Annotated in this window: 46 protein-coding genes (2 of these 46 running past the window's edge); 21 read left to right on the top strand and 25 right to left on the bottom strand. The window is 65.2% G+C overall.

The window, feature by feature from the left end:
- Positions 1-614 carry the 5' portion of a paraquat-inducible protein A gene (locus tag M3I56_RS02535; RefSeq protein ID WP_254352427.1) on the bottom strand. The gene continues 49 nt to the left of window position 1, outside the view, so only the first 614 of its 663 coding nucleotides appear in the window; it begins with the start codon at positions 612-614; the stop codon falls past the left edge of the window.
- A complete protein-coding gene (locus tag M3I56_RS02530; RefSeq protein ID WP_254352426.1) occupies positions 611-1,426 on the bottom strand; it encodes a paraquat-inducible protein A in 816 nt (271 codons plus the stop codon). The genes M3I56_RS02535 and M3I56_RS02530 overlap by 4 nt, the downstream gene beginning before the upstream one ends.
- A gap of 409 nt (positions 1,427-1,835) precedes the next feature.
- Between M3I56_RS02530 and M3I56_RS02525 the strand changes: the two genes are divergently transcribed.
- Positions 1,836-2,435, top strand: coding sequence for a YceI family protein (locus M3I56_RS02525; protein WP_254352425.1), 600 nt, complete (start codon positions 1,836-1,838; stop codon positions 2,433-2,435).
- A gap of 42 nt (positions 2,436-2,477) precedes the next feature.
- Positions 2,478-3,047 carry a YceI family protein gene (locus M3I56_RS02520; RefSeq protein WP_254352643.1) on the top strand — a complete coding sequence of 190 codons (570 nt, stop codon included), beginning with the start codon at positions 2,478-2,480 and terminating at the stop codon, positions 3,045-3,047.
- Positions 3,048-3,134: 87 nt separating this feature from the next.
- On the opposite strand, the gene secF is transcribed toward M3I56_RS02520, so the two are convergent.
- The 5 genes from secF to queA all read right to left on the bottom strand — a co-directional run bounded on the left by secF (position 3,135) and on the right by queA (position 9,261).
- A complete protein-coding gene (gene secF, locus M3I56_RS02515) occupies positions 3,135-4,085 on the bottom strand; it encodes a protein translocase subunit SecF (protein ID WP_254352424.1) in 951 nt (316 codons plus the stop codon).
- A 15-nt stretch (positions 4,086-4,100) separates the two neighbouring features.
- On the bottom strand, positions 4,101-6,158 hold the full coding sequence (secD, locus tag M3I56_RS02510) for a protein translocase subunit SecD (protein WP_254352423.1): 2,058 nt from the start codon (positions 6,156-6,158) through the stop codon (positions 4,101-4,103).
- Between the two features lie 167 nt (positions 6,159-6,325).
- The gene (gene yajC, locus M3I56_RS02505; RefSeq protein ID WP_028201984.1) at positions 6,326-6,655 is read right to left on the bottom strand and encodes a preprotein translocase subunit YajC; all 330 of its coding nucleotides are present in this window, start codon (positions 6,653-6,655) and stop codon (positions 6,326-6,328) included.
- A gap of 248 nt (positions 6,656-6,903) precedes the next feature.
- On the bottom strand, positions 6,904-8,103 hold the full coding sequence (gene tgt, locus M3I56_RS02500; protein ID WP_028201985.1) for a tRNA guanosine(34) transglycosylase Tgt: 1,200 nt from the start codon (positions 8,101-8,103) through the stop codon (positions 6,904-6,906).
- Between the two features lie 96 nt (positions 8,104-8,199).
- Positions 8,200-9,261 (bottom strand): tRNA preQ1(34) S-adenosylmethionine ribosyltransferase-isomerase QueA, encoded by a 1,062-nt coding sequence (gene queA / locus M3I56_RS02495; protein ID WP_254352422.1) that lies wholly within the window; start codon positions 9,259-9,261, stop codon positions 8,200-8,202.
- 159 nt (positions 9,262-9,420) lie between these two features.
- On the opposite strand from queA, the gene recG reads away from it, so the two are divergent.
- The 6 genes from recG to ubiA all read left to right on the top strand — a co-directional run bounded on the left by recG (position 9,421) and on the right by ubiA (position 16,661).
- On the top strand, positions 9,421-11,778 hold the full coding sequence (gene recG, locus M3I56_RS02490; RefSeq protein WP_375541675.1) for an ATP-dependent DNA helicase RecG: 2,358 nt from the start codon (positions 9,421-9,423) through the stop codon (positions 11,776-11,778).
- A gap of 150 nt (positions 11,779-11,928) precedes the next feature.
- Positions 11,929-12,888 carry a hydrogen peroxide-inducible genes activator gene (locus M3I56_RS02485; RefSeq protein ID WP_254352420.1) on the top strand — a complete coding sequence of 320 codons (960 nt, stop codon included), beginning with the start codon at positions 11,929-11,931 and terminating at the stop codon, positions 12,886-12,888.
- Positions 12,889-13,275: 387 nt separating this feature from the next.
- Positions 13,276-14,715, top strand: a complete 1,440-nt coding sequence (locus M3I56_RS02480; RefSeq protein ID WP_254352419.1) for a catalase — start codon at positions 13,276-13,278, stop codon at positions 14,713-14,715.
- Between the two features lie 88 nt (positions 14,716-14,803).
- Positions 14,804-14,980, top strand: a complete 177-nt coding sequence (locus tag M3I56_RS02475; RefSeq protein WP_254352418.1) for a hypothetical protein — start codon at positions 14,804-14,806, stop codon at positions 14,978-14,980.
- A gap of 169 nt (positions 14,981-15,149) precedes the next feature.
- Positions 15,150-15,638: a Dps family protein gene (locus M3I56_RS02470; RefSeq protein ID WP_254352417.1), complete on the top strand. Its 489-nt coding sequence runs from the start codon at positions 15,150-15,152 to the stop codon at positions 15,636-15,638.
- Positions 15,639-15,797: 159 nt separating this feature from the next.
- Positions 15,798-16,661, top strand: coding sequence for a 4-hydroxybenzoate octaprenyltransferase (ubiA, locus tag M3I56_RS02465; protein ID WP_254352416.1), 864 nt, complete (start codon positions 15,798-15,800; stop codon positions 16,659-16,661).
- A 75-nt stretch (positions 16,662-16,736) separates the two neighbouring features.
- Here ubiA and proC read toward each other — a convergent pair whose 3' ends face one another.
- The 6 genes from proC to M3I56_RS02435 form a co-directional block, all read right to left on the bottom strand.
- On the bottom strand, positions 16,737-17,552 hold the full coding sequence (gene proC, locus M3I56_RS02460; protein ID WP_254352415.1) for a pyrroline-5-carboxylate reductase: 816 nt from the start codon (positions 17,550-17,552) through the stop codon (positions 16,737-16,739).
- Between the two features lie 22 nt (positions 17,553-17,574).
- On the bottom strand, positions 17,575-18,273 hold the full coding sequence (locus tag M3I56_RS02455) for a YggS family pyridoxal phosphate-dependent enzyme (protein ID WP_254352414.1): 699 nt from the start codon (positions 18,271-18,273) through the stop codon (positions 17,575-17,577).
- 178 nt (positions 18,274-18,451) lie between these two features.
- On the bottom strand, positions 18,452-19,681 hold the full coding sequence (gene glcF / locus M3I56_RS02450) for a glycolate oxidase subunit GlcF (RefSeq protein WP_254352413.1): 1,230 nt from the start codon (positions 19,679-19,681) through the stop codon (positions 18,452-18,454).
- A gap of 18 nt (positions 19,682-19,699) precedes the next feature.
- Complete coding sequence (gene glcE, locus M3I56_RS02445) at positions 19,700-20,788, bottom strand: glycolate oxidase subunit GlcE (protein WP_254352412.1); 1,089 nt, start codon at positions 20,786-20,788, stop codon at positions 19,700-19,702.
- 141 nt (positions 20,789-20,929) lie between these two features.
- Positions 20,930-22,435 carry an FAD-linked oxidase C-terminal domain-containing protein gene (locus M3I56_RS02440; protein WP_028201996.1) on the bottom strand — a complete coding sequence of 502 codons (1,506 nt, stop codon included), beginning with the start codon at positions 22,433-22,435 and terminating at the stop codon, positions 20,930-20,932.
- Positions 22,436-22,483: 48 nt separating this feature from the next.
- Positions 22,484-23,899: an FAD-binding oxidoreductase gene (locus M3I56_RS02435; protein WP_254352411.1), complete on the bottom strand. Its 1,416-nt coding sequence runs from the start codon at positions 23,897-23,899 to the stop codon at positions 22,484-22,486.
- Between the two features lie 197 nt (positions 23,900-24,096).
- On the opposite strand from M3I56_RS02435, the gene M3I56_RS02430 reads away from it, so the two are divergent.
- Both M3I56_RS02430 and hmpA read left to right on the top strand, forming a co-directional pair.
- Entirely contained in the window at positions 24,097-24,678 is a 582-nt protein-coding gene (locus M3I56_RS02430; protein WP_254352410.1) for a cob(I)yrinic acid a,c-diamide adenosyltransferase, read from the top strand.
- Between the two features lie 257 nt (positions 24,679-24,935).
- Positions 24,936-26,138 carry an NO-inducible flavohemoprotein gene (gene hmpA / locus M3I56_RS02425; RefSeq protein WP_254352409.1) on the top strand — a complete coding sequence of 401 codons (1,203 nt, stop codon included), beginning with the start codon at positions 24,936-24,938 and terminating at the stop codon, positions 26,136-26,138.
- A gap of 120 nt (positions 26,139-26,258) precedes the next feature.
- Here hmpA and M3I56_RS02420 read toward each other — a convergent pair whose 3' ends face one another.
- From M3I56_RS02420 to M3I56_RS02410, 3 genes are all read right to left on the bottom strand, one after another.
- Positions 26,259-27,263 (bottom strand): GlxA family transcriptional regulator, encoded by a 1,005-nt coding sequence (locus M3I56_RS02420; protein WP_254352408.1) that lies wholly within the window; start codon positions 27,261-27,263, stop codon positions 26,259-26,261.
- A gap of 323 nt (positions 27,264-27,586) precedes the next feature.
- Positions 27,587-28,039, bottom strand: a complete 453-nt coding sequence (locus tag M3I56_RS02415; RefSeq protein ID WP_254352407.1) for a GDP-mannose mannosyl hydrolase — start codon at positions 28,037-28,039, stop codon at positions 27,587-27,589.
- Positions 28,040-28,229: 190 nt separating this feature from the next.
- Complete coding sequence (locus M3I56_RS02410; protein ID WP_254352406.1) at positions 28,230-30,188, bottom strand: hypothetical protein; 1,959 nt, start codon at positions 30,186-30,188, stop codon at positions 28,230-28,232.
- Between the two features lie 626 nt (positions 30,189-30,814).
- Here M3I56_RS02410 and M3I56_RS02405 point away from each other — a divergent pair.
- From M3I56_RS02405 to M3I56_RS02375, 7 genes are all read left to right on the top strand, one after another.
- Positions 30,815-31,819: a GlxA family transcriptional regulator gene (locus M3I56_RS02405; protein WP_254335489.1), complete on the top strand. Its 1,005-nt coding sequence runs from the start codon at positions 30,815-30,817 to the stop codon at positions 31,817-31,819.
- Between the two features lie 90 nt (positions 31,820-31,909).
- Positions 31,910-33,445 (top strand): mannose-1-phosphate guanylyltransferase/mannose-6-phosphate isomerase, encoded by a 1,536-nt coding sequence (locus tag M3I56_RS02400; protein ID WP_254352405.1) that lies wholly within the window; start codon positions 31,910-31,912, stop codon positions 33,443-33,445.
- Between the two features lie 41 nt (positions 33,446-33,486).
- Entirely contained in the window at positions 33,487-34,878 is a 1,392-nt protein-coding gene (locus M3I56_RS02395) for an undecaprenyl-phosphate glucose phosphotransferase (protein WP_254352404.1), read from the top strand.
- Between the two features lie 62 nt (positions 34,879-34,940).
- Entirely contained in the window at positions 34,941-37,172 is a 2,232-nt protein-coding gene (locus M3I56_RS02390; protein ID WP_254352403.1) for a polysaccharide biosynthesis tyrosine autokinase, read from the top strand.
- A gap of 100 nt (positions 37,173-37,272) precedes the next feature.
- Complete coding sequence (gene gmd, locus M3I56_RS02385) at positions 37,273-38,391, top strand: GDP-mannose 4,6-dehydratase (protein WP_254352642.1); 1,119 nt, start codon at positions 37,273-37,275, stop codon at positions 38,389-38,391.
- A gap of 6 nt (positions 38,392-38,397) precedes the next feature.
- On the top strand, positions 38,398-39,357 hold the full coding sequence (locus tag M3I56_RS02380; RefSeq protein ID WP_028202006.1) for a GDP-L-fucose synthase: 960 nt from the start codon (positions 38,398-38,400) through the stop codon (positions 39,355-39,357).
- 190 nt (positions 39,358-39,547) lie between these two features.
- Positions 39,548-40,945 (top strand): glycosyltransferase WbuB, encoded by a 1,398-nt coding sequence (locus tag M3I56_RS02375; protein ID WP_254352402.1) that lies wholly within the window; start codon positions 39,548-39,550, stop codon positions 40,943-40,945.
- Between the two features lie 58 nt (positions 40,946-41,003).
- Here the strand turns inward: M3I56_RS02375 and M3I56_RS02370 are convergent, their stop codons facing one another.
- Complete coding sequence (locus tag M3I56_RS02370) at positions 41,004-41,654, bottom strand: hypothetical protein (protein ID WP_254352401.1); 651 nt, start codon at positions 41,652-41,654, stop codon at positions 41,004-41,006.
- A gap of 227 nt (positions 41,655-41,881) precedes the next feature.
- Between M3I56_RS02370 and M3I56_RS02365 the strand changes: the two genes are divergently transcribed.
- Complete coding sequence (locus M3I56_RS02365) at positions 41,882-42,583, top strand: DapH/DapD/GlmU-related protein (protein ID WP_254352400.1); 702 nt, start codon at positions 41,882-41,884, stop codon at positions 42,581-42,583.
- 120 nt (positions 42,584-42,703) lie between these two features.
- Here M3I56_RS02365 and M3I56_RS02360 read toward each other — a convergent pair whose 3' ends face one another.
- The 3 genes from M3I56_RS02360 to M3I56_RS02350 all read right to left on the bottom strand — a co-directional run bounded on the left by M3I56_RS02360 (position 42,704) and on the right by M3I56_RS02350 (position 46,753).
- A complete protein-coding gene (locus M3I56_RS02360) occupies positions 42,704-43,834 on the bottom strand; it encodes a polysaccharide biosynthesis/export family protein (protein WP_309249121.1) in 1,131 nt (376 codons plus the stop codon).
- 295 nt (positions 43,835-44,129) lie between these two features.
- Positions 44,130-45,359, bottom strand: coding sequence for a glycosyltransferase (locus M3I56_RS02355; protein WP_254352398.1), 1,230 nt, complete (start codon positions 45,357-45,359; stop codon positions 44,130-44,132).
- Positions 45,356-46,753 carry a sulfite exporter TauE/SafE family protein gene (locus M3I56_RS02350; protein ID WP_254352397.1) on the bottom strand — a complete coding sequence of 466 codons (1,398 nt, stop codon included), beginning with the start codon at positions 46,751-46,753 and terminating at the stop codon, positions 45,356-45,358. The genes M3I56_RS02355 and M3I56_RS02350 overlap by 4 nt, the downstream gene beginning before the upstream one ends.
- 313 nt (positions 46,754-47,066) lie before the next feature.
- Here M3I56_RS02350 and M3I56_RS02345 point away from each other — a divergent pair, with 313 nt between their 5' ends.
- Positions 47,067-48,233: an acyltransferase gene (locus M3I56_RS02345; RefSeq protein ID WP_254352396.1), complete on the top strand. Its 1,167-nt coding sequence runs from the start codon at positions 47,067-47,069 to the stop codon at positions 48,231-48,233.
- Between the two features lie 51 nt (positions 48,234-48,284).
- Here the strand turns inward: M3I56_RS02345 and M3I56_RS02340 are convergent, their stop codons facing one another.
- Positions 48,285-49,589 (bottom strand): glycosyltransferase, encoded by a 1,305-nt coding sequence (locus M3I56_RS02340; protein ID WP_254352395.1) that lies wholly within the window; start codon positions 49,587-49,589, stop codon positions 48,285-48,287.
- Positions 49,590-49,900: 311 nt separating this feature from the next.
- Between M3I56_RS02340 and M3I56_RS02335 the strand changes: the two genes are divergently transcribed.
- On the top strand, positions 49,901-51,148 hold the full coding sequence (locus M3I56_RS02335; RefSeq protein WP_028202011.1) for an oligosaccharide flippase family protein: 1,248 nt from the start codon (positions 49,901-49,903) through the stop codon (positions 51,146-51,148).
- 33 nt (positions 51,149-51,181) lie between these two features.
- Here the strand turns inward: M3I56_RS02335 and M3I56_RS41320 are convergent, their stop codons facing one another.
- Positions 51,182-52,348 (bottom strand): glycosyltransferase, encoded by a 1,167-nt coding sequence (locus M3I56_RS41320; protein ID WP_254352394.1) that lies wholly within the window; start codon positions 52,346-52,348, stop codon positions 51,182-51,184.
- A 436-nt stretch (positions 52,349-52,784) separates the two neighbouring features.
- Here M3I56_RS41320 and M3I56_RS02325 point away from each other — a divergent pair, with 436 nt between their 5' ends.
- Positions 52,785-53,720 carry a glycosyltransferase family 2 protein gene (locus M3I56_RS02325; protein ID WP_254352393.1) on the top strand — a complete coding sequence of 312 codons (936 nt, stop codon included), beginning with the start codon at positions 52,785-52,787 and terminating at the stop codon, positions 53,718-53,720.
- Positions 53,721-53,777: 57 nt separating this feature from the next.
- Here M3I56_RS02325 and aroG read toward each other — a convergent pair whose 3' ends face one another.
- The 3 genes from aroG to M3I56_RS02310 all read right to left on the bottom strand — a co-directional run.
- Positions 53,778-54,851, bottom strand: a complete 1,074-nt coding sequence (aroG, locus tag M3I56_RS02320) for a 3-deoxy-7-phosphoheptulonate synthase AroG (protein WP_254352392.1) — start codon at positions 54,849-54,851, stop codon at positions 53,778-53,780.
- Positions 54,852-55,266: 415 nt separating this feature from the next.
- A complete protein-coding gene (tldD, locus tag M3I56_RS02315) occupies positions 55,267-56,733 on the bottom strand; it encodes a metalloprotease TldD (protein WP_254352391.1) in 1,467 nt (488 codons plus the stop codon).
- Between the two features lie 148 nt (positions 56,734-56,881).
- Positions 56,882-57,671: the 3' portion of a carbon-nitrogen hydrolase family protein gene (locus M3I56_RS02310; RefSeq protein ID WP_254352390.1), read on the bottom strand. 38 nt of this gene lie beyond the right edge of the window; only the last 790 of its 828 coding nucleotides appear in the window; its start codon lies off the right edge, out of view — the gene reads right to left on this strand; it ends in the stop codon at positions 56,882-56,884.

Raw genomic sequence — 57,671 nt, 5'->3', positions numbered from 1 at the left:
TCGTCCACCGGATCCCAGATCAAGCGTGGATCGAACTGCATCGAGGCGATCATCGTCAGGATCACGACCGAGCCGAACGCAATCGCGCCGGGGCCCGCCGTGATGACCGCAAGCGACTGGAAGCGTACCAGCGCCACCGTTAGCGTGACAACGAACACGTCGAGCATCGACCAGCGCCCGATGAATTCGACGAGCCGGAACAGCTTCGTGCGTTCCACGGGCCGCCATGTCGAGCCGCGCTGCGAGGTGAACGCGAGCAGCGCGAGCACCGAAAGCTTGAGCATGGGCACGAGAATGCTCGCGATAAAGACGATCACGGCGAGCGGCCAGTCGCCCGAGGTCCAGAAGTAGACCACGCCGCTCATGATGGTGTCGTCCTCGTCGCCGACGAGCGAGGCCGTATGCATGACAGGCAGCAGGTTCGCGGGGATGTAGAGCAGCGCCGCGGCAATCAGGAGCGCCCACGTGCGCATGATGCTGTCCGGGTGGCGCTCGTGCACGGGCGAGCCGCAGCGTGCGCAACGGACGTGGCCATGCGCGCGCACGTGCGGCTGCACGTGCCCGCAGGCGTGGCAGGAGACGTAGCCGGCGTCGGCGGCGGTCTGGTATTTCATCGGGGCCCCTTGGGGAGCGGGCCGCCGCGCGGCGGCGCCGGGTCTTGCGCGCGTGCACCGGGCTCGCGGATTTCGGGCTCGGAGAGCGGGTGGGCCGCAGCCGGTGACGGCGCGGCGGGCGAAGGCGGCGCGTGCGGTCCGCCCGGGCCGGCGTCACCCGCGAGACCGCCCGGACCCGCGCCGCCCTCGCGCGCCGCACGTGCGGCGTCGCGCAGCCCGTCGGCGATGTCCCAGAGCGTGCGCGCATCGAACGTGACGACCACGGTGAACATCAGTGTGAGCGCGCCGAAGGCGAAGAGCGCGGTTTCGGGAATCACGCGCGCGAGGCTCACCATTTTCACGATGGTGATGAGCACGCCCAGCATGAAAACCTCGAGCATGCCCCAGGGCCGCACGAACTGGATGGCGCGCAGCACGTAGTCGAAGCCCGGTGGAATGAAGCCGCGCCGCACCGGCAGCAGGACGTAGAGCAGCGCCACCATCTCCGTGAGCGGAAAGAGGATGGTTGCGCAGAAGACGATCACCGCGATGATCTCCATGTCCTCGTGCCACAGCACCACGAGGGCGCCGAACAGGCTCGACTCCGTAGTGATACCGTTCGCATCGAGCTCGATGATCGGGAACGACTGGGCGATGATGAAGGTGACGAGCGCCGCGACCGTGATGGCGCAGATGCGGTCGAGCCGGGACGCGGCGCTGCTGTAGAGCGTGGCGCCGCAGCGCGAGCAACGCGCTGTCTGGCGGCCGAGCAGCCGCGGTCTGCGGTAGAGCGCGTCGCAATCGTGACACGCGATGAGTTTGTCCTGGGCCATGCGGGCAGGTGACGCAAAACGACGTGAACGAGGGACGCGCTGCGGCGGCACACAGTCTGGAAGGTGCCGACAGCGCTTCGCGCCATGTTACCAAACGCGCCCGGCGGCGTGCCGCAACGAGCCGCGGATCCCCGACGGGGTGGCTGCCGGGGCTGCTGCGGGGTCAAGCGCGGGGTAAGCCGCAGGTTAGCCGGTCACGCGGCGCTCGCATGGGCGGCGAACGGGCTGCGAGTGTGCCACGTTTGCGCCGTGAGCGTGCGCAAGCGCGGGCGGGGACCCGGCCCTTATCTGTAGATGTTTGCTGTCACCTAATCTGGATTATCTTTCGGGCATGGAGCATGCATGGCTGCGCAAGGTGGCCGCTGCCCATTCACGAAGCCAATGACTACGCAATCAAAGCGAGACGATCATGGAAGCCTTGTCGAGGTGGATTCGTTCTTATCGGTGGCACCCGGCGGTTGGGGCCGCGGCCGTGTGGGCCGGCGCCGCCGCGGCGCTGCTCGCGGGCGGTGCCGTCCATGCGCAGCTCGACGCGGCGAAGAGCACGATCGTCGCCGTCTCGCGCCAGATGAACGTGCCGGTCCAGGGCAGCTTCACGAAGTTCGACGCGCAGATCACCTTCGATCCGGCCAAACCCGCGAGCGGCAGCGCGAAGATCACGGTCGACACGGCGAGCTATGATCTGGGAGACCCGACCTACAACGATTCGGTGCACGGACCCGAATGGTTCGACGCGAAGACGTTCCCGCAGGCAACGTTCGTCTCGACGGCCATCGCGCCGACCGGAACGAACCAGTACAGTGTGAGCGGCAAACTGACGATCAAGGGGCATACGCAGAACGTGGCCGTGCCCGTCGTGCTCACGCAGGAGGGCGCAACCCAGACCTTCGACGGCACGCTGCCGATTCACCGGCTCGCCTTCGACATCGGCACCGGCCAGTGGAAGGACACGTCGATCGTCGCCGACGCAGTGCTCATCAAATTTCATATCGTCGTCGCGCACAAGTAGATCGACGACTCCGAGGAGGCGCTTTTGAACAAGCTCGTATGGATGGCCGCAGGGGGCGCCGTGTCGCTCGCCGCCCTGGCGACGCAAGCCGCGCACGCCGCTGATACTTACCAGCTCGATCCGAACCACACGTTTCCGAGCTTCGAGTCCGACCACTTCGGCGGTCTATCCACGTGGCGCGGCAAGTTCACGAAGACCACGGGCATGGTCACGCTGGACCGCGCGGCGAAGACGGGCGCCGTGGACGTGACGATCGATCCGGCGTCGATCCAGACCGGCAATCCGCAGCTCGACCAGCACCTCGTGGGCGACGACTTTCTCGATGTCGCGAAGTACCCCACGGCCACCTACAAGGGCACGCGCATCGTCTTCAATGGAGACACACCCAGGGAGGTGATCGGCGATTTCACGCTGCACGGCGTGACGCGGCCGCTCAAGCTCGAGATCGAGTCGTTCAAGTGCATGCAGCACCCGGTGCTCAAACGCGAGGTGTGCGGCGTGGAGGCCGAGGCCGAATTCAACCGCGACGACTTCGGCATGGACTCGGGCAAGAAGTACGGCTTCAAGATGAAGACCACGCTGCATATCCAGGCCGAAGGGATCAAGCAGTAGGGAAGGGCGGCAGCGCAGCGAAGGCCGTTGCGTAGGCACGAAAAAAAAGCCAGTTCGCGAGAACCGGCTTTTTTGCTGGTGCGCCGCTTAAACCTGCGCGCCCGCGTTCGGATCGTTCGGATCGATCTTTTCCTTCTTGTCCTTGATGAGGTCTTCGCGCTTCACGCCGAGCCACATGGCGAGCGCCGCCGCGACGAACACCGACGAGTAGATGCCGAAGAGAATACCCACCGTCAGCGCCAGGGCGAAGTAGTGCAGCGTCGGGCCGCCGAAGAAGAACATCGAGAGCACCATCATCTGCGTACAGCCGTGCGTGATGATGGTTCGCGACATCGTGCTGGTGATGGCGTGGTTGATGACTTCGGTCACGCTCATCTTGCGCTCGCGCCGGAAGGTCTCGCGAATCCGGTCGAAGATAACGACCGATTCGTTCACCGAGTAGCCGAGTACGGCGAGCACCGCCGCGAGCACCGAGAGCGAGAACTCCCACTGGAAGAACGCGAAGAAGCCCAAGATGATCACGATGTCGTGCAGGTTCGCGATCACGCCGGCCACGGCATACTTCCATTCGAAACGGAACGACAGGTAGATGACGATGCCCACCACCACGCAGGCGAGCGCGAGCAGGCCGTCTGTCGCGAGTTCCTTGCCGACCTGCGGGCCGACGAACTCCACACGCTGCAACTGCACCTGCGCATCGGCCGCCTTGAGCGTAGACATCACCTGGTCGCTCTGCTGCGCGGAGCTCAGGCCTTGCTTGAGCGGCAGGCGGATCAGCACGTCGCGCGAGGTGCCGAAGTTCTGCACCTGGGCGTCGCCGTAGCCGATCTTCGTGAGCGAGTCGCGCAGCGGCTCGAGCGGAACCGCCTGCGGATACTGCACTTCGATGACCGTGCCGCCCGTGAATTCGATCGACAGGTGCAGGCCGCGGTGGAAGAGGAAAAACACCGCCGCGATGAAGGTCAGGAGCGAGATCGCGTTGAAGATCAACGCGTGCTTCATGAACGGGATGTCTTTGCGGATGCGGAAAAATTCCATGGTCTTGACTCCGTATCAGCGGGACGAGCCGGTGTTGTTGCCAGAGCCGCCGGTGCCGCCCTGGGCATCGCGGCGGCGCACGACCGGTTTGGCGCGCGCAGCACCTTTGGCGCCGGCCTTGACCGGCTCACGCTTCGTGGCAGTCGCGGCAACCGCGCGGCCCGTGTCGGTGCCAGCATCGGCACCGGCGAGCGCGGGCGTGCCTTCATCCGGTTCCGGACGCCACACCTGACCCACCGCGAGCGACTTGAGCTTCTTCCTGCCGCCGTACCAGAGGTTCACGAGACCGCGCGAGAAGAACACGGCCGAGAACATCGACGTGAGAATGCCGATACAGTGCACGATCGCAAAGCCGCGCACCGGGCCCGAACCGAACGCGAGCAGCGCGAGACCGGCGATGAGCGTGGTCACGTTCGAGTCGAGAATCGTCGCCCAGGCGTGTGCGTAGCCGTTCTGAATGGCCAGCTGCGGCGGCGCGCCGCGGCGCAGTTCTTCGCGCACGCGCTCGTTGATCAGCACGTTCGCGTCGATCGCCATACCTAGCGCCAGCGCAATAGCCGCGATACCCGGCAGCGTGAGCGTGGCCTGCAGCATGGAGAGCACGGCCACGAGCAGCAGCAGGTTCACCGACAGGCCGATCATCGAGATCGCACCGAACAGCATGTAGTAGGCGATCATGAACACGGCGATGGCGGCGAAGCCGTAGATCACCGAGTCGAAGCCCTTGCGGATGTTGTCCGCGCCAAGGCTCGGGCCAACCGTGCGTTCCTCGATGATGTCCATCGGCGCGGCGAGCGACCCTGCGCGCAGCAGCAGCGCGAGGTCGGCGGCGGCCTGCGGCGTGGGCTGGCCCGTGATCTGGAAGCGGTCGCCCAGTTCCGACTGGATGGTCGCCACCGTCAGCACTTCGCCCTTGCCCTTTTCGAACAGCACCATCGCCATCGGCTTGCCGATGTTGTCGCGCGAGACGGCGCGCACCGCGCGGCCGCCCGCCGAGTCGAGGCGGATATTGACCGACGGACGCTGATGCTCGTCGAAGCCCGCCGACGCGTCGATGATGCGGTCGCCGGTGAAGATCACCTGCTTGCGCAGCAGCACCGGCGCGGCATTGCCTTGCGTGAAGAGCTCGTCGCCCGGCGGCACCGGCGCGTTCACGTCCGGATGCAGGCCCATCGGGTCCGCGAGGCGCGCTTCGAGCGTCGCCGTGCGGCCGATGATGTCCTTCGCCTTGGCGGTGTCCTGCACGCCCGGCAGCTCGACCACGATACGGTCGTCGCCTTGCTGCTGGATCACGGGCTCGGCCACGCCAAGCTCGTTCACGCGGTTGTGCAGCGTCTGGATGTTCTGCTTGAGCGCGGCTTGCTGAACCGCCGTCTTCACGGCCGGCGTGAACGTGCCGACGAGCTGCACGCCGCCTTCGGGGTTGTTCTGCGAGGCCCACTGCAGTTCGGTGATGCCGCCCGAACCCGCGAGGACCTTACGTGCCTGATCGGCCGTATCGGCGTCGGCGAAATTGACGACCACCGACTGGTTCACGCGGTTCACGCCGCCGTCGCGGATGTTCTTTTCGCGCAGGAGCGTGCGTACGTCCGAAGCGTCGGAGTCGAGCTTCTTGTTGAGCGCGCCGTTCATGTCGACCTGGAGCAGGAAGTGCACGCCGCCGCGCAGGTCGAGGCCGAGGTACATCGGCAGCGCGTGCAGCGACGTGAGCCAGCGCGGCGAGGCGCTCTGCAGGTTCAGGGCGACGATGTACTGCGGGTCGTTCAGGTCGGCGTTCAGCGCCTTGTTCAGCGCGTCTTTCAGGCGCAGCTGCGTGTCCGTGTCGGCGACGCGCACGCGGATATTCGCGTTCATCGACGAGTTGTCGAACGTCACCTCGGTCGCACGGACATTGTTCGCGGCGACCGCGGCTTCGACCTGGGCAAGCGTGCCCGAGTCGAGCTTGACGGTGGCTTTACCGCTCGACACCTGGACCGCGGGCGCTTCGCCGAAGAAATTGGGCAATGTGTACACGAAGCCGATGACGAGCGCCACCAGCATCACGACATATTTCCAGAGGGGATAACGGTTCATTGGTTGACCCAACGGGGGAGGGGGATGGCCTTAAGCGCTGCGTGCGCGTCCGGCGTTGCCTTCGGGGCATACCTGCATGGACGTTTGCTGGTCAGTGGCTGCGAGGGCGGGCCGGGCGCGCGAGGCCGTTGGTTCGGAGGCAACGGCCTCGGTGATTCCGTGAAGCTTTACAGCGACTTGATCGTGCCCTTCGGCAGGATGGTCGAGACCGACGACTTCTGCACGGTGATTTCCGTGCCATCAGCGATTTCGACGCCCACGTAGGCTTCGCTGACCTTGGTCACCTTGCCGACGATGCCGCCGCTCGTGATCACTTCGTCGCCCTTGGCCATGGCCGAGAGCATGTTGCGATGTTCCTTCTGGCGCTTCATCTGCGGACGGATCATGATGAAGTACAGCACGGCGAACATCAGAATGAGCGGCAGGAAGCTCATGAGGCTCGATTCGGCACCACCTGCTGCACTGCCTTGCGCGAAGGCATTGGAAATGAACGACACGTTGGTCTCTCCGTTTTTTACGATCAAAAAGCGAGCCGGTTATTCTACCACCGGCATTCATCGCGACGATGACGCAACATTGGCTTTGCGATCAAGTGCTTATCCCGGATCCCGCCCCGACGCGACACGCGTGCGCGTGAAAACCGGGGCGGCTCGGGCGGACCGCATGCCTTGCCCGCGTCATTGTTGCGAAAGGTAATTGTAATGTTTCGCAGCCGGCACGTGACGCGCCGTCGTGAGACGCCCTCTCAGTCCACGCCGCGTGCGCGCTGCCCGGCGAAGCGCTGGCGGAACGCCGCGAACGTCTTCGTCTCGATTGCCGCGCGCATCTCGCTCATCAGCTCCAGGTAGTAGTGCAGATTGTGGATCGTGTTGAGCTGCGCGCCGAGGATCTCGCCCACGCGGTGCAGGTGGTGCAGATAGCCGCGCGTGAAGTTGCGGCAGGTGTAGCAGCCGCATTGTTCGTCGAGCGGGCGCAGCGAGTTGCGGTGCACGGCATTGCGGATCTTGATGTCGCCAAAGCGCGTGAAGATCCAGCCGTTGCGCGCGTTGCGCGTGGGCATCACGCAGTCGAACATGTCGACGCCCGAGGCCACGCCCGCCACCAGGTCTTCCGGCGTGCCGACGCCCATCAGGTAGTGCGGCTTGTCGGCCGGCAGCTTCGGCGCGATGTGTTCCAGCACGCGCATCATGTCTTCCTTCGGTTCACCCACCGAAAGACCGCCGATCGCGTAGCCGTGGAACGGCATCTGCGAGAGGCCGGCGAGCGATTCGTCACGCAGGTCCTCGAACATGCCGCCTTGCACGATGCCGAACAGCGCATTCGGGTTGCCGAGGCGGTTGAACTCGTCGATCGAGCGCTGCGCCCAGCGCATCGACATGCGCATCGAATCCGCGGCTTCCTTGTGCGTGGTGGGCACGCCGTTGGTCGCATAGGGCGTGCACTCGTCGAACTGCATGACGATGTCCGAGTTCAGCACCTTCTGGATCTGCATCGACACTTCGGGCGAGAGGAACAGCTTGTCGCCGTTCACGGGCGAGGCGAAGCGCACGCCGTCTTCCGAGATCTTGCGCAGATCGCCGAGCGAGAACACCTGGAAGCCGCCCGAATCCGTGAGGATCGGCCGGTTCCAGCCCATGAAGCGATGCAGGCCGCCGTGCGCCTCGATCGTTTCCAGGCCCGGGCGCAGCCAGAGGTGGAAGGTGTTGCCGAGGATGATCTGCGCCTTCATCTCCTCGAGCTCGCGCGGCTGCGTGGCCTTCACGGTGCCGTAGGTGCCCACGGGCATGAAGATCGGCGTTTCGACCACACCGTGATTGAGCGTGACGCGGCCACGGCGGGCGAGGCCGTCGGTGCCGAGCAGTTCGAACTTGAGGCCGTTCTGGGGGCGTTCGCCCAGGTATGCGCCGTGTTCGGCGCGTGCGTTGTTTTGATGACCGTCGGTCATGCGGTTGACTCCTGTGCAACCGGAGAACAGTCCGGCGCAAATGGTGAAACGCCGCCGCGGCTTTCGTGTCGCGCGACGGCTTGGGGAACTTGCGTATTACTTGTTCAGCGCGTCGTCAGTGCGAGTCAAAAGCATCGCGTCGCCGTAACTGAAGAAGCGATACCGCTCGGCAATCGCGTGACGGTATGCCGCGCGAATCGTTTCGATGCCCGCGAACGCCGAAACGAGCATCAGCAGCGTGGATTTCGGCAAGTGGAAATTGGTGACGAGGCGATCGACAACGCGGAATTGATAGCCCGGAGTGATGAAAATATCCGTTTCGGCCTGCGTGGGCGCGAGCGCGCGGTTCTCGTTCGCGGCGTCGCGCGCGGCGGCTTCGAGCGCGCGCATCGAGGTCGTGCCCACCGCGATCACGCGGCCGCCGCGCGCACGCGTGGCCGCGATCTTGTCGACGAGCGATTGCGGCAGTTCGTACCACTCGCTATGCATCTTGTGCTCGGCGATGTTCTCCACGCGCACCGGCTGGAACGTGCCCGCGCCCACGTGCAGCGTGAGCGTGGCGCGCGCGACGCCTTGCGCGTCGAGTTGCGCGAGCAGGGCGTCGTCGAAGTGCAGGCCCGCAGTGGGCGCGGCCACCGCGCCCGGATTCTGCGCGAACACCGTTTGATAGCGCGTTTCGTCGCTCGCGTCGGCGTCGTGCGTGATGTAGGGCGGCAGCGGCAGACGGCCGTGCTGCTCGATCAGCGTGAGGCAGTCGTCGGGAAAGTGCAGCGTGTAGAACTGATCGACGCGCTCGCCCACCGTCACGTCGAACGCATCGGCGAGGCGCAGCACCGTGCCGGGCCCCGGGCTCTTGCTCGCGCGGATCTGCGCGAGCGCCGTGCGCGCGCCGGTCAGGCGCTCCACGAGCACCTCGATCTTGCCGCCGCTGGCCTTCTGGCCGAAGAAGCGCGCCTTCAGCACCTTGGTATCGTTGAAGACGAGCAAGTCGCCCGGCGCGATGCACGCGGGCAGCTCGAAAAAGCGGCGGTCGGTGAAACGCGCGGGTTGTGTCGTGTTATCGACCTCGAGCAGGCGGCTCGCGCTGCGCTCGGGCAGGGCGGTCTGCGCAATCAGTTCCTCGGGGAGGTCGAAATCGAAATCGGAAAGCTTGAACATGCGGCCTGAAGTAACGGAAATGCGCCGGAGGCCCGGCGCGCGGCGGCTTTGCGAAGCCGAACCGTCAAGCGGTTGCGCCCCAAAAAGCGGCTTCAATGGTCGTTCGTGCGTGACGAAAGGCTATGATTGCGGGACGTGCGCGATAGCGATGCGCGCGCCGTGCCCGATGGCAGAGGCCGTCGCGCTGCACGCGCCGCGCCATGCCGGAAAGCCGATATTGTACTTGCGAAGCTGCCCATGCCCCCATCCGTTAGCCGATTGATGTCCGAACCCGATTCCGCGAGCGACGCGCGCACGCCCGAGGACGGCGCGCGCAAACGGCAAGCGGACGCGACGCAAGGGGCCGCATTGCCCGCGCGCAAACGCGCCGCGAAGAAGTCCGCGGACCCGGCCGCAGAAGAAGCCTTGGAAAAATCCGCGGCCAAAGACAAGCCCAAGCTCACCAAAACCGCCGACCGCCTCGCCAAACTCGGTCTGCGCAGCGACATCGATCTCGTGTTGCATCTGCCGATGCGCTACGAGGACGAAACCACGCTCACGCCCATCGGCGAACTCCTGCCGGGCGGCATCGCGCAAACCGAAGGCGTGGTGTTCGACAACGAGATCGCCTACCGTCCGCGCCGCCAGCTCCTCGTGAAGCTCGAGGACCACCACGGCGATCAGCTTCATCTGCGCTTCCTGAACTTCTACGGCTCGCAGGTCACGCAGATGGCGATCGGCAAGCGCCTGCGCGTGCGCGGCGACGTGCGCGGCGGCTTCTTCGGCATGGAGATGGTGCATCCGGCGGTGAAGGTCGTGGAGGGCGACGCGCCGCTGCCGCAGGCGCTCACGCCGGTGTATCCGTCCACGGCGGGCGTGAGCCAGGCGTATCTGCGCAAGGCGATCGACAACGCGCTTTCGCGTGCGCATCTGCCCGAACTGCTGCCCGATGCGGTCGCGCACGAGTTCATGGAGCCGCTGAATCTGCCGCCGTTGATGGACGCCGTGAAGACGCTGCACCACCCGCCCGTGAACGCCGACGAGCATGAGCTGATCGACGGCACGCATCCCGCATGGACGCGCATCAAGTTCGAGGAACTGCTCGCGCAGCAACTGTCGCTCAAGCGCGCGCACGAAGAGCGCCGCACGCGCGCCGCGCCCGCGATGGCGCGTCACGTCGCGGGGCGCAAGAGCGAAGAGACGCTGCTCGCGCGTCTGCGCGGCGCGCTGCCGTTCACGCTCACCGGCGCGCAGGAGCGCGTGGTGGCGGAGATCGCGCACGATCTCGAGCAGCCGCACCCCATGCAGCGTCTGCTGCAAGGCGACGTGGGCAGCGGCAAGACCGTGGTGGCGGCGCTCGCGGCGGCGCAGGCGATCGACGCCGGCTACCAGGCCGCGCTCATGGCGCCCACCGAAATCCTCGCGGAACAGCACGCGCGCAAGCTGCGCGGCTGGCTCGAACCGCTCGGCGTGCAGGTGGCGTGGCTCGCGGGCAGTCTCAAGGCGAAGGAAAAGCGCGCGGCGCTCGAAGCCGCGGCGCTCGGCACGGCGCAACTCGTGATCGGCACGCACGCGATCATTCAGGAGGCCGTGGAATTCGCGCGGCTCGGCCTCGTGATCGTCGACGAGCAGCATCGCTTCGGCGTCGAGCAGCGGCTCGCGCTGCGCGCCAAGGCGCAGAACGCGAAAGCGCCTGGCGAGACGCATCGCGAGTTTCAGCCGCATCAGCTGATGATGTCGGCCACGCCGATCCCGCGCACGCTCGCCATGACCTACTACGCGGACCTCGACGTCTCCACCATCGACGAGCTGCCGCCCGGCCGCACGCCGATCCTCACGAAGCTCATTGCCGACGCGCGCCGTGAGGAAGTGATCGCGCGCGTGCGCGCGGCGGCGCTCACGGGTCGTCAGGTGTACTGGGTATGTCCGCTGATCGAGGAGAGCGAGACGTTGCAGCTGCAAACGGCCGTCGAGACTTACGAAACACTCGTGGCCGCGCTGCCGGAACTCACCGTGGGCCTCGTGCACGGCCGCCTGGCTTCCACGGACAAGGCCGCCGTCATGGATGCGTTTTCACGCAATGAAGTGCAGCTGCTCGTGGCGACGACGGTCATCGAAGTGGGCGTGGACGTGCCCAATGCCTCGCTGATGGTGATCGAGCACGCCGAGCGCTTCGGCCTCGCGCAATTGCACCAGTTGCGCGGGCGCGTGGGGCGGGGCAGCGCCGCTTCGGTGTGCGTGCTGCTCTATACCGGGCCGTTGTCGCTCACGGGCCGCGCGCGCCTGCAAACCATGCGCGAGACCACCGACGGCTTCGAGATCGCGCGTAAGGACCTCGAAATCCGCGGCCCCGGCGAATTCCTGGGCGCGCGTCAATCTGGCGCGGCGATGCTGCGCTTCGCGAACCTCGAGACCGACGCCTGGCTCATCGAGCCCGCGCGCGGCGCAGCCGATCGTCTGCTGCACGAGTTTCCGCTCGTCGTCACGCAGCACCTCAACCGTTGGCTCGGCGCCCGCGAGCAATACCTCAAAGCGTAAATAGTCCATTGCGCGGAACCTGCGCGCGCCCGCGCCGTCTGACCCTTTTGCGCTGATCACGCCCCGCATAGGGGTGTTGATTATTGGCGAATCTCCGCCATAGGTGTATAACTACAAGCTATTGATTCACCTTTTTTGATTGGTCCCCGAATGACGCTCACTGAATTGAAATACATTGTCGCGGTAGCTCGAGAGCGCCACTTCGGACGGGCCGCGGAAGCCTGCTTCGTGAGCCAGCCGACCCTTTCGGTCGCCATCAAGAAGCTCGAAGACGAACTGAACGTGCAGATCTTCGAGCGCGGCACGAGCGAGGTGAGCGTGACGCCCATTGGCGAGCAGATCGTCACGCAAGCGCAGCGTGTGCTCGAACAGACGCTCGCGATCAAGGAAATCGCCAAGCAGGGCAAGGATCCGCTCGTCGGGCCGCTGCGCCTGGGCGTGATCTACACGATCGGGCCCTATCTCCTGCCCACGCTTGTCAAGCAGATGATCAAGCGTGTGCCGCAAATGCCGCTCATGCTGCAGGAGAACTACACGCTCAAGCTCATCGAGCTGCTCAAGCAGGGCGAGATCGACGTGGCGATCATGGCGCTGCCGTTCCCCGAAACCGGCCTCACGCTGCGGCCGCTCTACGACGAACCGTTCGTCGTGGCGCTGCCGTCGGGCCATGCGTGGGAACAGCGCCCGAAGATCGACCCGGACGACCTCAAGCAGGAAACCATGCTGCTGCTCGGTAGCGGTCATTGCTTCCGCGACCACGTGCTGGGCGTGTGCCCGGAACTGATGCGCTTCTCGCAAAACGCCGACGGCATCCAGAAGACGTTCGAAGGCTCGTCGCTGGAGACCATTCGTCATATGGTCGCGAGCGGCGTCGGCATTACCGTGCTGCCGCGCATGTCGGTGACCGAGGTGAAGCCGCACGCGGGCGGCGTCGATTCCGGGCTGCTTTCCTACGTGCCGTTCGACGAACCCGTGCCGGACCGCCGCGTGGTGCTCGCGTGGCGCAAGAGCTTCACGCGCATGCCCGCGATCGAGGCGGTCGTCGACGCCGTTCACGCCTGCGAGCTGCCCGGCGTGAGGAAGATCGAGGCGCCTGCCGAGGCGGCCTGACGTACATCGCGCCGTGCGCTGTTGGGCTGCGCGGCGCGTTTGACTCTCCCGCGCGGCATTCGGCCGCGCCGCCATTCCCCAGCCTTGCGTTTCTTGCGACCCCAATAACCTGCGCCTATTCGATAGATTAGATAAATCAAATTACATATATCGATAGTCGTTGATAGAGTTTCCTCTAACCGATCCCGACCGGAAACCCTGGAGGAAGCGATGCAAACCACCCACCCGAACACTCCCAGCACCTCGGCACGCGCCCATTCTGGCCTGCGCACCGTGTGGTTCTCGCTGCTCGTTGACCGCGCGCTGTCCGCCTGACGGCCTCGCGCTGTCCCGGCGCAAATTTCACCGAATTCCAGAACACACACGCACGCAAGGAAGGATTCCAGCATGACCGACCGTACTCTCACCTCGGCAGCCGGCGCACCCGTCGTCGATAACCAGAACTCGCTCACCGCCGGTCCGCGCGGCCCCGTGATGCTGCAGGACGTGTGGCTGCTCGAAAAACTCGCGCACTTCGACCGCGAAGTGATTCCCGAGCGCCGCGTGCACGCGAAGGGCTCGGGCGCGTTCGGCACACTCAAGGTCAAGCACGACATCTCGCGCTACACGAAGGCAAAGGTGTTCGGCGAAGTCGGCAAGGAAACGCCGCTCTTCATCCGCTTCTCGACCGTGGCGGGCGAGCGCGGCGCGGCCGACGCCGAGCGCGACGTGCGCGGCTTCTCGATCAAGTTCTACACGGAAGAGGGCAACTGGGACATCGTCGGCAACAACACGCCGGTGTTCTTCATTCGCGATCCGCTCAAGTTCCCGGACTTCATCCACACGCAAAAGCGCGATCCGCGCACCAACATGCGCAACAACGTGGCCGCGTGGGACTTCTGGTCGCGTCATCCGGAGTCGCTGCATCAGGTGACGATCCTCATGAGCGATCGCGGCATTCCGAAGAACTATCGCCAGCAGCACGGTTTCGGCTCGCACACGTTCTCGTTCATCAACGCGAACAACGAGCGTTTCTACGTGAAGTTCCACTTCAAGTCGGCGCAGGGCGTGGAGAACTACAGCGACGCCGAAGCGGCGCAGGTGATTGCCCAGGACCGCGAATCGGCGCAGCGCGATCTCTTCAACGAGATCGAGAAGGGCAATTTCCCGAAGTGGCATTTCCGCATTCAGGTGATGCCCGAGGCCGATGCCGCGAAGGTGCCGTACAACCCGTTCGACATCACGAAGGTGTGGCCGCACAAGGACTATCCGCTGATCGACGTCGGCACGATGGAGCTGAACCGCAATCCGCAGAACTATTTCGCCGATGTCGAGCAGGCCGCTTTCACGCCGGCGAACGTGGTGCCGGGCATCGGCTTCTCGCCGGATCGCTTGTTGCAGGGGCGTTTGTTCTCATATGGCGACACGCAGCGCTATCGCCTCGGTGTGAACCATCACCAGATTCCGGTGAACGCGCCGCGCTGCCCGCTCCACTCGTTCCATCGCGACGGCGCAATGCGCACCGACGGCAACCTGGGCGGCAACGTGAACTACGAACCGAGCCGTTTCGGCGACTTCGCGCAGCGTCCGCAGGCCGGCGAGCCGCCGCTCGCGGCCGGTGCGGTCGATCACTACGATCACCGCGAAGACGACGATTACTACAGCCAGCCGGGCGCGCTGTTCCGGTTGTTCGATGCGGGCCAGCGCGAGCGGCTTTTCGCGAACATCGCGCGGCATATCAACGGTGTGCCGGCGGAGATCGTGGAGCGTCAGATCGAGCACTTCCGCCGCGCCGATCCGGCGTATGCGCAAGGCGTGATCGACGCGCTCGCGAAGCTGGCGAAGTAAGGACGCGGGCGCGGTTTGTTGTCACAACCTTGAGACAGCGAGCCGCGCCCGAAGCAGGACTTCGAGGAAACACCACAGGAGCACGATCATGACCCGAACGATGACGATGACCCTCAAGACTATGGGCCCAGGAAACGCGGCCGCGATGGCGCGCACGCGCGCGCAAGGCACGGAGATCGTGCGCCGGGTGGTGGGCTTCGCGATCGTGGCGAGCGGTTTCGTGGCGATCGCCACGCAAGCCTTCGCACACCTGGCGAGCCACTGAACGAGCCGGGCACGTTGCTGCGCAGTAGGGTCGGATGAGCGGGCTTTCTGATATTTCCAGGCTACACTGACGACCGATCGAGCGCTCGCGCGACAGTTTTTTTGAGGCGCAGGCGGGCGCAACAGGATCGTCAAGCACGCGTAGTCTCACTGCTACAAAAGGAGTCGTCATGGCCAAAAAAGCAACCGTACAGCACGTGAATATCGGTATCAGCGACAAGGATCGCAAGAAGATCGCGGATGGTCTCTCGCGTCTGCTCGCGGACACCTACACGCTGTATCTGAAGACGCACAACTTCCACTGGAACGTCACGGGGCCGATGTTCAACACGCTCCACCTGATGTTCGAAGGGCAGTACAACGAACTCGCACTGGCCGTGGACGCCATCGCCGAGCGTATTCGTGCGCTGGGCGTGCATGCGCCGGGCAGCTACAAGGAATTCGCGAAGCTCTCGTCGATTCCCGAAGCGGACGGCGTGCCGGTCGCGGAAGACATGATCCGCCAGCTGGTGGAAGGCCAGGAAGCCGTGGTGCGCACCGCGCGCGCGATCTTCCCGTCGACGGAAGCGGCCAACGACGAACCGACCGCCGACCTGCTCACGCAACGCATGCAGACGCACGAAAAGACCGCGTGGATGCTGCGCTCGCTGCTGGCTTGATGCCGATGCGGCGCCTGCGCGCTGCACCCGAAGCACGATCAGCACGATGAAAGGCCCGCTGGATGTCCGGCGGGCCTTTGTCTTGTGTACGGGTGCGGCTCGCGGCGACGGCGCGCTGCCCTGGCCTACAATAGCGGCATCGCTTTTCCCGCCCCGATCATGTTCGCCCGACTCCCGCTCTATTTGCGGCTCGTCCGCATGGACAAGCCGATCGGCAGCCTGCTGCTGCTGTGGCCGACGCTCAACGCGCTGTGGATCGCCTCGGACGGCCATCCGCCCCTCTCGCTGTTGATCATTTTCACGGTCGGCACCGTGCTGATGCGCTCGGCGGGCTGCGCGATCAACGACTACGCCGACCGCGACTTCGACCGCCACGTGAAGCGCACGGCCGAACGCCCCATCACATCGGGCCGCATTCGCGCGTGGGAAGCGGTGGCGATTGCCGCGGGCCTCGCGCTCGTCTCGTTCCTGCTGATCCTGCCGCTCAATGCGCTGACGAAGCAGCTTTCGGTCGTGGCGCTGTTCGTGGCAGCGTCGTATCCGTTCACCAAGCGCTTTTTCGCGATTCCGCAGGCGTATCTGGGCATTGCGTTCGGCTTTGGCATTCCCATGGCATTCGCCGCCGTGCAGGATCACGTGCCGGCGCTCGCGTGGATCATGCTGGCGGCGAACGTGTTCTGGTCCGTGGCCTACGACACCGAATACGCGATGGTCGATCGCGACGACGACATCAAGATCGGCATTCGCACCTCGGCGCTCACGTTCGGGCGCTTCGACGTGCTCGCGATCATGCTCTGCTATGCGGCCACGCTCGGCATTTACGTGTGGGTGGGCGTGACGCTGGGCTTCGGCTGGCTCTACTGGCTCGGCTGGGCGGCCGCCGTGGGCTGCGCCATTTACCACTACACGCTCATCAGGAACCGCGAGCGCATGCCGTGCTTCGCCGCGTTCCGCCATAACAACTGGCTGGGCGGCGTGCTGTTCGTTGGGATTGCGGCCCACTACGCCGTCGCGGGACTTTGAGGCCGGATCGACTAAAAAAAAGCGCCGGGTGCATGACACACCCGGCGCTTTTTCTATCTGGACGCGGCCGCTGGCTTACTGCTGGCCGAATTCCTCGCCCATTTCCTTCGCGCGTGCATCGGCCGCGAGCGCGCCCTTGACGATGGCGGCCTTCACGCCCGAAGCGTCGAACGACGCCAGCGCCGCGGCGGTCGTGCCGCCCTTGGAGGTCACGCGCTCGCGCAGCACGGCGGGCGGCTCGTCCGATTGCAGCGCAAGTTGCGCCGCGCCCGTGAACGTGGCGATGGCGAGCGCGCGGCCTTGCTGCTCGTCCATGCCGAGCTGGCGCGCCGCTTCTTCGAGCGCTTCGATGAAGTAGAACACGTAGGCCGGGCCGCTGCCCGAGATGCCCGTGACCGCGTCGATCTTCGCTTCGTCGTCGAACCAGACCGCTTGGCCCACTGCGCCGAGCACATCCGAAGCGAGCTGTCGGCCCGCGGCGTCCACGCCGCTGCTCGCGACGAGGCCGGTTGCGCCCATGCCGATCAGCGCGGGCGTGTTCGGCATCGTGCGCACGACGCGCGCGTGGCCGTTCAGCCAGCGCGAGAGATCGTCGATGCGAATGCCGGCCATGATGCTGATGACGACCTGATGGGCGCCCAGGTGCGGGGCGATGCCTTCGGCCACGGCCTTGGCGATTTGCGGCTTCACTGCGATCAGAACTGCGTCATACGAAGCGAGCGCGGCGTCCGCGACGGCGCCGGTGCGCACGCCGAACTGCTCGGCGCTGCGCTTGCGGGCGTCCTCGTTCGGATCGATCGCGTAGAGGTTGTCGGCGGGAACGCCCTTGCGGATCAGGCCGCCGATGAGCGCGGCGGCCATGTTGCCGCCGCCGATGAAGGCAATTTTCATGGTGATGGAATCGTTCAATGAATCAGTGAGAGTAGTCACGCGCGCCGAAAATCGCGGTGCCCACGCGCACGATCGTCGCGCCTTCGAGCACCGCGGCTTCGAGGTCGGCCGACATGCCCATGGAGAGCGTGTCGAGCGCGAGGCCTTCTGCGCGTAGCGCTTCGAACAGCTCGCGCAGCTGGCGGTGCGGCGCGCGTTGCGCCTCGAGCGAAGTTTCGGGCTCGGGAATCGACATGAGCCCGCGCAGGCGCAGGTTGGGCAGGGCGGCGATCTGGCGCGCGACCTGCTGCGCTTCTTGCGGGGTGACGCCGCTCTTGCTGGCCTCGCCGCTCACGTTGACCTGCAGACAGACGTTGAGCGGCGCCATGCCGGCGGGACGTTGCGCCGAAAGGCGTTCGGCAATCTTCAGACGATCGACCGAATGGACCCAGTCGAAACGCTCGGCCACGGGGCGTGTCTTGTTCGATTGGAGCGGCCCGATGAAATGCCATTCGATGCTCGCGCGCAAGTCGGCGAGCGCCTCGATCTTGTCCACGGATTCCTGTACGTAGTTCTCGCCGAACGCGCGCTGGCCGGCAGCGTGAGCGGCGCGCACGTCCTGTGCAGGAAATGTTTTCGAAACCGCGAGCAGCTCCACGCTTTGCGGGTCGCGGCCGGCGTTGCGGGCGGCGGCCGCGATGCGCTCGCGGACAGCTTCGAGATTGTGGGAGAGATCGGTCATCGGGCTTGAGGGCCGGCGCATGAAATGGCGCGCGCCGCCTTTTTGGATCCAAAACGAACAGAACGACGGCCATTATACGGACTGCGCACGGCACGAAATACTGGCCAGAAAGGCTATACCGAATGGCCGACTGTTGGCGCGCCGTGCGTCTCGTTACGCTGGTGCCGTTCCCGATGGCTCAATTCGTCGCCAGCATATGTTCGACCAGCTCAATCCAGTGCGTGACCGGAATCGCCGTGCCGCTTTGCAGGTGCGTGATGCAGCCTATGTTGGCGGAGACGATCAATTGCGGCTCCAGCGCCTGCAGCCGGTCCACTTTCTGGTTGCGCAGCGTGTAGGAAAGGCGCGGCTGCATGATCGAATAGGTGCCCGCGGAGCCGCAGCAAAGATGGCTGTCGGCGGGCAGCCGCACGTCGAGTCCGAGCGCGGTGAGCAGCCTTTCCACGCCGCCGCGCAACTGCTGGCCATGCTGCAGCGTGCAGGGAGGATGCCACGCTACCGTCTTGATGCTACGGCGCCTCGTGTTTGCCACGAGCTGTTCCTCGAATGCGGGCAGCAGTTCCGAAAGATCGCGGGTGAGCTCGACCACGCGGCGCGCTTTTTCCACATAGGCCGGATCGTCGCGCAGCAGGTGTGCATATTCCTTCACCGTCGCGCCGCAGCCCGAGGCGTTCATCACGATCGCTTCCGCACCTTGCTCGATGTAGGGCCACCAGGCGTCGATGTTCGCGCGCACGTCGTCGAGCGCGTCGTCGGCGTAGCCCATGTGCAGGCGGATCGCGCCGCAGCAGCCCGACTGCGGCGCGACGATCGTTTCGATGCCGAGCACGTCCAGCACGCGCGCGGTCGCAATGTTGATGTTGGGCATCATCGAGGGCTGCACGCAGCCTTGCAGCATCAGCATCTTGCGCGCGTGCCTGGCCGTTGGCCACGCGAGCGAACGCTGGCGCACGGGCACCTTGTCGCGCAGGCGCTTGGGCAGCAGCGGCCGCACCTGCTGGCCGAGGCGCATGGCCGGTGTGAAGAGGGCGCGGCGCGGCAGCAGGCCCGCGAGCAGGCGGCGCATGAGGCGCTGGCGCAGTGGGCGCTTCACCATCTGTTCGGCATGCTTGCGGCCCACTTCCACGAGGCGCCCATACTGCACGCCGGAAGGGCAGGTGGTCTCGCAACTGCGGCACGTGAGGCAGCGGTCGAGGTGCGTGAGCGTGCTCTTTGTGACCGGCGCGCCTTCCACCATCTGCTTCATGAGATAGATGCGCCCGCGCGGGCCGTCCAGTTCGTCGCCGAGCAACTGATAGGTCGGGCAGGTCGCGGTACAGAAGCCGCAATGCACGCACTTGCGCAGGATCGCGTCGGCTTCGTCGCCGTCGGGGGTGTTGCGTATGAAGTCCGCGAGGTTCGTCTGCATCGCCGCGTGTGGGTGTCGTCAGAAGTCGGAATACAGCCGGCCGCGATTGAAGATGCGGGCCGGGTCGAAGGCGGCCTTCAGGCCGCGATGGATCTTCATGAGCGGCGCGGGCAAAGGCGTGAAGACGCCCGCGCTGCGGTCGTAGTCGCGCCCCGTGCGGAACATCGTCGCGTGTCCGCCGGCTTGCTTCGCGCTGATACGCACCGTTTGCGCGTCGGTTTCCGTGATCCACCAGCGCTGCGCGCCGCCCCATTCCATGAGTTGCGCGCCCGGCAGTTGCAGGGGTTCCGCGATCGAGGGCAGCGCGAGCCGCCACAGCGCCGCGTTGGGCGCAATCGACGCGAAGAACGGATCGGTCTGCTCGCGCAGGCCTGCCCAGAACCGTTCGGCCTCCACGGCGTCCACCACTTCGCCGCCCAGGCTCGCGCGGGCTGTCTTCACCGCGGCTTCCGCGCCCGCGAGGCGTACCGCGAGCGTGCCGTTGCGCCAGGCGCTCGCCGTCATCGGCAGCGGGCGGCCGCCCCATTCGTTGAGCTTGCGCACGGCGTCGGTGCCGTTCATGTCGAATTTGAGCGTGGTTTCCGCTTGCGGCACCGGCAGCACCTTCACCGAAAGCTCCAGCAGCAGACCGAGCGTGCCGAGCGAGCCCGCCATGAGCCGCGAAACGTCGTAGCCCGCCACGTTCTTCACGACCTGGCCGCCGAAATGCAGCACCTCGCCGTGGCCGTTCATGAGCACCGCACCCAGCACGAAGTCGCGCGGTGCGCCCGCGCTCGCCCGCCGCGGCCCGGCAATGCCTGCGGCAATGCAGCCGCCCAGGGTGGCCTGGGCGCCGAAGTGCGGCGGCTCGAACGCGAGCATCTGGCCGTGGGCCGCGAGCGCTGTTTCGATTTCCGCAAGCGGTGTGCCGGCGCGCGCCGTGATCACCAGTTCGGCCGGGTCGTACGCGATGATGCCGCGGTGTGCGCGCGTGTCGAGAATCTCGCCTTCGAGCGACTGGCCGTACCAGTCCTTGGTGCCCCCGCCGCGAATGCGCAGCGCCCGCCCATCGGCGCTCGCCGCCCGGATGCGTTCGGACCAGTCCGAGACGATATCGTCCTCTTCCATGTCGTGATGGTCGCGCTCGTTCGTTATATGGTTCGTTCGATTGTACTGAGCGAACCTCGCCTGACAACCCGGAGCGGACCCTCATTCGGGTCACGCGATATGCATAGACGGCGCGGTGCCGGGTGCGTGTTTGCGCGTCTGTCAGAAGCGCGGCAACTCGGGGTGCGGCAGCAGATTCCCGCGCACATGCATGCGCCCATACTCGGCGCAGCGCGCCCGCGTGGGGATGCCCTTGTCGGGGTTGAGCAGCCTGGCCGGGTCGAACGCGTGTTTCACCGCATGAAACGCGTCGCGCTCCTGCGGCGAGAATTGCACGCACATCGAATTGATCTTCTCGATGCCCACGCCGTGCTCGCCGGTCACGGTGCCACCCAGTTCGACGCAGGTCTCGAGAATGTCCGAGCCGAAGGCCTCTGCGCGGTGCCATTCGTCGAGGTCGTTGCCGTTGAAGAGAATGAGCGGGTGCATGTTGCCGTCGCCGGCATGGAAGACGTTGATGCAGCGCAGTCCATACTGCTTTTCCATTTCGTGGATGCGCGCGAGCAGCGGCCCGATCGCGCGGCGCGGCACCGTGCCGTCCATGCAGTAGTAGTCGGGCGAGATGCGGCCCGCCGCCGGAAACGCATTCTTGCGGCCAGACCAGAAGCGCAGGCGCTCTTCCTCGGTGCGCGAGATCTGGATGCGCGTGGCGCCGTGCTCGCGCAGCACCGTGGTCGTGCGCGCGATCTCGTCGGCGACTTCCTCTGGCGTGCCGTCGGCTTCGCACAGCAGGATCGCGGCGGCGTCGAGGTCGTAGCCCGCGTTCACGAACTCCTCCACAGCGCGCGTGGCCGGCTTGTCCATCATTTCCAGGCCCGCCGGAATGATGCCCGAGGCGATGATGCCCGCCACGGCGTCGCCGCCTTTCACGACGTCGTCGAAGCTCGCCATGATGACCTGCGCGGTTTGCGGGCGCGGAATCAGCTTGACGGTCACTTCGGTCACGATCGCGAACATGCCTTCGCTGCCGATCATCACCGCGAGCAGGTCGAGGCCCGGTGCATCGGGCGCGAGCGAGCCGAATTCGACGATCTCGCCGTCCATCGTCACGGCGCGCACGCGCAGCACGTTGTGCACCGTGAGGCCGTACTTGAGGCAGTGGACGCCGCCCGAATTCTCCGAAACGTTGCCGCCTATCGTGCAGGCGATCTGCGACGAAGGGTCTGGCGCGTAGTAAAGGCCGAAGGGCGCCGCCGCTTCAGAAACGGCCAGATTGCGCACGCCGGGCTGCACGGTGGCCGTGCGCGCGTACGGATCGACTTCGAGAATGCGCTTGAAGCGCGCGAGCGAAAGCACGATGCCGTGCCGGATCGGCATGGCGCCGCCCGAGAGGCCGGTGCCCGCGCCTCGCGGCACGACCGGCACGTCGAGGCGCCGGCAGATCTGCACGATGCGTTGCACCTGCGACTCGGTCTCCGGCAGCGCGACCGCGAGCGGCAGCCGCCGGTAGGCGGCAAGGCCGTCGCACTCGTAGGCGACGGTGTCCTCCTCGCGATGCAGCAGGCAATGCGCCGGCAGCACGGCCATCAACGCCTGGACTACCTCGCGCTGGCGTTGCGCGAGCGCTTCCGGGCTCAGCTCGGGCAAGTTCGCCTCGGGTGCGTTCATCTCTCCTCCCGTCTGTTGCGCTTGAGTGCGCTTCTCAGCGCTTGTCGGTTACGCCGCCCAGCTGAAGATCTTGCCCGGATTCATCAGGTTGTGCGGATCGAGTGCGTGCTTGATCGCGCGCATCGTGTCGACGGTGTCCGCGCCGTGCTCTTCGACGAGGAAATCCATCTTGTGCAGGCCCACGCCGTGTTCGCCCGTGCAGGTGCCGTCCATCGCGATCGCACGCTGCACGACGCGGTGATTCAGGCGCTCGGCCTCGCTGATTTCCTCGGGCTTGTCCGGGTCGATCAGGATCGCCACATGGAAGTTGCCGTCGCCCACGTGGCCGACGATCGGGCAGGGCAGCGGCGAGGCTTTGAGATCGGCTTCCGTCTCGATCACGCATTCGGCGAGGCGCGAGATCGGCACGCACACGTCGGTCGTCACGGCGCGGCAGCCGGGCTTGAGCTGCAGCATCGCGAAGTAGGCGTTGTGGCGCGCGTTCCACAGGCGGCTGCGGTCCTCGGGGCGCGTGGCCCACTCGAAGCCTTCGCCGCCGTGCTGCGCGGCAAGCTCCTGCACGAGCTGCGCCTGCTCCGCGACGCCCGCCTCGGTGCCGTGGAATTCGAAGAAGAGCGTGTGCTTTTCGCGCAGCGTGAGGTTCGAATGCTTGTTGATCGCGCGCACCGCGAGCGAGTCGATAAATTCCACGCGCGCGATCGGCACGCCGATCTGGATCGTCTCGATCACCGTGCGCACGGCCTGGGCCATCGAAGGGAACGCGCACACCGCCGCCGAGACTGCCTCCGGCTGCGGATAGAGTCGCACCGTGATTTCAGTGATCACGCCGAGCGTGCCTTCCGAGCCGACGAAAAGACGCGTGAGGTCATAGCCCGCCGACGACTTGCGCGCGCGCGTGCCGGTTTTGACCACGCGGCCGTCGGCGAGGACGGCGGTGAGACCCAGCACGTTCTCGCGCATCGTGCCGTAGCGCACGGCGTTGGTGCCCGAGGCGCGTGTGGCCGTCATGCCGCCGATGCTCGCATCGGCGCCCGGGTCGATCGGGAAGAACAGACCCGTGTCGCGCAGCGCTTCATTGAGCTGCTTGCGCGAGATGCCAGGCTCGACGGTCACGGTGAGATCTTCGGCGTTGATCGAGAGCACGCGGTTCATCTGCGAGAGGTCGATCGACACGCCGCCCTGCACGGCCAGCAAGTGACCTTCGAGCGACGAGCCGTTGCCGTAGGGAATGATCGGCACGCCATGGCGGGCGCACAGCTTGACGATGGTCTGGATATCCTCGGTGCTCTGCGCGAACACCACGGCGTCGGGCAGTTGCGGGTCGAAGGGCGATTCGTCGCGGCCGTGGTGGGCGCGTACGGCTTCGGAGGTGGAGACGCGTTCGCCGAACGCGCTGCGCAGTTGATCGAGGAGTTCGGTGGGGAACGGGCGGCGTGCGAGGGCCGGCGGCGCGGGGTGATTCACGCGGGTGTCTCCTTCGTATGGGTATGACTGCTGGCTCGGACCATTTTACGCTGAACGTCCGCGCCGCAAAGCCGCGCTCCTTATGCTGCGGTGCACGAAACCTATAATGGCTGGCAGGCGTGGGCTTACAGCCTTACACCGCGCCGGGCGCGCGTCATGCGCGGCTTGCGCGAATTTTCAGCTTCGGAGAGCACAACATGGGCAATCGCCTGAGCAAGATTGCAACACGCACCGGCGACGACGGCTCGACCGGACTCGGCGACGGCAGCCGCGTGCGCAAGGACGACGCGCGCATCGCTGCGATCGGCGACGTCGACGAGCTGAACTCGCAGATCGGCGTGTTGCTGTGCGAAACGCTCCCAGACGACGTGCGCGAGGCGCTCGTCGCAATCCAGCACGACCTCTTCGATCTGGGCGGCGAGCTGTGCATACCGGGCCACACGCTCGTGACCGACGAACACCTCGCGCGGCTCGATGGCTGGCTCGAGCATTACAACGCCGCGCTGCCGCCGCTCAAGGAGTTCATCCTCCCAGGCGGCTCGCGGGCGGCGGCGCTCGCGCATGTGTGCCGCACCGTATGCCGGCGCGCCGAGCGCGCGGTCGTCGCACTGGGCGCCACGGCGAACTCGGGCCCGCCGCTCGCCGATACGCCGCGCCGCTACGTCAACCGTCTCTCCGACCTGCTGTTCGTGCTCGCGCGCGTGCTCAACCGGGCCGCGGGCGGCAGCGACGTGCTCTGGAGGCACGACCGGGGCGCAGGCAAGGGCGAGGGCGCGTAGGAAAAAGGGCGCGAGCGTGCGCCGTCCGACCGGCTAGTGTGTGCTCGCACGTAGCGCCCAACGACCCGCGCCGTCGACGTCCGAAAAAGATTGTTTCCTGCACCGCAAAAGCCCCGCCGGAGCACGCTCCACGGCCACCCGCCGCACGTTCACGGCCGGCGCAATCTGGAAATTGCTGGGGTGCGACAAAATGCCCGGGTGGGGCTATCGCATTAAAGATGTATCTTGTGTGCATCTTTATCACGGAGAAGCCGTAAATGACTGCGCTCACCGCCGACCAGATGGCCCGCGTGAAGGCCACTGCGCCCGTTTTCGCCGAGCACGGCGCCACGATCACCAAGCATTTCTACAAGCGGATGTTCGCCGCGCACCCCGAGCTCAAGAACATCTTCAACCAGACGCATCAGCAAAGCGGCAGCCAGCCCGAAACGCTCGCCCGCGCGGTGTACGCCTATGCGGCGAACATCGACAATCTGGGCGCGCTCGGCGGTGCGGTCACGCACATCGCGCACAAGCACGCGAGCCTGAACATCCGCCCGGAGCACTATCCGATCGTCGGCCGCCATCTGCTCGGCGCAGTCGTGGACGTGCTCGGCGACGCCGTGGACCAGCACACGCTCGACGCCTGGGCCGTGGCCTACGAACAACTCGCGAACATCATGATCGGAACCGAGGCGAAGCTGTACGAGGGCGCTTCGTGGAGCGGCTTCCGTCCGTTCAAGGTGATGCGCAAGCAAGTCGAAAGCGACGAGATCACCTCGTTCTATCTTGCGCCGGCCGACGGTGCGCCCGCTGGCGGTTTCGAGCCGGGCCAGTACGTGAGCGTGACGCGCTTCGTCGACAAGCTCGGCGTGGACCAGCCGCGTCAGTACAGCCTCTCGGACGCGCCCCACGGCAAGTGGCTGCGCATCTCGGTGAAGCGGGAGACTGGCCGCGGCGAAGCGCAGCCGGGCCACGTGTCGAACATCATGCACGACGGCGTGGAAGAAGGCGCGGTGGTGCACGTGAGCGCGCCGATGGGCGAGTTCACGCTCGACCGCAAGAAGACTTTGCCAGTCGTGCTGATGAGCGGCGGCGTGGGCATCACGCCGATGAAGTCGATGCTCTCCACGCTGATCGCCGAGCGCAGCGAGCGCAAGGTGACCTTCGTGCACGCATGCCGTAACGCGAAGGTGCACGCCTTCCGCGACTTTCTGCGTCACGCGGTGTCCGAGTACCCGAACGTCAAGCGCGCGGTGTTCTACGAAGAAGTCGGCGCAAATGACCGCCAGGGCACGGACTACGACTTCCAAGGGCGCATCGATATCGGCCGCATCGAAGCGGATGTGCTGCTGCCCGACGCCGACTACTACCTGTGCGGCCCCGTGGCGTTCATGCGTGAACAGCGCGAGGCCCTGATTGCCCGCGGCGTCGATGCTTCGCGCATCCACACGGAGATCTTCGGCTCCGGCATGCTGTAACCTTGCACACCCGGCACGCTGAAATTACACGCTGAGTACGCCGAATAAAAAAAGACGCCGCGCGAAAGCGCGGCGTTTTGCGTATGCAGCCGTAAAACATGTATCGAATTGCGATGAGGATCACTCGCCCGAAGCCCGCCGGTTCACGGCGCGATACCCCGATGGCGAAATCGACAGCCTGCGCCGGAAGATCCGCGCGAGGCGCTCGCCGCGCGGTACGCCGCAGCGTTGGGCGATCTCGTCGATGGGAAGATTGGTTTGCGCGAGCAGGAGGCAACTGGCATCGAGCCGGGCGCGCAGCAGATATTCAGACGGCGTGAGGCCCGTATGCGTCTTGAAGTGGCGCAGGAAGTTTCGCATGCTCATCTGCGCGACGCGCGCCGCATCGGCCACCGAGATCGGCTGATGGTAGTTCTCGCGCAGCCAGTGCGCGGCCGAGTTGATCTTGCCGTTCGCGCTGTCGGCCTCGCCGTCGTCGAGCATGGGGCCAAGCCGCTCCCACGAGCCCGGCATCGAGTCTTCGGATACGCGCTGCGCAAGCGCCACGCCGTGATTGCGCTTGACCACCTTGAGCGCGGCGACGAGCGCCTCGGAAGGCGTCACGACCGAAGCGCCGGCGTTGCGCGCTTCCAGCGCCCGGCGTAGCCGCTGCGCCGAACTTGCCGTATTGCCGCCCGTGCGCAGGAAGGGCACATCGGCGGCGGCGAGTACGGCGCGTCCCTCGCCGAGTGCGCGAATGATGCGCACTTTCGGTGCGAGCATCTGCAGCCGCGTGATGAGCCGCGCGTTCGCGCGCGCCTCCATCGCGCCAGGGCCGCCGGCGATAAATAGTGTGTCGAAGCCGCTGCGCAGCGGGCCATGCAGGCTTTCGGACCATATCCGCAGGCCGCAGCCGCTGGCTACGTTGCCGCCAGGCTCGGAAAGCATGACGATCGAATAAGCAGGAAGCGTGTCGGCGCAGGCATCGTTCGCGAGACGAAACACATCGGCGAGCAAGGTCACGTCCCCGAGCGGGAAGCCCTCGAAAACCAGGATGCCTATGCGTTTGGCCACGGGTCCGAACTTCAAGTGAGCGCCGCGCGGCTGGAAAGCGGCTTGCCGGCAGACCACCCTATCGATGTACATGGCCGGTTCCTCGCGCAGAAAGGATTCGCAGGAGTACGTTGCGTTTTTGCGCCGCGTGCCCTCATCCGACTGAGTGGGGCTGTTACATGCGGTCACATCACGCTCTCGGGATTCATGATAGGCCGGTGGGCTGCTGACGCACGCCGCAGTCTGAAAATGCCGAGAAGTTGGCAGAATGGCTCGGTATGCGCGAGGCAAGGCGGCTCGGTCTTGACCGGGCGTTGCACCCGGGTCTTATGGGCGCGTACGCGCGCCCCCCGCCTGCTTCACGAACGCTGCGAGGGCAATCCACGACGCGCGCGTGTCTGTCACCGGGGGCGTTTTCAGCAGAAATATTGTTTCGAATTCTTATGCACGTCATCGCGCATGAGCAGCTCCTCGGGCCATAGCCACGCGTACTGGCTGTGCTGATCGAAGCGCCCGACAGGCACGGTGCTGTCCAGCATGAACGCGTACGCAAGCACAACGTAATGTGTGCCGATGCCGTTTTCCGCCGCGAAGTTGTCCGGATAGTGATGCTCGTAGACGCCGACGAAGCGTGCAGCTGCGCGCTGCATGCCCGCAATGCCGAGCTCTGTTTCGACGATGCGCGTGAACGCGGCGTCGAGCCATTCGTCCTTGTGGATGCGTCCGCCCGGAACGAACCACTTGCCGCGCGCCGGGCGATTGCGTCGTTCGCCAACAAGCACGCGGCCGTCGGCGTCGGCGACGATGAGGTCGATCCCGACAAGCGGTGCGAGCCGCACCACCTCGAGGAATTCGGTAGGCGACAGCATGGACGAGCGGATCCGTGGGGTGGCGGTCGTGTCGATATGATTGTCTCGAGCGCAGCCGTTGCGCGCGCGGCGCATGACAATCACGCGTCGCGTTCATCAGCAGTCTAGGCGGCTCAAAATCGCGTTGCACTGTCCAGAGCCGCCTAAGTCTCGCTATCGTGGGCCAAGATGCGAGCCCTGGCCCTCGCCCTCAAGGCTTCGGCGCGACGTAGCCCGCGGGTGTGACGGCAATCGATCTGGCGACCTCGGCGTTGTCCGACACCACATACACGGGCGATTCGGTCAGGCGCAGCGGGAGCATGCCGTCGTTGTAAGTCATGGTGGTCGGGTTACCCATCATGTCGAACACGCTCACCTTGCCCGAGCGCCCGCGAGCGTCCACCTGAAGCGTGTAGTTCGTCGCACGTGTGGCGTCGAACCCGGTTTTCGCGCTCCAGCGCGCGTTGTCGTGGCTCCACAACGCCGTGATCACCTTGCCGCCGCCCGGACGTGCGAACGCGTAGGCGTAGACGCCTGCTGGCGTGCCGCGCAGCGGCCCGAGCGTATACGTACCGTCGATCAGCCGCGTCATGGTCGCGACCGCGAGCGCGGCCGGCTTCGGGCTGATGTTCGACGCACCGTACATGCCCTTCGGATGCTCGAGTTCGAAGAACACGCCATAGCCTGGTGTCGTCTCCGGCATGTCCGCACCATAGAAGATGAACGTGGTGTCCGCGCCTTCGCCGAGCAGGATCAGATGCGCGCGCGCCACGACCGCGCCCTGCGCGTAGAGCGTTTGCGCGTCGGGATAGTTGGCCGCGTAGTTTGTCCCGATGTCGTAACTAATTCCGGTTTCGGTCACGAAGAGCGGGGCGCCCGGCTTGAGCACGTCGCGCATCGTCGTGCGCAGCTCGCGCATGGCTTCGGGCAGCGAAAGCGTGCCTTTTTCGGGGGCGCCGTACAGACGCTCCGGCGGATGCGAAGGGCTCGTGCCGAAATCGTAGTAGCCGTGGATCGTCACGCCATCGAGATATTTAGCAATGCCAAGCGGTGCGAACTTCTTGAGCCACTCCGTGTTGCCCTGCACGCCTGCATAGGTCGGGCCCATCACGATCGCCGTCGGGTCGGTGGCGTGTATGCCCTCGTAGACGGTCTTGTAGAGATCGACGAAATGCGCGTCCGTGTCTTTCCACGGCAGCCCGCCGTCCTTGTCGGGCTCCCATGTGACCTGATAGTAGTTGTGCGCCTGGCGCGGGAAGACGCGCGCACGGATGCGTGCGGACTCAGTGCCTACGCGCGACATGTATTCGCGCAACTGGGCCAGCGACGAAGGCACGTAGCTGTGGGTCTCCTGGCCGTTCGGACTCGCCCACCCGGGAAAGCCGTCGAGCGTGATCAATCGCATGATGTCGCCGGGCTTGAACTGGAGATCGAGCTGGGAGGCGGCAGTGTCGAACGTATTCGGACCTTTGGGCTCCATGACGTACCAGCCCCGCTTGTCGTTGGCCCAGGCCAGACCGAGGTTGGTGTAGAGCGGACGCAGGCCGTCGCCGCCGCAACAGTGCTGTCCGGGCGCGATATATGCTGACCCTTGTCCGCCGAAGCGGTGCAGATCCTGGCGTGCGAAGGTGGGTGCGGGAAGTGCTGCGCTCACGTCGGGCAGCACGCCGAACGTGGTGATGCCGGCCGGCCGTGTGCCGCGCTGGGGCAAACCCGTAGAGGGCTGCGAAGCCAGTGACGCCGAAAACGCGAAGTAGCCTGCCGGGAGCATCGTGCAGGCGAGCCACGTGACGCGCGGGCCGGCCGCCACGGCGAAGCTGCCGCTTGCCTGGGCGCGGCTCCACGTGTCGGCGATTTGCCATTGCACCTTGTCGTCGCGCGTGGCGTTCGTTGTTACGACGATACGCACACCTTTACCGCGCGCGAAGAGGCGCGTGCCGTCGCTGCCGGGCGTATCCGCTGAAATGACGTCATTGCCGTCCTCAGTTGCAGCACTGCCGGCGACGCTCCTGCAAACGGGCGCATCGGCGGCGCGGCAACGCATCGCCGGCAGCATCACGCCGAGAACGCCGAGCGCGAGCGTTGCTGCCGGTACCCATGAAAAAGCGCGCGAGCCGCGCGCGGAACGAGGGTTTACGAGTGCGGATGCAAGGGCTGGGCGCAATGTCATTGGCAGGTTCCTCACAGCATGAAAGGGTAAGCCTAGTTGTTCGAGCAAGTCACTTGACGCCAGCCTCCAGGCTTTTCGCGCAATTTCTCCTGGAAGCGCCGCGCGAGAGTTGTGCAGTGCTCGCGGAGCCCAATCATATAAAGCGGCTTTTTGTGAATTTTTTTATTGTGCGGCGCAAACAGGATTTAACAGGTTTAAAATGCGCTTCGCATGCTCGAAATCGGAGCCCAAAGCTTCTTAAACATCATTTAATCAGACGAATCGACTTGCAGTCTTTTATTGGCCGTTCACTTCCATCCCATGCGTACGCATCGATCGGAAGGCGTCGAATGATTTTGTAGTAACAAAGGCGAAAATACCTGCCTGTAACGGTTATCCGGCACTATTGCCGATTTGATGTAATCGAACCAATTGCCTTTCACGCAGTTTGCTTTTTGGCACTTAGCCTGGCGCCCAATCTTCTAATCGGTCCTCGACCGGACTAAATGCGCCAATGTCTCGCCAGTTTCGGTCAGTCGTCGTTGCGGGGATTTTTCTCTGCATATGATGCACTGCACATGGAATGCTATCGAAATGCTATTACCGGGACTTTTCGCTTGGTACGGGGGATTGTTTAGGGGAAAAGCATGGCGTACGCAAGTCTGGATTTGCCGTCGTTCAGCCGCCCGCATCTAGTGACCGCGGGCATCAGTCGAGAGGTGCGTCATATCGCAATTCTGCTGTTCGATGGTTGTTCGCTCCTCGGCGCCGGTATCGTGGCTGAAGTGTTTCATGTAGCGAATGAACTCTCGACGGACACCGCTCGCAGTTCACCTTACGATGTAAGCATCCTTTCGGCCGATGGCGGCAACGTAACGTGCTCGTCTTCGGTACGGGTCTGGACAGATGGACTCGATGCACGCCACTACGTCGGTTTCGACGCGCTGTTCGTGGCGGGTGGAAAGGGCGCCTTCGCGGCCGCCAACGACGAACGACTCATCGCATGGCTGCGTCGCGTGCATGCGAACACCGGTACCATTCGTCCGATTGGTGAAGGCCGTTCACTGCTCGAGGCGGCAAGTCTGTGCGGCCAGCGCACGCAGCACGAGTTCGGCTCGTATGCGATGCAAACGGGACGCGAGGAAGCGGGCGGCGACGCCGGCGACCGGCTCGAGTCGATGAAGAGCGCGCTCACGCTCGTCAAGCGCGACTTGGGCGTGGATGTTGCGCGCGCCGTGACTGAGCGGCTCATGCCCGATTCGGGCGGCAACCTGTTGCCGTTTCTCGGCGATGCGCTTGGCAGCGCGCCGGCTGACAAAGTGCGTGCAGCGGCGCGCTGGCTGCAGGAAAACTGTCAGCGGGCCATTTCGATAGCGGACGCGGCGCAGGTTGCCGCGATGAGCGAGCGTAACTTTCTGCGCCGCTTCAAGCTGGAGATGGGCATCACGCCATCTGATTACTTACTGCATGCGCGCCTCGCGATTACCTGCAGCCTGCTCACCGATTCGGAGTTGCCGGTCGACAAGATCGCGCGCCGCACCGGCATGGGCAACGGCGACCGCCTCGCCAAGATCTTTCGCAAGCGCATGATGATTTCGCCCACCGAATACCGCGAGCAAAGCCGCCGCGAGGCCGGCGTAGCTGTCTCGTAACGCCGCGGTAACAACGGTCGCACTTCGTTACAAACGGGGGTCGCTATTCGCGAGCCGAGGTGATCCTGCCCGATATGAAGGAGTCCGAAGATGAATGAAAGGTCATCGATTCATGAAGGACAAAGTCAGGCCCGTGCAGAAAGCGAGCCGGGTACAGCGCGCGAAGGCACGACGCCTTGCACGCGCATCGTGCCGGTAGTGCTGGCGGGCGGTTCCGGTACACGTTTGTGGCCGATGTCGCGCGAGCATTTCCCTAAGCAGCTAATTGGTGTGGTGGGCAGCGATACGCTGCTGCAGGCAACCGTGCATCGCCTCGACGGCTTTTCGTCCGAGTGGGAGGTCGCGAGTTCGCCAATCGTCGTATGTGGCGAAGAACACCGCTTCGTGATCGTCGATCAGTTGCGTGCGTGCGGCATGGACGCGCGGCTCGTGGTCGAGCCGGCGCGGCGCGACACGGCGCCGGCACTCACACTTGGCGCTGCGCTTGCATGCGCGAACGGCGACGACGCGATTCTCATCGTGATGCCGTCGGACCATGCGATCACCGACCTGGACGCCCTGCAACGCGCGCTTGAATGCGCAGCGCGCCATGCGCAGCGCGGCGCGATCGTCACGCTTGGCGTGCCGCCGCGTTCGCCCGAAACGGGGTTTGGTTACATCCGCGTCGGCGAGGCGATTGCCGACGGCGCCCACCGTATCGACGGCTTCGTCGAAAAGCCCGCGCCTGAACTCGCCACGCAATACATCACGCAGGGCGGCTACTGGTGGAACAGCGGCATCTTCGTGATGCGTGCGAGCGTTTGGCTCGATTCGCTGCGCGCACTGCAGCCCGACATGCATGCAGCGTGCCTTGCCGCGTTCGTCGATGGCCAGCAAGACGGCCCCGTGTTCCGGCCGGCCCCCGACGCCTTCAAGCGCGCTCCGTCCGACTCGATCGATTACGCGGTCATGGAGCGGCTATCGGGCAGCAACGGCTGGACGCCCGAGGGCGTGGTGGTTGCGCTCGACGCGGGTTGGTCCGACCTCGGCTCGTGGGACGCGGTGTGGGCCGCGATGGAAAAGGACGAAGACGGCAACGTCGGACGCGGACGTGTGGTGTTCGAAGGCGCGCTGGCGACTTACGCGCATTCCGACGGCAGGCTCGTGGCTTGCGTGGGTACGTCGAACCTCGTGGTGGTCGAAACGGCAGATGCGGTGCTCGTCGCCGACCGCTCGAAGGTGCAGGACGTGAAGGGGCTCGTTGCGCGCATCAAGGCGGAGCGCGCACCCGAGGCGGATTCGCATCGCAAGGTGCAACGTCCATGGGGCTTCTACGATTCGATCGATTCGGGCGAGCGCTTCCAGGTCAAACGCATCGTCGTCACGCCGGGCGCGCGGCTCTCGCTGCAACTGCATCACCATCGCGCCGAGCACTGGACAGTCGTGCGCGGCACCGCGCTCGTCACTCGTGGTGAGGAATCCTTTCTTATGACGGAAAACGAGTCCACTTACATTCCGCTCGGTGTGCGCCACCGGCTGGAAAACCCGGGCAAGGTGCCGCTCGAGATCATCGAGGTGCAGTCGGGAGCGTATCTGGGAGAGGACGACATCGTCCGTCTCGACGATACGTACGGCCGCTGCGGTTGAGGGCAGCGGCACGGCCAGCAGGGAGAAAAAAGGGAGAAAGCATGCGCGAGCTACAAAATCTGATGGCGAGAGTGCTCGACGTATCTGCCGTAATGATCGGCGCCAGCGTGGCTTCGGAGATCCGCTTCGAAGATATCGTGCCGCGCGGCGTGAACGAAGCCTTCGTGCTGCTCTCCGCGGCCTTCGCGCTCGTGATCTTTCCGGCGTTCGAGCTTTACCAGTCGTGGCGCGGGCGCTCCAAGGCGCTGCTCGCGGGCCAGGTGTCGCTTGCCTGGCTCGTCGTACAGGGCTGCGCGCTGATTTCGATGTATTCAACGATGCATCACGTCGACGTCGTTTCGCGCTTGTGGTTCGCTTACTGGACCGCTCTTGCGGGCGGCTTGCTCATTACATGGCGCTTCCTTGCGCACGGCGTGCTTTCGCATATGCGGCGCGCGGGCATGAATCTTCATCAGGTTGCCATCGCGGGTTCCGCTTCGCAGTGCGACGAGATCATGCGGCGCATCGATGCGGAGCCAGGCTCCGGCTTTCGTGCGAGCGCGCTCTACAACACCATGCCGCAATCGGCGAGACCCGCGAGCGAGAAAGACGCGCCGGTGTGCGACACGATCGAGACGTTCGCGCAGCATATCCGCGAGCATGACGTGCACGAGTTGTGGCTCGCCCTGTCGCTTGCCGAGGAGCGCACGGTGGTGCGGCTCGTGAGCGAGTTTCGCAACGACCTCGTGAACATCCGCTTCATCCCGGACGTGCGCTCGCTGGCCCTGTTCGACACCAGTACGGTGATCGAGTTGCTCGGCGTGCCCGCGATCAACCTCGTCGCCTCGCCGCTGCCCGCGAGCGCGCAGTTCAAGAAGGCGTTGTTCGATCGTGTGTTCGCGGCGCTTGCGCTCGTGAGCCTCATGCCGCTTCTCATCGGCATTGCCATTGCAGTGAAGTTTTCCTCGCCGGGGCCGGTGTTGTTCAGGCAGCGCCGCAAGGGCGCCGATGGCCGCGTGTTCACGATCTACAAGTTCCGCACGATGCGCGAGCACAAGGAAGCACCCGGCACGGTGAGCCAGGCGAAGCGCGACGATCCGCGCGTGACGCGTCTGGGCGCGTTCCTGCGCCGCACGAGTCTCGATGAACTGCCGCAGTTCTACAACGTGCTGCGCGGCGACATGTCGGTGGTCGGACCGCGCCCGCATGCGCTCGAGCACGACGATCTCTATCAGAGCGTGGTGAAGGGCTACATCAACCGCTATCGCATCAAGCCGGGCATTACCGGCTGGGCGCAGGTGAATGGATTTCGCGGCGAAACCGATCGCCTCGAAAAGATGGAAATGCGCGTAGCGCACGATCTGTATTACCTCGGCCATTGGTCGTTCTGGCTCGACATGCGCATCATCGCGGCCACGATCGTTCACGGGCTGGTTGGCCGCAACGCGTACTGAGCCCTGCGGCGCATTCGAGCAAGCATCACCAGCAAGCAACACCAGGTTTCGGGAGAAGCAAGATGGCGATGAATTATGACGGCGCTTACTATGGCGCAGCAGGCGCCGACGAGCGATACCTTGGCGACTACCTGCAAACGATGGTGGCGAACTGGCGCGCCATCGCGATCGTGACGCTTGCCGTCACGCTGCTGGGCGCGGCCTATGCGTTCCTCGCCACGCCGACCTATCGGGCCGACGTGCTGTTCCACCTCGTCGACAAGGGCGACGCCAGCAAGAAGGACAGCAGCTTGCCGCCGCTCACGGGCATGTTCGACGAGAAGTCGACCGCGAACGGCGTGATCGAAATGCTGAAGTCGCGCAACGTGACCGAGGAAACGGTGCGCAAGCTCCACCTCGACATTTCGGCGCGGCCGCGCGAAATGCCCGTGATCGGCGGCATGCTCTCCGGCATCCTGGGCTCGCCCTGGGCGCAGAAGCTGCCCGGGTTCATACGACCGTCCGGCTATGCATGGGGCGGCGGCGACATCAAGGTATCGCGCTTCGATACGCCCGAGGCGATGTATGAGCGCGACTTCACGATCGTCGCCGGCGAAGAGCCCGGCACCTTCACGCTGCGCGACCCCGACGGCATTCCGCTTCTGCAGGGCCGCGTGGGCGAGGACGTGAGCGCGAACACGTCGGCCGGGCCGATCGGGCTGCACGTCGACAGTTTGAGCGGGCCACCCGGAACGCCTTTCCTGCTCACGCGCGCCTCGACGCTGACCACCGTCGACCGGCTGGAGAATTCGCTCCAGATCCAGGAAGTCGGGCTGCAGTCCGGCGTGATCCGCGCGAGTCTCGAAGGCCACAACAGCAAGACGACGGCCGCGATCCTCAACAACGTGGCGCACGAGTTCATCAAGCAGGACATCGCGAGCCGTTCGGCGGAAGCGGAACACATGCTCGCGTTCCTCGACGACCAGCTGCCGCAACTGCGCTCGCAGGTCGATGCGGCCGAGCAGAAGTACAACAAGTTCCGTAACGAGCACGGCACCGTCGATCTCGGCGAAGAAAGCCGGCTGTTGCTCCAGCAGGTGAGCGACAACAAGATCCGTCTCGAAGACCTGCGGCAGCAACGCGCGGAACTCGCACAGCGTTTCACCGAGCATCACCCGGCCGTTCAGGCACTCGACGCGCAGATCGGCACGTTGCAAGCTGCGCAGTCGCAGCTCACGCGGAACGTGGCGCAACTGCCGGACACGGAACAGTCCGCCGTGCGCCTCTTGCGCGACGTGCATGTGAGCACGGAGCTTTACACGAGCCTCCTGAACAGTGCGCAGCAACTGCGTGTGGCGCGCGCGGGCCAGGTGGGCGACGTGCGCGTGGTCGATTTCGCCGAAGCGCCGGATGATCCCGTGCGTCCGAAGAAGCTGCTTGTGATCGCGCTCGCGATCGGCGCGGGGCTCGTGCTGGGCGTGCTCGTCGCGTTCGTGCGCAAGTCGCTGTACGGCGGCGTGGAGCGCCCGGATGAGCTCGAAGCCGCACTCGGCGTGCCGGTCTTCGCCGTGGTGCCGCGCAGCCCGCAACAGCTGCGGCTGCAGCATCACGTCACCTTGCGCCGGCGCGGGCTGCACGTGCTCGCGCAGCAGAACCCGCAGGACGTTGCGGTGGAAGGCGTGCGCAGCCTGCGCACCTCGCTGCAGCTCACGCTCAACGACGCGCGCAACAACATCGTGATGCTCACGGGCTCGCGGCCCGACATCGGCAAGTCGTTCCTCTCGGTCAATCTCGCTGCGCTCGTCGCCTCGGTGAACAAGCGCGTGCTGATCGTCGACGGCGACATGCGGCGCGGCGACGTGCACTCGCACTTCGGCATTGCGCACCAGCCGGGTCTCTCCGACGTGCTGCTCGGCGCCGATCTGGACCAGGCGATCCAGCACGAGGTGCTGCCCGGACTCGACGTGCTCGCCAAGGGCTCGCTGCATTCGCATCCGTCCGAGCTGCTGATGAGCCCGCGCTTCGAGTCGCTGCTCGAAGAACTGGGGGCGCGGTATGACCTCGTGATCGTCGATACGCCGCCGGTGCTCGCGGTGACCGACTCGACCGTGATCGGACGCTACGCGGGCACGACGCTGCTCGCGATCCGCCATGGCCGCCACCCGATTTCGGAGCTCGAGGAGACGGTCAAGCGCCTGCGCATTGGCGGCGTGAATCTGCGTGGCGTGCTGCTCACCGACGTGCCGAAGACCGGCGCGTTTATTGGCGGCGGGTATCGCGGCGGTTACTACGGTTACGAAAGCGTTTCAGGGTAGCAGCAGGGTAACAACAGGTTGACGGCCGGTTTTCGGGCCGCCCGTCGATGGTGAAAACCACCGAATCCCATTTCGCGCACGCGAGGAGAGAACGATGGCAATGGCTCGTAAAGTTGCTTTGATTACCGGCATCACCGGTCAGGACGGTTCGTATCTGGCAGAACTGCTTTTGAACAAAGGCTATGAGGTGCATGGCATCAAGCGCCGCTCATCGCTCTTCAATACGGACCGCATCGATCACCTTTATCGCGATGCACACGACTCGGAGCCCGGCATCCACCTGCATCACGGCGAAATGACCGACACCACGGCCTTGTTGCGCGTGGTCCAGGAGATCGCGCCCGACGAAGTCTACAACCTCGCTGCGCAGAGCCACGTGGCCGTGTCGTTCGACGAGCCCGAATACACCGCGAACGCGGACGGCCTCGGCACGCTGCGCCTTCTGGAAGCGATCCGCATTCTCGGCCTCGCGAAGAAAACGCGCTTCTATCAGGCTTCGACGTCCGAGCTGTACGGGCTCGTGCAGGAAGTGCCGCAGCGCGAAACCACGCCGTTCTACCCGCGCAGCCCGTATGCGGTCGCGAAACTGTTCGCCTACTGGACCACGGTGAACTACCGCGAGGCGTACGGCATCTACGCGTGCAATGGCATTCTCTTCAACCACGAGTCGCCGCAGCGCGGCGAGACCTTCGTCACGCGCAAGATCACGCGTGCGATTGCCCGCATCGCCGTCGGGTTGCAGAAGGAACTGTATCTCGGCAACCTCTCGGCCATGCGCGACTGGGGCCATGCGCGCGATTACGTCGACATGCAGTGGCGCATGCTCCAGCAGGAGAAGCCCGAGGACTTCGTGATCGCAACGGGCGTGCAGTACAGCGTGCGCGACTTCGTGCGCGCGGCGGCGGTGGAACTGGGCATCACGGTGCGTTTCGAGGGCAGCGGTGTCGATGAGGTCGGCATTGTCGACCACGTCGACTCGCGTGAGATGCGGCTCGAAGCAGGCCAGGTGATCCTGCGTGTCGACCCGCGCTACTTCCGCCCGGCCGAGGTCGAGACGCTGCTTGGCGACGCCTCCAAGGCGCAGGAGAAGCTGGGCTGGAAGCCGGCCACCTCGTTCCAGGCGCTCGTCAAGGAAATGGTGCGAGCCGATTATCAGGCCGCCCGGCGCGACGCGCTCGTCACGCTGGCCGGCTTCAAGGCTCTCGAACATCACGAGTGAGATGCCATGGACAAGAACTCCCGAATCTTCGTTGCCGGCCACCGCGGCATGGTGGGCTCAGCGCTCGTGCGCGCGTTGCAGGCGCACGGCTACCATAACCTCGTCACACGTCCCCACTCGGAGCTCGACCTCACCGATCAGGCCGCGGTCGACGCCTTTTTCGAAGGCGAGCACATCGACGCGGTGCTGCTCGCGGCCGCGCGCGTGGGCGGCATCCTCGCGAATTCGACGCAGCCCGCACAGTTCGCCTGGGACAACCTGGCGATCGAGACCAACGTGATCCGGGCGTCGTACAACGCGGGCGTGCAGCGCCTCGTGTTCTTCGGCTCGTCGTGCATTTATCCGCGCGAATGCCCGCAGCCGATCCGCGAAGCCTATCTGCTCACCTCGCCGCTCGAGCCGACCAACGAGGCCTACGCGATTGCGAAGATCGCGGGCCTGAAGCTCTGCGAAGCGTACAACCGCCAGTACGGTACGCATTTCGTCTCGCTCATGCCGACCAACCTGTACGGCCCCAACGACAACTACGACCTCGGCAGCAGCCATGTGCTGCCCGCGCTGATCCGCAAGGCGCACGAGGCGCGCAGCAACGGCCAGCGCACGCTGACGGTCTGGGGTTCGGGCAGGCCGCGCCGCGAGTTCCTGCACGTCGACGATCTCGCTGATGCGACGATCTTCGTGCTCGAGCACGAGACCGGCGACGGCGTGTACAACGTCGGCGTCGGCGAAGACCTGTCGATCCGCGACCTCGCGCAGCGCGTGTGCGACGTGGTGGGCTTCGAAGGCGAACTGGTATTCGACTCGACCAAGCCCGACGGCACGCCGCGCAAGCTGCTCGACGTGTCGCGCCTGGGCGACCTGGGCTGGCACGCGCACATCGGCCTCCAGGAGGGGCTCGCCCGCACCTACGACGACTTTCTGCAAACCCAGGCCGCGCCGGCGTACGAGGCGGGCATGCGGGCTTGATATGGCCTGACGGGACCGATGGCTTTCAAACGATCGGCTCAAAAGGACGAAAGGGAAGAGGCGTCTGGTTGGTGGTGGGCGTCGTGCGCGGACCGGATGCACGACGCCCGCTTTTTTTCGCTCGGCGCGCGAGACGATTAAAAGCGGTAGACAAGCAGCTCAAAAGCAGTACAGGGACGGAAGCGACGCAATGAGAATCCTGATCTACGGACTGAATTACGCGCCCGAAGTCACAGGCGTCGGCAAATACACAGCCGAAATGGCGGAGCTGCTCGCGGCGCACGGCCACGAGGTGCGCGTGATCTGCGCGCCGCCTTATTACCCGCAATGGCGCGTGCATGAAGGTTATCGCGCGGGCCGTTACCAACACGAAACGTTGCGCGGCGTGAGCGTTTGGCGTGCGCCGCTGTGGGTGCCGACCCAGCAGGGCGGCTTCAAGCGCATCGTGCATCTGGCGAGCTTCGCGTTCTCGTCGCTGCCGCTTCTCGCGCGGCTCGCGGCGTGGCGGCCCCAGGCCGTCATGCTGATCGTGCCGACGCTCTTTTGCGCGCCCGGCGCACTCATGCTCGCGCGCGCCGTCGGCGCGCGCAGCTGGCTGCATATTCAGGACTTCGAAGTCGATGCGGCATTCGATCTGGGGCTTCTGCGCGGCGGCCAGGGGTCGCGTCTCGGGCGCGCCGCTCTCGCCGGCGAACGCTGGCTGCTGCGGCGCTTCGACGTCGTCTCGTCGATTTCGACGCGCATGGTCGAGCGCGCCATCGACAAGGGTGTGGACGCCGCGCGCGCCGTGTGCCTGCCGAACTGGGTCGACACCCAGGCGATCTTCCCGCTTCCCTATCCGAGCGCATTCCGGCGGCGCCTCGGCATCCCGCAGGAGAACACCGTCGTGCTCTACTCGGGGAACATGGGGGCGAAACAGGGCATCGAAATTCTCGCGGACGTCGCAACGGCGCTCGCCGCGCGGCCCGATATCAGCTTCGTGTTCTGCGGCGACGGCGCGGCCAAGCGGGAACTGATGGCGCGTTGCGAGCCGCTCTCGAACTGTCACGTGCTGCCGCTGCAGCCGTCTTCGATGCTCAACGAACTGCTGAACGTGGCCGATATCCACGTGCTGCCGCAGCGCAACGACGCCGCCGACCTAGTGATGCCCTCGAAGCTCACCGGCATGCTCGCGAGCGGCCGTGCGGTGGTCGCCATGGCGCGGCCCGGCACGAGTCTCTTCGACGTGGTCTCGGACCACGGAATCGTGGTGCCGCCAGAGGACAGCGAGGCGCTCGCTGCGGCGATCGTCGAACTGGCCGGCGACCCCGCGCGCCGCGCCGAGCTTGGCCGTGCCGCGCGGCGCTACGCGAAGCGCATGCTGTCACCGCAAGCGATCTTCGATGTGCTCGAAGCGAGGCTTGCCGCGCTCGCGGGCGAGGTTGCCGAGCCGGCGGGCCAGACGCAGGTCGAGCCGCAGACCGCGGCAAGCGGCCTTTCTTCTTCGACACAGCAAGCTGCGGGTCAATCTGCGAATCTGAATCAACCTGCGAGTCAAGCGGGCAAAGGCGGATCGACGTTGCCGGAGGTCGAGCAGTCCGACGTGTGAGCGACTGCGCCCAAGGCCGCGAGGGTGATCTTGGGCTGTCCCCGACCGCTAGCGGAGCTTACCAGGGCGACTTGTAGAGTTCGGAGTTGGACTGGTCCGGCGACCCGTACGGGCTGCCATACGGATTGCCGTAGACCTGCGCAGTTGGCGAGGTTTGGCTGGCGCCGTAGTCATAGCCGGCCGCTGAGCGCTTGCCCCCTGCACCGCCCCCGCTGGTGCCCCTCGCCACCGCATTGCCGGCGCGCGACATGCCGTTCGCGCCGATCCTGCTGTGATTCGTGGCGCCCCTGCCGCCTGCGCTCGAAGCGCTGCTTCTGTCGCCCCTGCCGCCGTTGGCGCTCGCCGCGCTCGCGGCGTAATCCCCGGGCGTCACGACGTGCATGTGCTTTTCGTTCGTGAGCGCGTCTCGCGCGTCGTCTGGCGAAGCGCCGTTGCTGCTGTACGGGCTCACGCTGTACGGGTTGTCCGAAGTGCCCGGACCGCCGAGCAGGCGCTGTTCGTCGAGTTGCTGGCGCTGCACGGCGTTGGCGGGGGTGTCGCCGCGGCTGCTTTGGCGACTCTGGTCACTCGCGGCAGCGGGGGAGCCACCGGTGGCGGCGCCGTACGCGGCGTTCTGCGCAAACACCGCGCACGGCCATGCGGCGCACGCGGCTTGCAGCGCGGCGGCGAGGACGTAAGGTGCAACTTGATGACGATATGAGCTGGACATGGCATTGATCCTGCGCGCCGCGAACCATGCGGCGTCAAGCCTTCATGTTGCCTATCGCGCGTCGCGCCGCTGCGCCAAAACCCCTGCCGTGTCGGCCACGCGTGCGAGGCGCTGCGGTGGCCGCCCGATAATGAAATCGTGGCTTGATGCGTCCCGCTATGCGGGCCGCCAGGCTTGCAACCCGCAGGAAGCCAACAGGAACCGACCCGGATGGGCAAGGAGCGTTCATGACGGAAGCGGTCGAAGGTTTAGGGTCCCGCAAAGGGCGCGCCGGCGCGGCCGGGCGCAGGGAGGAGGCGGGCGAAGCGCCGCCCGCAGGCATCGTGCCGCCACAAGCCGCCAATGACGCACGAGCCGCGGAAATCCGCGTGATCGATTTGAGCCGTGCGGGCAAGGGCAACTTCGTCCCGCGCCGCGGCAAGCTCGTGCAGGCCGCGTGGTATCTGGTCGACACCTGCGTGCTCGACAACCGCCTGCTGCCGCTTTCCGCGCTGCGCGCAGGCTTGCTGCGCCTGTTCGGCGCGAAGATCGGCCAGGGCTGCCGCCTCGTGCACCCCATGCGCGTGAAGGCGCCGTGGAATCTGGAAATGGGCGACAACTGCTGGATTGGCGTGGACGTGTGGATCTACAACCAGGCGCCCATCCGTATCGGCTCGAACGTTTGCCTTTCGCAGGGCGCGTTTCTCAGCGCCGGTTCGCACGACATGCGCACGAACATGGATCTGCACGTCGCGCCAATCGTGATTGAGGACGGCGCGTGGGTCTCGTCGAAATGCGTCGTGCAGATGGGCGTGACGATCGGGCGCTCGGCGGTTGTCACGCCGCTCTCGGTCGTGCATCGCTCGCTGGAAGCCGGCGGCGTGTATGGCGGCAATCCGTGCCGCTTTATCCGCTGGCGTTTCGAGGAAAGCAAGCCGCCCCAGGCATAAGGGCGGCGCGAGGCTGGCCCGTTTCAAGCAGATTCATTCGTGGCACGAGCAGGCCCTTGGGCCTGCTCCCGCTCAGACGCAGGCCCGAAGGCCTGCTCATACTCATACGAGCCCCACCGGCTAGTACCCTCCGTAACCCACCGCCCGGCCCGCCGCGGCTGCCTGCGTACTCGGCAGGATCAGGTTGATGACGCGGCTCCACTTGACGAGCGCCGACGCATCGACGAACACGACATCGTTCGGCTGCAACTCGAACTCGTCGGCCGTGGCCATGGCTTCCGGCGACGACGCGTCGAGATGGAAGACCGTACGGTGCCCTTCCTTCTGCCCGCGCACCACGTACACTTGCGAGGCGTCGCCCGAACCCTGGCTGACACCGCCTGCGTTGCCTAGGGCGTCGTTCAGCGAGAGATGGCCGTTATCGAACGGCAAGGGCCCCGGGTGTCCGACTTCGCCCAGCACGAACACGCGGCTTTCGTTCGCCGAATACACGCGCACGAGGTCGCCGTTCTGCAGCAGGATTTTGTCCGGGTTCACGCCTTTCTTGATCATGTCCGGAATGTTCACCATGGTCGTCTTGTCGCCGCGTGTCACGCTAACCCGTGAACGGTCGCCGGCCGCCGTGAAGCCGCCCGCGCGGTTGATCGCCTCGGGCAGCGACATCGTCATGTCGTTGAGCACCATGAGCCCGGGCGTGCGCACTTCGCCGTCCACGTACACGCGCCGGCTGCGGTACGATTCGATGCGCAGCGTCACCTGAGGTTTGTTCAGGTAGTAGGCTAGCTTCTTCGCCACCAGGTCGCGGGCTTGCATCTCGGTGAGCCCTGCCACGTGGATCGGACCCACGTAGGCCACCTGGATCGCACCCGACGAGTCGACGGTATAGCCCGACTGTACCTGGCTCGCGCTCTGGTCCTGCTGCCCGTTGCCGCCGCCGCCGCCGTTCGTCGGCAGATTCATTTCGGGGTGGTCCCACACGACGATGCTCAGCACGTCGCCGGGCCCGAGCGAGTAGGGCTTGGGCGTGCCGAACAGCGTCTCGACGTTTGCCGGGACAGTCGTCGGTCTCGACGCCGCTTCCTTCGCGACCAGTTCGCTGTTGATCTCAACGAGCGCGCCCGGTGGCGGTTGATCCCCGCTGCCGCCCGTGCGCGCGGCGCCGGTCGCGGCCTTCGCCTGCGTGACGCTCGACGGCGCCTGCATCCCAGGCGAGAGCCCACAGCCCGAAATCAATGCCGCGGTCGCGGCCATGGCCATGATCGCCGTCAGGGCCGCGCGTGCGCGGGCCGCCGATAATCTGCGCAAACTGCGCGCGGGCTGCTTCACAGGTTGCGTCGCGATTACGTCGATGGTCTCGCCGCCAGAACAATCAGGTCTACTGTTTAACATAGTGTCGCCCCCTTACTAACAGGATTCGCACATCGCCACGAAAGTGCAACGCGGGCTCATCGTTCGACTCGTTATGACGCTTCAGCTGCGTTGCTTCGTCACCCCTGCCAATCCCTACCATTTCCGCTATCTGATATCTGATGCCGCCTTTTTTCGCTTATTCAGCCTGCTCCGCGGGCTCGCCCTGGGCCATGGCGCTCATCGGGCGCCCTCGGTGAAATCGCGCGCCAGCGTGCAAAGGATGTTCCTGCAACAAGCCCAGCAGCGAGCGCACCATGCCATCCATCGCGAAGCGCGCGTCGAACGTGCGCCGCGCCTGAGCGCGCATGGCGTCGCGCGCGCGCTCGTCAAGTGCCCGCCATGAGGCGAAGTTGCGCTGCGTGCCGGCGACCGTGTCGGGCGCAACGAACCCCGCGCCGTCCTCGTCGATCTCGCGCCAGACGCCGACCTTGTCCGAGACCAGTGCGGGTAGCCCGCACGCCAGCGCCTCCGCTACGGAAACGCCGAAGTTCTCCTGGTGCGAAGGCAGCACGAACACGTCGCTAGCAAAAAACGCGCCCCACTTCAGGTTGCCCTGCAGCATGCCCGGCCAGCTGATGCGGTGCGTAATGCCGTGCGACTGCGCCATCGCCAGCAGCGCGGGTTGCCAGTTGCCCTTGTCGGGCCCCGCGATCAGCAGATGCGCATCCGGCGTTTCGCGCGCATGTTCGGCGAATGCGTGAACCAGCACGTCGCAACCCTTTTTCGGGTGCAGACGCCCGAGAAACAGCACGATGCGCTTGTTGCGCAAATGCGGCGACTCCTGCAGGAAGGCTTCGCGCAACGTGTCCGGGTCCTCGTTGGGCGCATTGGTGCCGAACGGCACGACGCGTTCGTTGGCGCGGTACAGCCAGAACGATTCGCGCGCGAGCAGGCGTTCTTCGTCGGTCGTGAAAATGACGGCGGAGGCGTCGCGCAGCACGCGGAAATCGGCCCATGGCCAGTACGCCCATTTCTTCAGATGCTTGACCGGATAAGTGGCCTTGAACCACGGGTCGAGCATGCCGTGCGTGTACACGTAGTACGGCAGCTGGGCGTGGCGCAGGGCGCGCCACGCGCCGAAGCCGTGGTATTGCCAGAGCCCGTGCACGATCGCCGCGTCGAAGCGCCTCGCGTTCGCGCGCAGCCACGGCACGTAGCCGGCGCAGTAGCCGTAGTGCCCGCGGCCTGGGCCCAATGCGTGGAGCGGGAGCGGGAATTCGCGCACATAAGGCGCGTCGATCGGGTCGAGCGACGCCACTTCGATCTGGTGATCGAGCGCCGTCATCGCGAGACCGCTCTGGCGAACGCCCTCAATCGGGCCGCCCGAACGGGGGTCGACCGTGGACACGAGGTGCAGGATTTTCATCGGGGCTCCGGAGTCGCATACGTGGTGAGCGGCACCGGCGCCGCCGCGGGCGCCGTGGGTCGGAAGGCAGGCTCGCGCCCGTAGGACGGGTGCAGGCGCTGGCGCTTGCGTTGAAGGTCAATGCGGTGATGAAGCTGCGAATACAGCGCGACGATGAGCCCGAGCGCGAGGCCGTACACGAGGCCCGAGAAACGCGTGCCGAGCGGATTGCCGCCGATCGACGCGCCCGGCAGCGCGGCGAGCACGAGCAGTGCCATGCTGAGCGGCATGAGCATCGGGTGACGCGGCGCAATGCGGCGCCAGCGTCTGAATGCGCGGCCCGCGACGATGAGCGCGACGATCACTGCGAGCGGCATGCAGCCCCCGAACAGGATACCTTCGGCGTAGAGCTGGTAGACCCAGAAGTTGTGGCCGGCCACCCAGTCGCTGGTGTTGAAGTAATCGTCCTTGCTGAAGGTCTGGTTCACGTACTGGTAGTAAATCGGCGAGTAGCGGTAGAGGTGGCCATAACCCTTGCCGAACAGGACCGATTCCACCGATTCGGTGACCTGGTCGTACTGGTCGCGCATCTCCGCAATACGTGTGACCGTGGTCGGATCGCGGTCGGACTCCGCGTTCTGCGCGGCCGTCACGCGCTGCGTCCAGTGTTCCGTGATCGACGGGAAGAGCCAGGCCGTTCCCACGCCCAGCGCTACCACGAACGAAAGCGCGATGCCCGTGCGGAAAAACGATTTGATCAGATGGCTGAGCGACGGCGAGGCGAGCCACGCCGCGAACATGGCGAGCAGGACGGTCGCGATCAGCAGGCTGCGCGTGACGCTCAACAATTCGACGACGAGCGTGGCGAGGAACACGAGTACCATCGTCACGTTGAAGCGCCGGGCGACGATGAACTGGTGCAACAGCATGGCCTGCAGCGCGAGCATGGTCGGCGAGACGATGCGAAAACGAATGTCGGCGAGCGGCCCGCCGACTGCCAGTATGCCGAAGAAGAACGTAAACGCGAGGCCCAGCACGTTCGCGTAATAAAGCGCGCGCTGCATCTGCATGACGCGAATGGGGTGCCATGGGCGGCACATGGCCCAGTAGCCGAGCGCGAACAGCAGGAACGGCAGGATCACGCGCAGGTATTGACCAATCGGATTGTGCTGCAGCATTTGCGCAATGAGACTGCCGGCGAGGCTCGCCACGAGCGCGCCCGTCACGAACGAGCGCAGCCGCGTCGGACGCGCGAAGCGCGGGCCGATCATCGCGAGGATGAGCGCGCCTGCCAGGGCCGGAATGACCGCCAGCCATTGCGCGCCGTGGCCAAACTGGGAGTCCGGTGCCTTGTAGTCGAAAGCGAGAGGCACGAGGCACACCCAGAGCCATAGTGCAGCATGTTTGTTTCGCATCGGCGTTTCTCCCGGTGCGGTGCATAGGGTCGCATACGTGGCGCAAGATTCATGCGCGCCGCAAGCGAAGGCTCGATTCAATATAAAACGCCGCAAGCGGCTTGCGCATGTGCGTGGCGGGAAGCGGCAGGGTTGTGGCGGCAGGAAAAAAATTCTGATTTGGCATGTGGTTTCCCCCACACACCTGGCCGAGAAGGGCGGGAACTTGGCGCACGCGGCACGGCGCCTGTGTCCATGATAGGACCGGCAGGAGTAAGTTTTTCATCGTCTGCCTTGCGTAAGAATCCGGCATGGACGTAGCGAGGGAAAGGTCATGAAGCTGCTACACGGAGTGGGACCGCCGACGCAAGGACGTTCCGTCGAGCTCGACTTCGTGCGTGGCATCGCGATCTTCGTCGTGATGGGCTACCACTTCCACACGGTGCGCACGGGCCATCCCTGGGTGAGCGTGCTCGAGTACCCGCTGAAAAGCTTCGGCCACGAAGGCGTGAATCTATTCTTCACACTAAGCGGTTTTCTGGTGGGCGGGCTGCTGCTGCGCCAATATTCGCAAACGGGCCACATCGGCGCGCGCCGCTTCATCGTGCGGCGGATCTTCAAGATCTGGCCCGCGTACTACGCACTGATTTTTTTTCACCTGCTTGCCGGCCGCCATCGTCCCGATACGTTCCTCTGGCAAAACCTCACGCACATGCAGAATTACTTCGGCACCTCCATTGCGCAAACGTGGAGCCTCGCTGTCGAAGAGCACTTCTATCTGTTCCTGCCCGCGCTGCTGATCCTGCTCGCGCACTTCCGGCTGCGCGCGAATGCGCTGATCGCCGTGATGGTCGGCCTCTGCGCGATCGTGCTCGGCGCACGTTGCGTCGCGGTATCGCATGGCGATCTCGTCGGGGCGTTCAACTACACGCAGTACCGCATGGACAGCCTGCTCATCGGCGTCATACTCGCGACCGTCTACTGGATGAAGCCCGAACTCTGGCGCATGCTCGTTGCGAAGAAGCGCTGGCTGTTCGGCGCGGTGGGACTGCTCCTCGTCTGGCTTGTGTTCGCGACGCCCGACGTCGCGCTCGATGAGAGCGTTGGCTACACGATTCAGGCCGTCGGCTTCTGCGCACTCATCATGCTCATACTGGAGCACTCGGGCAGCCTGCGCACGACGTGGCTGTATCGCGGGCTGGCGTGGCTTGGCGTGTACTCGTACGGTATCTACCTCTGGCATTCGCTCGCGCTCGCGCCCGGCGATTACCTGATCCACAAGGCGAACGCGCTTGGCGTGCCGCCGCTCGCTGCCTGGCCGGTTGTGATCGTCGTGCAGTTCGTCATCGCTGCCACGCTGGGCTATCTCACCACGCGCGCCGTCGAGTTTCCGTTCCTGCGCCTGCGCGAGGCGATGTTCCCCGACCGGCGCGGCGCCATCGCTGCCGAGCGGAGCAACGCGAGCGCGACGGACAACAACAATGTCGAAGGCGTTGCCTGAACGAACCAGACTGGTTCGACATGCTAACTAGTTGGTGACGTTTCCCTGCGCTTACACCATCGCAGCCTGCAGCGTGCGCTTGAACTGTTCGAGCGTGTTGCATGAAAGGAGGTGTTCACCCGTGGGCTGCGCGGCGTTCGAGCCGGCGCGCCAACGCTCGGCGAGCCCATCGAGCGCGTGCGCGATCGTGGCGGGCTCGAGGTCGTCGAGCAGGGGTCCGAGCGCGCCGTCGCGGCAATACCAACCGATCAGGCCGTCGGCGCTGGCCACCACGGGCTTGCGGAAGCGGTACGCCTGAACGAGCACGCCGCTCATGCCGTAGTGCTGCTTATAGCCGAGCCACACGGCGTCGCAGGCGGAAAAGAGCTCGCGCTCCATCTCGTCGGTGATGAACTGGTTGAGGATCACCGGCGCGCTCGCGAGTCGCGGCGCGTGGGCGTCGATGAATGCGCGCGTTTCGTCGTCCTGCTGGCCCGCGATTACGAGGCACGGCGCGTCGGGCTTGTGCTCGAGCGCGAGCATCAGTTCGCGAATGCCCTTGCGTTCGCCGATCGCTCCGTACACGAGCAGGTAGCGCGTATGCGCATCGAGCTTCAGCTGCTCGCGCGCGAACACGGGGTCCATGCCTTCGATTTCGGGAAACGGGTCAGCCAGATAGCTGAGCGGCGCGGCGCGCTGGGGCTTCGTGGTCGCGAACCAGTCGGGCAGAGTCGGGTCGATCGTGAAGAGTTCGCGCAGCCCGCGCGAGCGCATGGCGCGGCGAAACAGCGCCGACTTGGCTATGTCGACGAAGCGTCGGCGCGGCGTGCGCAAGCCGATGCGCGCCTGATGAAACGTCATGCCCATGACGATGGCGATCCACGGCGTCTCGCCGAATGGCGAGTCGAACCCCGCGAGCGTGTAGAAGAAGTAGTCGGCGTAGGGCGCGATGACGAGCCGCACGTGCATCGTTTTGCTCACCTGACGCAACGCGCGCGCATAGAAGTTGCGAAAGCGCATGTACACACTCGCCGCGAAATGCGGACCGGGCGGAACGGTGTGCAGGTCGAGCAGCACGAGGCGCAGATCGGGGCGCGCGTCGCGCACGATGCGCTGCGCGAGCGGATGGTCCGCGTACTCGGTATCGGTGACGACGAGGCAGCGGTGGCCGGCTTCCACGCACGCCTGCGCGATCCACTCGACGTAGCGCCAGCGGTGGCCCGTGAAGTTCGGCTCGATGATGGCGATCCAGTCGCCGCCAACCGATGCGCGCGTGCCGGGAAGCTCGGACGTCACGAGTGTGTCGGCCTCGACGTCGCACAGTGCGGCGGAGTCCGGGGTGTTAGGGGCGGCGTTGCGATATCTGGCGATCGACACGTTTTCCATGCGGGAGGCCCGATGAGCACTATTACGAACAAAATAGCAGTGGTGCGCAAGCGGCATGCGCCAGATTGCGGGGCAGGGTGGCCGAAAAAGCCTGGGGATATGCCGATCGCTTGAAGATTCATGAATTGCCTCCGCGCGGATGGCCGCCCCGTCTGATTCCACCTGGTAGATGGCGCGTCGTGGACGTTGCCGCGCGGTAAGGTCCAGAACGGGTGACGAAAACGCGTTCCCAAACATGCTTGAAGGGAACTGGGAAAAGGGGCTAAAGCTCCGACTCAGAGATCGACAACAGGAGAGGCATTTTGCGCGCAATGCGGCTGCCAGCAATACCGATCAAGGCAGGTTTCGGACCCGGCGCGGCGACCTGGGTGTTGCTGCAGCAGGTCGTGGTGCGCGGCCTCGTGGCCGTCAAGTTCCTCGTGATCGGGCGCATTCTCGGGCCGTCCGCAATCGGTCTCGCGAGCGTCGCGCTGCTTGCGGTCGCGATTGCCGAAGCGCTCTCCGACACCGGGCTCGCGCAAGCCGTGATCCAGGGCCAGGCGCCCCCAACGCGCGCCGAGGCTGGCGCCGTCTGGACCACGCTCGCCACGCGGGGCCTGCTGATCGGCGTGCTGCTCGTCGCGAGCGCACCGCTCATGGACGCGCAGTTCCACCTGGGCGGCGCCATCGGGCTCGTGCAGCTTGCCGCGGTGCTGCCGCTGTTGCGCGGGCTCGCCTCGCCCGCGTATTTCATCACGCAGCGCGAGCGCCACTTCCAGCATATTGCGGCGATCGAAATCTCGTCCTCGTGTCTCGACTGCGGCTTCGGCATTGGGCTCGCACTTGCGGGTGCGGGTCCGTACTCGCTCCTGCTCGGCCTGATGATCGGCGAGGCCTTCAAGAGCGTCGTGACATGGATCGCCCTCTCGCCACGTCCGCCGATCCGGCTGCGCTGGTCGGGCATCGGCCATTACGTGGGGTTCAGCCGCTGGATCTGGGCGAGCAGCGTGATCATTCTCATCACCAACCAGTTCGACAAGGTGGTGGTGGGCAAACTGCTCGGACCAACACAACTGGGCGCATGGCAGATGTCCTCGAAGCTCGCGCAGATGCTGCTCGCCGACGCCGCGCTCGCCATGTCGCAGTATCTGTTTCCCACGTTCGCCGCGCATCATCGCGGCGGGCCGCAATCGGCCGCGCGCCTGTTTCGTCTGTATCTCGTGGTGGCCGTGGCGGGGCTGGCGTGCGTGGTGATCGTGCTGCGCTTCGCCGCCGAGCCGCTCTTTTCACTCGTGCTCGGCGCCGCGTGGCTGTCGGCCGTGCCGCTCTTTCGCATCTTCGTCATCAACATGGCGATCAGCGCGCTGAACTCGGTGCTGGCCTCGTATCTGCGCGCGGTTGGCGACGCGCGCGCCGTCACGGTGGCGTCGCTGCTCCAGGTCGTGGCGCTTATCCTGTCCGTGCCGCCTTCGTTGCACATGTGGGGTGTGACAGGCGTGGCATGGTCGATGACTGTCGGGCTGGCCTCGTGCGCGGCCTGGATGCTGTATCGCGTCTCGCGGCAGAAATAAGCCGGAGCGCAGAAGCGGGATTCAAGCGAGGATTCAGGCGCGCAGCGCCGCTTCGACGATCTCGGCGAGCTGATGTCCTAGCGTGGGCGAGTTGAGCTGGCAGTACACCGCGTGCGCGGCGGCAGCGGCTGCACGCATTTCATCGGGCGGCATGGACCAGATGCGCCGCAGCGTGGCGGCAAGCGCTTCTGGGCCGCCGTCGCGCGCGAAGAAAAAGCCGCTGCGGCCGTCCTCGACATAGCCCGGCTCCGGGCCCATGTGCAGCGGCAGCCGGTCGTGCACGATGGGCGGCAGGCTCAACGCAAACATGTGCACGACGCTCAAGCCCGCCGAGCCCGGATAGCAGCCCACGCGGCAGCGCCGGCTGATGGTTGCGATGGCGTCGTCGTCGAACACCGCGCCATACCACACCACATAGCCGCGATCGCTGTACTTGCGCTTCAGGCGCTCGCCGTGCTCGCCGTCGCCGATCACGTGGAGCGTGATGTCGTTGCCTTCGGCATGAAGCTGCCCGACCACGTCGATGAGCGGCTCGATCTCCGACCCTTCGCGCAGCCTGCCGATGAAGAGCACGCCGCTCTCGGCGCCCGTTTTGGTGGCGGGCTCCACGCCGCACGAGACCGTGAGTGCGTTGTTCGCGACGACGAGCTTCGCAAGCGGGCAGCCGATGGCGACGAGCGAGCGCCGCGAAGCCTCGGTATAGCAGACGTAGCGCACGGCGAGCGCGACCGCGAGGCGGTAACACACCGTGCGCATGAGCCCCGCGCACTCGTGCCGGTAGAGCCCCTGGCCGTGAATCAGCACGGGCACGCGCATCGCGCGCCCGGCGAGGAGCGCGAGCCACAGCGAGAGATAGCGAACGTCTGCAAAGATCAAAACGGCATCGGGACGTTCGAAAACGATGCGGCTCAGCACGCGGCTTTGCATGCGAATGCGCCGCGAGGGCAGGCCGGCGAAACTCGCGATATGCGTTTCGACGAATTCGTCGCACTCGGGCTTCTCGCGCGAAAAGCCGTTGGCCTCCATGCCCTCGGAGCACGCGAACACCTTGACGGTGAAAAGACGGTTGAGCGACTCGATGACTTCGATGCGATAGCGCGCGATCAACGGCTGCACGTAGAAGACCACTGGGCGTTTGAGCCGCGCGCCGGATTCGGTTTCGCAAACCGTTGTCCCGGAAGCGATGATCTCGTGTTCCACTGGCTGGCTCCGACGCGTCGACGCAGTCATGTTGAGAGGATCTTTCCGGTGGGCAGGTTAGTCGGTCATATTTGCGCCAATCTCTTTTAGCAGTTGTAGGCGAGTCTTATCAAAAGAGGAATCCGAAAATTGCTATTGGACGAATTTACCGGGTGGTGCTGCGCTATGAGTGATGCGTAATCGATAAAGCGCAAAGAAAGTGCAATAAATGCAGATTTAATCAACGAAAAGGACATGCGGTAAAAGGTTCGTCGGCAGGCGGCCGATACAGACACCGCGCGCCTTGCGCCGTGCATGCATGCTCGTTCACAAACAGTTGGAATCAGTCGTTGAATAGATCGTTTCGGACAACTTCAATCCGCCCCGGCTGGCGGCGCGCAGGCCTCGTGCTAACCTCGATCCGAGTCGAAACGACCACCGGAATGCGGAGAAACCGATGACAACGCTCGCTACCGATGATCTCGCGTTTTCCATGGCCCCGAACGGCGCGAAGGCGCGCATGCGCGTCGCGGTGGTGATCGCGACCAAGGGGCGGCCAACAGCCACCGCATGGGTCGTGCGTCTGCTTGCGCGGCAAACGGTGCGGCCGGATCAGATCATCCTCTCGGGCAGCAGCGCAGACGACATCGGGCCTTACGATGCCAACGGTCTGCGCGTGAACGAAATCATCGGCACGGCGGGTTCGAGCGTGCAGCGCAATCGCGCGCTCGACGCGCTTGCGCCGGACATCGACGTCGTGATTTTCCTCGACGACGACTTCGCGCCCGAGTGTCACTGGATCGAGCTTTGCGTAGAGCTGTTCGAGAGCGACGCGAATCTCGTGGGTTTTTCCGGCCGCATATTGCGCGACGGCGCGAACACGCAGCCGATCTCATGGGAAGAAGCCATGGCGCTCGTGGATGGCGCGCAAGCCGAGGTGATGCGGCGTCCGCCGCTGCGGCCCTGCGTGGAGTTGTATGGCTGCAACATGGCGTGCCGCGCACAGGCTATCGCCGATCTGCGCTTCGACGAGCGTCTCGTGCTGTACGGCTGGCTGGAGGACAAGGACTTCTCGCGGCGCCTCGCGCACCGCGGCGGGGTCGTGTACTGCGACTATCTGCTGGGGGTCCACCTCGGGCTGCGAGGCGGGCGCGTTTCGGGCCGGCGCTTCGGCTATTCGCAGGTGGTCAACGCGATGTACCTGTGCAACAAGGGCGTGATGTCGCGCAAGGAAGCGACCAGCAACATCCTGCGCGCGCTTAGCATGAACTGCGTGAAGTCGGTGCGCCCGGAAGCGCATCTCGACCGGCGCGGCAGGCTCATCGGCAACGTGATCGGGATTGCCGATCTATGCATAGGCGCGGTGCGGCCCGAGCGCGCTGCGCGGCTGTGAGTTCACGCGCAGCGCGGTGTTAAATGACCGCGCTGCGCGCTCCAATGCGTGCTGCGCTCAGTTGCCCGAACCGCGCGCAATACGGCGCTGCTTCACCGCTTGCGCGAGTCCTTCGAGCACGCCCACGCTTTCGTCCCAGCCGATGCATGCGTCGGTGATGCTCTGGCCATAGGTCAGCTCGCAGCCTTCCTTCAGGTCCTGGCGGCCCGCCACGAGGTGCGACTCCACCATCACGCCGACGATGCGCTCGTCGCCCGCCGCCACCTGGCGGCCAATATCGGCGCACACGGGAATCTGGTTCTCGTGCTTCTTCGAACTGTTCGCGTGGCTCGCGTCGATCATGAGGCGCGCGGCGAGACCCGCCTTGCCGATATCGCTGCATGCGGCGTTCACACTTTCCGCGTCGTAGTTCGGCGTCTTGCCGCCACGCAGGATCACGTGGCAGTCCTCATTGCCCGCTGTCGAGACGATGGCCGAGTGGCCGCCCTTCGTCACCGAGAGGAAATGGTGCGGCTGCGAGGCGGCCTTGATCGCGTCCACGGCGATCTTCACGTTGCCGTCCGTGCCGTTCTTGAAGCCGACCGGGCACGACAACCCCGAAGCCAGCTCGCGATGCACCTGCGATTCCGTTGTGCGCGCACCGATCGCGCCCCACGAGATCAGGTCGGCGATGTACTGCGGGCTGATCATGTCGAGGTATTCGGTGCCGGCGGGCAGGCCCAGCTCGTTGATGGAGACGAGCAGCTCGCGCGCGGTGCGCAGACCGTCGTTGATCTTGAAGCTGTTGTCGAGGAACGGGTCGTTGATGAGGCCCTTCCAGCCCACCGTCGTGCGCGGCTTCTCGAAGTACACGCGCATCACGATCTCGAGCTCGTTCTTGAAGCGCTGGCGCTCTTCCACAAGCTTCTTCGCGTAGTCGACCGCGGCCTTGGTGTCGTGAATCGAGCACGGCCCGACGATGACGATCAGGCGGTCGTCCATGCCGTGCAGGATGCGGTGCATGGCGCGGCGCGATTCGAAGATCAGCGTGGAGGCGGCTTCCGAGCAGGGGAATTCGCGGATCAGGTGAGCGGGCGGCGTGAGTTCCTTGAGTTCGCGAATGCGGACATCGTCGGTGTTGTGCGGGGGCATGGTCGTTTTCTCCTGATCCTGGGTGCGTAGCGTGCGTCGTTCAGACGGTGCTTCAAATTCGGTTAGATGAAGGTGCGGCTCGAAAGTAAGGGCGAAAAAAAAACCGCCAGGCTTGGCTGGCGGTTTCTCGTCTGTTCGGGGTCCTGCGCGTACTATCAACCCTCTCGATCCGCCAGCGGTCTGAGATACCAAAAGAAGTAAAAATAAAACTTCGTGGCGAACATGGCGGTGTTGTCTGAACGTTCGTTACGTCGAAAGGGTGACTGCCTTTATAACCCGGTCTTCTCGTGGCTGGCAAGCGGGGCGCCGTAAAAAAGCGGACTATCTGCGCAAAAAATGACTCATGTGCAGACAATCCGCACGGCGATGCGGAATTTCCGCACCACCGTGCATGGGATGCGCGCGGGCAAAAGTCTTAAACCGTGCCGCCCACTGTCATGCGGTCGATGCGCAGCGTCGGCTGACCTACGCCCACCGGCACGCTCTGGCCCTCCTTGCCGCACACGCCCACGCCCGAGTCCAGGCGCATGTCGTTGCCGATCATGCTCACGTACTTGAGCGATTCCGGGCCGCTGCCAATGAGCGTCGCGCCCTTCACGGGGTAGGTGATCTTGCCGTTCTCGATCATGTAGGCTTCGGAGGCCGAGAACACGAACTTGCCGTTCGTGATGTCCACCTGGCCGCCGCCGAAGTTCACGGCATACAGGCCGTTCTTCACCGAGCCGAGGATTTCCTGCGGGTCCTTGTCGCCGTTGAGCATGTACGTGTTGGTCATGCGCGGCATGGGGAGCGCCGCGTACGACTCGCGGCGCGCGTTGCCCGTTACGGGCATCTTCATGAGGCGCGCGTTGAGCGAGTCCTGAATGTAGCCCTTGAGAATGCCGTCTTCGATCAGCGTCGTGCACTGCGTGGGGTTGCCTTCGTCGTCGATATTGAGCGAGCCGCGGCGGTTGGGCAGCGTGCCGTCGTCGACCACGGTCACGCCCTTCGCGGCTACCCGCTCGCCAATGCGCCCGGCGAACGCCGACGAGCCCTTGCGGTTGAAGTCGCCTTCGAGGCCGTGGCCGATCGCCTCGTGCAGCAGCACGCCGGGCCAGCCCGGGCCGAGCACGACGGTCATCGCGCCGGCCGGCGCCGGGCGTGCTTCGAGGTTCACGAGCGCGGCGTGCACGGCGTCGTCCACGTACTTCGACAGGATGTCGTCGGTGAAATAGCTATATTCGTAGCGGCCGCCGCCGCCGCCGTTGCCGATTTCGCGGCGGCCGTTCTGCTCGGCGATCACCGTGACCGACACGCGCACCAGCGGGCGGATGTCGGCGGCAAGCGCGCCGTCGCTGCGTGCGACGAGCACCACGTCGTACTCGCCCGCGAGCGCGGCCATGACTTGCGTGATGCGCGGATCACGCCCACGCGCCATCTCTTCGATGCGCTCGAGCAGCTTCACTTTTTCGGTGGCCTCGAGCGAACTCAACGGGTCGGAGGGCAGGTACAGATCGCGGCCCGCAATGCCCGTGAGCGACTTGGCCACCTGGATTTTCTGCTTGCCGCCGCCGGACCTGGCGATCGAGCGCGTGGCGATGGCCGCCTGGCGGATCGCTTCGGGCGAGAGGTCGTCGGAGTAGGCGAAAGCGGTGCGCTCGCCGGACACGGCGCGCACGCCGACACCCTGGTCGATGCTGAAGCTGCCCGACTTGACGATGCCTTCCTCGAGGCTCCAGGCCTCGCTGCGCGTGGTCTGGAAGTAGAGGTCGGCGTAGTCGATGCGATGCGTGAAGATTTCGCCGAGCGTGCGCGTGAGCACTGCTTCGTCGAGGCCGTAGGGCGTGAGGAGCAGGTCCTTCGCGGTCGCCAGATTGCGGATGCCAGGTTCGATGATGTTCATGCGCTCTGTGGGATCAATCGATAAAGTCTGTCAATGGAGATTCGGGCGCGGTGCTGCGAAATCAAGCGCCTTAAACGTAGAACTCGCGTGGAATTCGATGGTGTTCATTCGCGGGGCCAGTCGTCGCGTGCGTTGCATGCATTGTGCGTCACGCGCAGTCGAGCACGCGGTGCCGCCACGCCGGAAGGCTCGCGCGCACGCTGGCGATGCGTTCGAGGTCAATGTCGCCGGCCACCACGCCCGCGCCTTCGTCGCGCACGTCGACGATCTCGCCCCACGGGTCGATCAGCACGCTATGGCCCCAGGTGCGGCGGCCGTTCTCGTGCGTGCCGCCTTGCGCCGCCGCGAGCACGTAGCACTGGTTCTCGATCGCGCGGGCGCGCAGCAGGATCTCCCAGTGGGCGCGGCCGGTGGTGTAAGTGAACGCTGAAGGCACGACCATCAGCGCGCAGTCTCCCATGCGCCGATACAGCTCGGGAAAGCGCAGATCGTAGCAGACCGACAGGCCGACCCGGCCAAACGGCGCCTCGAACGTGCGCACCGCGGCGCCGGGCCGGATCGTGCGCGCTTCATCGAATGATTCGGCGCCTTTTTCGAAATTGAAGAGGTGAATCTTGTCGTAGCGCGCGCGTTCCTCGCCGCTCGGGTCGAACACGAGCGTGGTATTAAGCACGCGCGTGTCTTCGGGCGCTTTCAGCGGCAAGGTGCCGCCGATCACCCACACGTCGTGGCGCCTCGCCGCATCAGCGAGAAAACGCTGAACGGGGCCGTCGCCGTGCGGCTCGCGTATCGCGAGCTTGTCGCTGTCCTTGTGACCCATGAAACAAAAATATTCGGGCAGCAACACGAGGCGTGCGCCCGCGGCGGCAGCCTCGGCGATCAGCTTGTCCGCTTCGGCGAGATTGCGCTCGCGATCGGGCGTGCTGACCATCTGCAGC

It is taken from the genome of Paraburkholderia sp. CNPSo 3281, from assembly GCF_024206515.1.
Classification (GTDB): domain Bacteria; phylum Pseudomonadota; class Gammaproteobacteria; order Burkholderiales; family Burkholderiaceae; genus Paraburkholderia; species Paraburkholderia nodosa.
This window is presented reverse-complemented; position numbering and strand designations above follow the sequence as displayed.

Coding starts and splice junctions, on each gene's coding strand:
- M3I56_RS02530 (WP_254352426.1), bottom strand. CDS start 1,426: ATGGCCCAGGACAAACTCATCGCGTGTCACGATTGCGACGCGCTCTAC.
- M3I56_RS02525 (WP_254352425.1), top strand. CDS start 1,836: ATGGAAGCCTTGTCGAGGTGGATTCGTTCTTATCGGTGGCACCCGGCG.
- M3I56_RS02520 (WP_254352643.1), top strand. CDS start 2,478: ATGGCCGCAGGGGGCGCCGTGTCGCTCGCCGCCCTGGCGACGCAAGCC.
- secF (WP_254352424.1), bottom strand. CDS start 4,085: ATGGAATTTTTCCGCATCCGCAAAGACATCCCGTTCATGAAGCACGCG.
- secD (WP_254352423.1), bottom strand. CDS start 6,158: ATGAACCGTTATCCCCTCTGGAAATATGTCGTGATGCTGGTGGCGCTC.
- tgt (WP_028201985.1), bottom strand. CDS start 8,103: ATGACCGACGGTCATCAAAACAACGCACGCGCCGAACACGGCGCATAC.
- queA (WP_254352422.1), bottom strand. CDS start 9,261: ATGTTCAAGCTTTCCGATTTCGATTTCGACCTCCCCGAGGAACTGATT.
- M3I56_RS02485 (WP_254352420.1), top strand. CDS start 11,929: ATGACGCTCACTGAATTGAAATACATTGTCGCGGTAGCTCGAGAGCGC.
- M3I56_RS02480 (WP_254352419.1), top strand. CDS start 13,276: ATGACCGACCGTACTCTCACCTCGGCAGCCGGCGCACCCGTCGTCGAT.
- M3I56_RS02475 (WP_254352418.1), top strand. CDS start 14,804: ATGACCCGAACGATGACGATGACCCTCAAGACTATGGGCCCAGGAAAC.
- M3I56_RS02470 (WP_254352417.1), top strand. CDS start 15,150: ATGGCCAAAAAAGCAACCGTACAGCACGTGAATATCGGTATCAGCGAC.
- ubiA (WP_254352416.1), top strand. CDS start 15,798: ATGTTCGCCCGACTCCCGCTCTATTTGCGGCTCGTCCGCATGGACAAG.
- proC (WP_254352415.1), bottom strand. CDS start 17,552: ATGAAAATTGCCTTCATCGGCGGCGGCAACATGGCCGCCGCGCTCATC.
- M3I56_RS02455 (WP_254352414.1), bottom strand. CDS start 18,273: ATGACCGATCTCTCCCACAATCTCGAAGCTGTCCGCGAGCGCATCGCG.
- glcF (WP_254352413.1), bottom strand. CDS start 19,681: ATGCAGACGAACCTCGCGGACTTCATACGCAACACCCCCGACGGCGAC.
- glcE (WP_254352412.1), bottom strand. CDS start 20,788: ATGGAAGAGGACGATATCGTCTCGGACTGGTCCGAACGCATCCGGGCG.
- M3I56_RS02440 (WP_028201996.1), bottom strand. CDS start 22,435: ATGAACGCACCCGAGGCGAACTTGCCCGAGCTGAGCCCGGAAGCGCTC.
- M3I56_RS02430 (WP_254352410.1), top strand. CDS start 24,097: ATGGGCAATCGCCTGAGCAAGATTGCAACACGCACCGGCGACGACGGC.
- hmpA (WP_254352409.1), top strand. CDS start 24,936: ATGACTGCGCTCACCGCCGACCAGATGGCCCGCGTGAAGGCCACTGCG.
- M3I56_RS02420 (WP_254352408.1), bottom strand. CDS start 27,263: ATGTACATCGATAGGGTGGTCTGCCGGCAAGCCGCTTTCCAGCCGCGC.
- M3I56_RS02415 (WP_254352407.1), bottom strand. CDS start 28,039: ATGCTGTCGCCTACCGAATTCCTCGAGGTGGTGCGGCTCGCACCGCTT.
- M3I56_RS02410 (WP_254352406.1), bottom strand. CDS start 30,188: ATGACATTGCGCCCAGCCCTTGCATCCGCACTCGTAAACCCTCGTTCC.
- M3I56_RS02405 (WP_254335489.1), top strand. CDS start 30,815: ATGGCGTACGCAAGTCTGGATTTGCCGTCGTTCAGCCGCCCGCATCTA.
- M3I56_RS02400 (WP_254352405.1), top strand. CDS start 31,910: ATGAATGAAAGGTCATCGATTCATGAAGGACAAAGTCAGGCCCGTGCA.
- M3I56_RS02395 (WP_254352404.1), top strand. CDS start 33,487: ATGCGCGAGCTACAAAATCTGATGGCGAGAGTGCTCGACGTATCTGCC.
- M3I56_RS02390 (WP_254352403.1), top strand. CDS start 34,941: ATGGCGATGAATTATGACGGCGCTTACTATGGCGCAGCAGGCGCCGAC.
- gmd (WP_254352642.1), top strand. CDS start 37,273: ATGGCTCGTAAAGTTGCTTTGATTACCGGCATCACCGGTCAGGACGGT.
- M3I56_RS02380 (WP_028202006.1), top strand. CDS start 38,398: ATGGACAAGAACTCCCGAATCTTCGTTGCCGGCCACCGCGGCATGGTG.
- M3I56_RS02375 (WP_254352402.1), top strand. CDS start 39,548: ATGAGAATCCTGATCTACGGACTGAATTACGCGCCCGAAGTCACAGGC.
- M3I56_RS02370 (WP_254352401.1), bottom strand. CDS start 41,654: ATGTCCAGCTCATATCGTCATCAAGTTGCACCTTACGTCCTCGCCGCC.
- M3I56_RS02365 (WP_254352400.1), top strand. CDS start 41,882: ATGACGGAAGCGGTCGAAGGTTTAGGGTCCCGCAAAGGGCGCGCCGGC.
- M3I56_RS02360 (WP_309249121.1), bottom strand. CDS start 43,834: ATGGCCGCGACCGCGGCATTGATTTCGGGCTGTGGGCTCTCGCCTGGG.
- M3I56_RS02355 (WP_254352398.1), bottom strand. CDS start 45,359: ATGAAAATCCTGCACCTCGTGTCCACGGTCGACCCCCGTTCGGGCGGC.
- M3I56_RS02350 (WP_254352397.1), bottom strand. CDS start 46,753: ATGCGAAACAAACATGCTGCACTATGGCTCTGGGTGTGCCTCGTGCCT.
- M3I56_RS02345 (WP_254352396.1), top strand. CDS start 47,067: ATGAAGCTGCTACACGGAGTGGGACCGCCGACGCAAGGACGTTCCGTC.
- M3I56_RS02325 (WP_254352393.1), top strand. CDS start 52,785: ATGACAACGCTCGCTACCGATGATCTCGCGTTTTCCATGGCCCCGAAC.
- aroG (WP_254352392.1), bottom strand. CDS start 54,851: ATGCCCCCGCACAACACCGACGATGTCCGCATTCGCGAACTCAAGGAA.
- tldD (WP_254352391.1), bottom strand. CDS start 56,733: ATGAACATCATCGAACCTGGCATCCGCAATCTGGCGACCGCGAAGGAC.